Source organism: Limibacter armeniacum (genome assembly GCF_036880985.1).
Classification (GTDB): domain Bacteria; phylum Bacteroidota; class Bacteroidia; order Cytophagales; family Flammeovirgaceae; genus Limibacter; species Limibacter armeniacum.
In genome coordinates this window covers 2,330,001-2,387,500 of sequence record NZ_JBAJNO010000009.1, presented here as the reverse complement: position 1 = coordinate 2,387,500, position 57,500 = coordinate 2,330,001, and the positions used below count along the sequence as shown (strand labels likewise).

At 40.7% G+C, this 57,500-nt stretch carries 47 protein-coding genes, 1 tRNA gene and 4 rRNA genes (2 of these 52 cut by a window edge); 26 read left to right on the top strand and 26 right to left on the bottom strand.

Annotation, left to right across the window (positions count from 1 at the left end; genetic code table 11):
- The 3 genes from V6R21_RS27780 to V6R21_RS27770 all read left to right on the top strand — a co-directional run.
- Positions 1-1,930 (top strand): 23S ribosomal RNA (locus tag V6R21_RS27780) (it extends 882 nt beyond the left edge of the window).
- Between the two features lie 87 nt (positions 1,931-2,017).
- Positions 2,018-2,129, top strand: a 5S ribosomal RNA gene (gene rrf, locus V6R21_RS27775).
- 361 nt (positions 2,130-2,490) lie between these two features.
- The gene (locus V6R21_RS27770) at positions 2,491-2,637 is read left to right on the top strand and encodes a transposase (protein WP_334246767.1); all 147 of its coding nucleotides are present in this window, start codon (positions 2,491-2,493) and stop codon (positions 2,635-2,637) included.
- Positions 2,638-3,365: 728 nt separating this feature from the next.
- Here the strand turns inward: V6R21_RS27770 and V6R21_RS27765 are convergent.
- Positions 3,366-4,352, bottom strand: a complete 987-nt coding sequence (locus V6R21_RS27765) for an acyl transferase (RefSeq protein ID WP_334246766.1) — start codon at positions 4,350-4,352, stop codon at positions 3,366-3,368.
- Positions 4,353-4,621: 269 nt separating this feature from the next.
- Here V6R21_RS27765 and V6R21_RS27760 point away from each other — a divergent pair, with 269 nt between their 5' ends.
- Positions 4,622-5,215, top strand: a complete 594-nt coding sequence (locus V6R21_RS27760; RefSeq protein ID WP_334246765.1) for a hypothetical protein — start codon at positions 4,622-4,624, stop codon at positions 5,213-5,215.
- 45 nt (positions 5,216-5,260) lie between these two features.
- Here V6R21_RS27760 and porT read toward each other — a convergent pair whose 3' ends face one another.
- On the bottom strand, positions 5,261-6,031 hold the full coding sequence (porT, locus tag V6R21_RS27755; RefSeq protein WP_334246764.1) for a type IX secretion/gliding motility protein PorT/SprT: 771 nt from the start codon (positions 6,029-6,031) through the stop codon (positions 5,261-5,263).
- Positions 5,980-6,702 (bottom strand): bifunctional demethylmenaquinone methyltransferase/2-methoxy-6-polyprenyl-1,4-benzoquinol methylase UbiE, encoded by a 723-nt coding sequence (ubiE, locus tag V6R21_RS27750; RefSeq protein ID WP_334246763.1) that lies wholly within the window; start codon positions 6,700-6,702, stop codon positions 5,980-5,982. The genes porT and ubiE overlap by 52 nt, the downstream gene beginning before the upstream one ends.
- 332 nt (positions 6,703-7,034) lie before the next feature.
- On the opposite strand from ubiE, the gene V6R21_RS27745 reads away from it, so the two are divergent.
- Positions 7,035-9,506 (top strand): OmpA family protein, encoded by a 2,472-nt coding sequence (locus V6R21_RS27745; protein ID WP_334246762.1) that lies wholly within the window; start codon positions 7,035-7,037, stop codon positions 9,504-9,506.
- A gap of 56 nt (positions 9,507-9,562) precedes the next feature.
- Here the strand turns inward: V6R21_RS27745 and V6R21_RS27740 are convergent, their stop codons facing one another.
- The 5 genes from V6R21_RS27740 to V6R21_RS27720 all read right to left on the bottom strand — a co-directional run bounded on the left by V6R21_RS27740 (position 9,563) and on the right by V6R21_RS27720 (position 13,502).
- The gene (locus V6R21_RS27740; RefSeq protein ID WP_334246761.1) at positions 9,563-10,783 is read right to left on the bottom strand and encodes a tetratricopeptide repeat protein; all 1,221 of its coding nucleotides are present in this window, start codon (positions 10,781-10,783) and stop codon (positions 9,563-9,565) included.
- 176 nt (positions 10,784-10,959) lie between these two features.
- On the bottom strand, positions 10,960-11,379 hold the full coding sequence (locus V6R21_RS27735; RefSeq protein WP_334246760.1) for a BrxA/BrxB family bacilliredoxin: 420 nt from the start codon (positions 11,377-11,379) through the stop codon (positions 10,960-10,962).
- Positions 11,380-11,456: 77 nt separating this feature from the next.
- Positions 11,457-11,777: an iron-sulfur cluster assembly protein gene (locus V6R21_RS27730; RefSeq protein ID WP_334246759.1), complete on the bottom strand. Its 321-nt coding sequence runs from the start codon at positions 11,775-11,777 to the stop codon at positions 11,457-11,459.
- 16 nt (positions 11,778-11,793) lie between these two features.
- Entirely contained in the window at positions 11,794-12,222 is a 429-nt protein-coding gene (locus V6R21_RS27725) for a SufE family protein (protein ID WP_334246758.1), read from the bottom strand.
- Between the two features lie 62 nt (positions 12,223-12,284).
- Complete coding sequence (locus V6R21_RS27720; RefSeq protein WP_334246757.1) at positions 12,285-13,502, bottom strand: cysteine desulfurase; 1,218 nt, start codon at positions 13,500-13,502, stop codon at positions 12,285-12,287.
- 285 nt (positions 13,503-13,787) lie between these two features.
- Here V6R21_RS27720 and V6R21_RS27715 point away from each other — a divergent pair, with 285 nt between their 5' ends.
- Complete coding sequence (locus V6R21_RS27715; RefSeq protein WP_334246756.1) at positions 13,788-14,222, top strand: MerC domain-containing protein; 435 nt, start codon at positions 13,788-13,790, stop codon at positions 14,220-14,222.
- Positions 14,223-14,291: 69 nt separating this feature from the next.
- Here V6R21_RS27715 and V6R21_RS27710 read toward each other — a convergent pair whose 3' ends face one another.
- The 3 genes from V6R21_RS27710 to V6R21_RS27700 form a co-directional block, all read right to left on the bottom strand.
- Positions 14,292-14,747 (bottom strand): hypothetical protein, encoded by a 456-nt coding sequence (locus tag V6R21_RS27710; RefSeq protein ID WP_334246755.1) that lies wholly within the window; start codon positions 14,745-14,747, stop codon positions 14,292-14,294.
- A gap of 74 nt (positions 14,748-14,821) precedes the next feature.
- Positions 14,822-16,132, bottom strand: coding sequence for an ABC transporter permease (locus V6R21_RS27705; RefSeq protein WP_334246754.1), 1,311 nt, complete (start codon positions 16,130-16,132; stop codon positions 14,822-14,824).
- A 20-nt stretch (positions 16,133-16,152) separates the two neighbouring features.
- On the bottom strand, positions 16,153-16,812 hold the full coding sequence (locus V6R21_RS27700; protein WP_334246753.1) for an ABC transporter ATP-binding protein: 660 nt from the start codon (positions 16,810-16,812) through the stop codon (positions 16,153-16,155).
- A 186-nt stretch (positions 16,813-16,998) separates the two neighbouring features.
- Between V6R21_RS27700 and V6R21_RS27695 the strand changes: the two genes are divergently transcribed.
- A complete protein-coding gene (locus V6R21_RS27695; RefSeq protein WP_334246752.1) occupies positions 16,999-17,487 on the top strand; it encodes a DUF4112 domain-containing protein in 489 nt (162 codons plus the stop codon).
- On the opposite strand, the gene V6R21_RS27690 is transcribed toward V6R21_RS27695, so the two are convergent.
- The 6 genes from V6R21_RS27690 to V6R21_RS27665 form a co-directional block, all read right to left on the bottom strand.
- On the bottom strand, positions 17,488-18,105 hold the full coding sequence (locus tag V6R21_RS27690) for an RloB family protein (RefSeq protein ID WP_334246751.1): 618 nt from the start codon (positions 18,103-18,105) through the stop codon (positions 17,488-17,490).
- Between the two features lie 18 nt (positions 18,106-18,123).
- Entirely contained in the window at positions 18,124-19,401 is a 1,278-nt protein-coding gene (locus V6R21_RS27685; protein WP_334246750.1) for an AAA family ATPase, read from the bottom strand.
- A 34-nt stretch (positions 19,402-19,435) separates the two neighbouring features.
- The gene (cobC, locus tag V6R21_RS27680) at positions 19,436-19,999 is read right to left on the bottom strand and encodes an alpha-ribazole phosphatase (protein WP_334246749.1); all 564 of its coding nucleotides are present in this window, start codon (positions 19,997-19,999) and stop codon (positions 19,436-19,438) included.
- A gap of 34 nt (positions 20,000-20,033) precedes the next feature.
- A complete protein-coding gene (locus V6R21_RS27675) occupies positions 20,034-20,807 on the bottom strand; it encodes an adenosylcobinamide-GDP ribazoletransferase (RefSeq protein WP_334246748.1) in 774 nt (257 codons plus the stop codon).
- 81 nt (positions 20,808-20,888) lie between these two features.
- Positions 20,889-21,929 (bottom strand): nicotinate-nucleotide--dimethylbenzimidazole phosphoribosyltransferase, encoded by a 1,041-nt coding sequence (gene cobT, locus V6R21_RS27670; RefSeq protein ID WP_334246747.1) that lies wholly within the window; start codon positions 21,927-21,929, stop codon positions 20,889-20,891.
- Between the two features lie 26 nt (positions 21,930-21,955).
- The gene (locus V6R21_RS27665; RefSeq protein WP_334246746.1) at positions 21,956-22,105 is read right to left on the bottom strand and encodes a DUF5522 domain-containing protein; all 150 of its coding nucleotides are present in this window, start codon (positions 22,103-22,105) and stop codon (positions 21,956-21,958) included.
- 304 nt (positions 22,106-22,409) lie between these two features.
- Between V6R21_RS27665 and gpmI the strand changes: the two genes are divergently transcribed.
- Positions 22,410-23,933 carry a 2,3-bisphosphoglycerate-independent phosphoglycerate mutase gene (gene gpmI / locus V6R21_RS27660; RefSeq protein ID WP_334246745.1) on the top strand — a complete coding sequence of 508 codons (1,524 nt, stop codon included), beginning with the start codon at positions 22,410-22,412 and terminating at the stop codon, positions 23,931-23,933.
- A gap of 72 nt (positions 23,934-24,005) precedes the next feature.
- Here gpmI and V6R21_RS27655 read toward each other — a convergent pair whose 3' ends face one another.
- Genes V6R21_RS27655 through V6R21_RS27645 form a run of 3 tightly spaced genes read right to left on the bottom strand, consistent with a single transcriptional unit; the run spans position 24,006 to position 25,890 of the window.
- The gene (locus V6R21_RS27655) at positions 24,006-24,896 is read right to left on the bottom strand and encodes a DUF5777 family beta-barrel protein (protein ID WP_334246744.1); all 891 of its coding nucleotides are present in this window, start codon (positions 24,894-24,896) and stop codon (positions 24,006-24,008) included.
- Between the two features lie 39 nt (positions 24,897-24,935).
- Positions 24,936-25,490, bottom strand: coding sequence for a YceI family protein (locus tag V6R21_RS27650; RefSeq protein ID WP_334246743.1), 555 nt, complete (start codon positions 25,488-25,490; stop codon positions 24,936-24,938).
- A 22-nt stretch (positions 25,491-25,512) separates the two neighbouring features.
- Positions 25,513-25,890 (bottom strand): hypothetical protein, encoded by a 378-nt coding sequence (locus tag V6R21_RS27645; protein ID WP_334246742.1) that lies wholly within the window; start codon positions 25,888-25,890, stop codon positions 25,513-25,515.
- Between the two features lie 228 nt (positions 25,891-26,118).
- Between V6R21_RS27645 and V6R21_RS27640 the strand changes: the two genes are divergently transcribed.
- The 6 genes from V6R21_RS27640 to V6R21_RS27615 all read left to right on the top strand — a co-directional run bounded on the left by V6R21_RS27640 (position 26,119) and on the right by V6R21_RS27615 (position 34,900).
- Complete coding sequence (locus V6R21_RS27640) at positions 26,119-26,895, top strand: ParA family protein (protein ID WP_334246741.1); 777 nt, start codon at positions 26,119-26,121, stop codon at positions 26,893-26,895.
- Between the two features lie 159 nt (positions 26,896-27,054).
- Complete coding sequence (locus tag V6R21_RS27635) at positions 27,055-31,089, top strand: PAS domain S-box protein (RefSeq protein WP_334246740.1); 4,035 nt, start codon at positions 27,055-27,057, stop codon at positions 31,087-31,089.
- 116 nt (positions 31,090-31,205) lie between these two features.
- Complete coding sequence (locus V6R21_RS27630; RefSeq protein ID WP_334246739.1) at positions 31,206-31,742, top strand: chemotaxis protein CheW; 537 nt, start codon at positions 31,206-31,208, stop codon at positions 31,740-31,742.
- Positions 31,743-31,792: 50 nt separating this feature from the next.
- Complete coding sequence (locus tag V6R21_RS27625; protein ID WP_334246738.1) at positions 31,793-32,161, top strand: response regulator; 369 nt, start codon at positions 31,793-31,795, stop codon at positions 32,159-32,161.
- A 67-nt stretch (positions 32,162-32,228) separates the two neighbouring features.
- Positions 32,229-34,112: a chemotaxis protein CheA gene (locus V6R21_RS27620; protein WP_334246737.1), complete on the top strand. Its 1,884-nt coding sequence runs from the start codon at positions 32,229-32,231 to the stop codon at positions 34,110-34,112.
- Between the two features lie 131 nt (positions 34,113-34,243).
- Positions 34,244-34,900: a hypothetical protein gene (locus V6R21_RS27615; RefSeq protein ID WP_334246736.1), complete on the top strand. Its 657-nt coding sequence runs from the start codon at positions 34,244-34,246 to the stop codon at positions 34,898-34,900.
- A gap of 75 nt (positions 34,901-34,975) precedes the next feature.
- Here the strand turns inward: V6R21_RS27615 and lnt are convergent, their stop codons facing one another.
- The 3 genes from lnt to V6R21_RS27600 all read right to left on the bottom strand — a co-directional run bounded on the left by lnt (position 34,976) and on the right by V6R21_RS27600 (position 38,566).
- Positions 34,976-36,619, bottom strand: coding sequence for an apolipoprotein N-acyltransferase (gene lnt / locus V6R21_RS27610; RefSeq protein WP_334246735.1), 1,644 nt, complete (start codon positions 36,617-36,619; stop codon positions 34,976-34,978).
- Between the two features lie 48 nt (positions 36,620-36,667).
- Positions 36,668-37,378 (bottom strand): 16S rRNA (cytidine(1402)-2'-O)-methyltransferase, encoded by a 711-nt coding sequence (gene rsmI, locus V6R21_RS27605; RefSeq protein WP_334246734.1) that lies wholly within the window; start codon positions 37,376-37,378, stop codon positions 36,668-36,670.
- Between the two features lie 198 nt (positions 37,379-37,576).
- A complete protein-coding gene (locus tag V6R21_RS27600; protein ID WP_334246733.1) occupies positions 37,577-38,566 on the bottom strand; it encodes an AAA family ATPase in 990 nt (329 codons plus the stop codon).
- A gap of 557 nt (positions 38,567-39,123) precedes the next feature.
- Between V6R21_RS27600 and V6R21_RS27595 the strand changes: the two genes are divergently transcribed.
- Positions 39,124-40,014 (top strand): esterase-like activity of phytase family protein, encoded by an 891-nt coding sequence (locus V6R21_RS27595; RefSeq protein WP_334246732.1) that lies wholly within the window; start codon positions 39,124-39,126, stop codon positions 40,012-40,014.
- Positions 40,015-40,044: 30 nt separating this feature from the next.
- Positions 40,045-40,605 carry a pyridoxamine 5'-phosphate oxidase family protein gene (locus V6R21_RS27590; protein WP_334246731.1) on the top strand — a complete coding sequence of 187 codons (561 nt, stop codon included), beginning with the start codon at positions 40,045-40,047 and terminating at the stop codon, positions 40,603-40,605.
- A 40-nt stretch (positions 40,606-40,645) separates the two neighbouring features.
- On the opposite strand, the gene V6R21_RS27585 is transcribed toward V6R21_RS27590, so the two are convergent.
- A complete protein-coding gene (locus V6R21_RS27585) occupies positions 40,646-41,689 on the bottom strand; it encodes an alkaline phosphatase D family protein (RefSeq protein WP_334246730.1) in 1,044 nt (347 codons plus the stop codon).
- A 207-nt stretch (positions 41,690-41,896) separates the two neighbouring features.
- On the opposite strand from V6R21_RS27585, the gene V6R21_RS27580 reads away from it, so the two are divergent.
- The 3 genes from V6R21_RS27580 to V6R21_RS27570 all read left to right on the top strand — a co-directional run bounded on the left by V6R21_RS27580 (position 41,897) and on the right by V6R21_RS27570 (position 44,590).
- A complete protein-coding gene (locus tag V6R21_RS27580) occupies positions 41,897-42,877 on the top strand; it encodes an acyl-ACP desaturase (RefSeq protein WP_334246729.1) in 981 nt (326 codons plus the stop codon).
- A 118-nt stretch (positions 42,878-42,995) separates the two neighbouring features.
- A complete protein-coding gene (locus V6R21_RS27575) occupies positions 42,996-43,499 on the top strand; it encodes an endonuclease V (RefSeq protein ID WP_334246728.1) in 504 nt (167 codons plus the stop codon).
- 161 nt (positions 43,500-43,660) lie between these two features.
- Positions 43,661-44,590 carry a YihY/virulence factor BrkB family protein gene (locus V6R21_RS27570; RefSeq protein ID WP_334246727.1) on the top strand — a complete coding sequence of 310 codons (930 nt, stop codon included), beginning with the start codon at positions 43,661-43,663 and terminating at the stop codon, positions 44,588-44,590.
- 78 nt (positions 44,591-44,668) lie between these two features.
- Here V6R21_RS27570 and V6R21_RS27565 read toward each other — a convergent pair whose 3' ends face one another.
- Positions 44,669-45,763 carry an alanine racemase gene (locus V6R21_RS27565; RefSeq protein ID WP_334246726.1) on the bottom strand — a complete coding sequence of 365 codons (1,095 nt, stop codon included), beginning with the start codon at positions 45,761-45,763 and terminating at the stop codon, positions 44,669-44,671.
- A gap of 280 nt (positions 45,764-46,043) precedes the next feature.
- Here V6R21_RS27565 and V6R21_RS27560 point away from each other — a divergent pair, with 280 nt between their 5' ends.
- The 3 genes from V6R21_RS27560 (at position 46,044) to V6R21_RS27550 (ending at position 49,897) form a co-directional block, all read left to right on the top strand.
- Positions 46,044-48,422 (top strand): TonB-dependent receptor, encoded by a 2,379-nt coding sequence (locus V6R21_RS27560; protein WP_334246725.1) that lies wholly within the window; start codon positions 46,044-46,046, stop codon positions 48,420-48,422.
- Between the two features lie 56 nt (positions 48,423-48,478).
- Positions 48,479-49,363, top strand: a complete 885-nt coding sequence (locus V6R21_RS27555) for a DUF4249 domain-containing protein (protein WP_334246724.1) — start codon at positions 48,479-48,481, stop codon at positions 49,361-49,363.
- A gap of 147 nt (positions 49,364-49,510) precedes the next feature.
- Entirely contained in the window at positions 49,511-49,897 is a 387-nt protein-coding gene (locus V6R21_RS27550; protein ID WP_334246723.1) for a SpoIIAA family protein, read from the top strand.
- 80 nt (positions 49,898-49,977) lie between these two features.
- Here the strand turns inward: V6R21_RS27550 and V6R21_RS27545 are convergent, their stop codons facing one another.
- Complete coding sequence (locus V6R21_RS27545) at positions 49,978-51,213, bottom strand: ABC transporter permease (protein WP_334246722.1); 1,236 nt, start codon at positions 51,211-51,213, stop codon at positions 49,978-49,980.
- 353 nt (positions 51,214-51,566) lie between these two features.
- On the opposite strand from V6R21_RS27545, the gene V6R21_RS27540 reads away from it, so the two are divergent.
- The 4 genes from V6R21_RS27540 to V6R21_RS27525 form a co-directional block, all read left to right on the top strand.
- Entirely contained in the window at positions 51,567-54,122 is a 2,556-nt protein-coding gene (locus V6R21_RS27540) for a WG repeat-containing protein (RefSeq protein WP_334246721.1), read from the top strand.
- Positions 54,123-54,751: 629 nt separating this feature from the next.
- A 16S ribosomal RNA gene (locus tag V6R21_RS27535) occupies positions 54,752-56,275 on the top strand.
- 104 nt (positions 56,276-56,379) lie between these two features.
- Positions 56,380-56,453 (top strand) — tRNA-Ala (locus tag V6R21_RS27530).
- Positions 56,454-56,628: 175 nt separating this feature from the next.
- Positions 56,629-57,500: ribosomal RNA gene (locus tag V6R21_RS27525) — 23S ribosomal RNA — on the top strand; it runs 1,940 nt beyond the window's last position.
- The 16S and 23S rRNA genes sit together here with 1 tRNA gene alongside, the layout of an rRNA operon.

Here is a 57,500-nt window from a genome sequence, read left to right as displayed (position 1 = left end):
AGCTACCGATTGGACTAGGGGGCTTCACCGCCTACCGAATCCAGACGAACTCCGAATGCCGCAAGATTAAGCCCTGCAGTGAGGGCTGGGGTGCTAAGGTCCCAGTCCGAGAGGGAAAGAACCCAGACCGCCGGCTAAGGTCCCCAAATCTGTGTTAAGTTGAACAAAGGAAGTGCAGTCGCGGAGACAGCCAGGATGTTGGCTTGGAAGCAGCCATTCATTTAAAGAGTGCGTAACAGCTCACTGGTCGAGTGACAGCGCATCGATAATAATCGGGCATTAAACACAGTACCGAAGCCGCGGACTAGTAATAGTGGTAGGGGAGCATTCTACGGGCATCGAAGCCGCATGGTGATGTGTGGTGGAGCGCGTAGAAAAGCAAATGTAGGCATAAGTAACGATAAAGAGGGTGGGAACCCCTCTCGCCGAAAGACCAAGGTTTCCCGGGCAACGCTAATCGGCCCGGGGTCAGTCGGGACCTAAGGCTAAGCCGAAGGGCGATGCCGATGGCAAGCGGGCAAATATTCCCGCACCCGCATGGCAACGAAAGTGACGGAGTGTGTGACTCCTCGCGCAGTGACGGAATACTGCGTTGAAGGACTCGTCCGACAGTACTGCAAACCCTCGGGGGCGCAGATAGCAGGGGGAGCACGCTTCCAAGAAAAGCAAGCCATGCGGCCCGTACCGCAAACCGACACAGGTGGTTGGGTTGAGCATACTAAGGCGCTCGAGTGATTCATGGCTAAGGAACTAGGCAAAATGGTCCTGTAACTTCGGGAGAAAGGACGCCTCCTCCTTCGGGAGAGGCCGCAGTGAAAAGGCCCAGGCGACTGTTTAACAAAAACACATGGCTTTGCGAAGTTGAAAGACGATGTATAAGGCCTGACACCTGCCCGGTGCCGGAAGGTTAAGGGGGGACGTTAGCGTAAGCGAAGCGTTGAACCGAAGCCCCGGTAAACGGCGGCCGTAACTATAACGGTCCTAAGGTAGCGAAATTCCTTGTCGGGTAAGTTCCGACCTGCACGAATGGTGTAACGATCTGGGCACTGTCTCGGCCATGAGCTCGGTGAAATTGTAGTCGCGGTGAAGATGCCGCGTACCCGCAACGGGACGAAAAGACCCCATGAACCTTTACTGCAGCTTAGCATTGGCTCTGGGTAAGTGATGTGTAGGATAGGCGGGAGACTGTGAACCGGGTTCGCCAGGATCCGGGGAGTCGCCCTTGAAATACCGCCCTTTGCTTGCCTGGTGTCTAACCCTTAACGGGGGACATTGCTTGGCGGGTAGTTTGACTGGGGTGGTCGCCTCCAAAAGAGTAACGGAGGCTTTCAAAGGTCCCCTCCGTACGGTCGGCAACCGTGCAGAGAGCGCAATGGCACAAGGGGGCTTGACTGTGAGGCTGACAAGCCGAGCAGGTAGGAAACTAGGACATAGTGATCCGGTGGTTCCGCATGGAAGGGCCATCGCTCAAAGGATAAAAGGTACTCTGGGGATAACAGGCTGATCTCCCCCAAGAGCTCACATCGACGGGGAGGTTTGGCACCTCGATGTCGGCTCGTCACGTCCTGGGGCTGGAGAAGGTCCCAAGGGTTGGGCTGTTCGCCCATTAAAGTGGCACGCGAGCTGGGTTCAGAACGTCGTGAGACAGTTCGGTCTCTATCTGTTGTGGGCGTAGGAAGCCTGAGGAGTTCTGACTTTAGTACGAGAGGACCGAGTTGGACGAACCTCTGGTGCACCGGTTGTTCCGCCAGGAGCATTGCCGGGTAGCTATGTTCGGATGGGATAAGCGCTGAAAGCATCTAAGCGCGAAACCCGCTCCGAGATGAGGCTTCCCTTAAAGGGGTGTTGTAGATGACAACGTCGATAGGCTGCAGGTGAAAGGGTTGAGAGACCCGGGCCGAGCAGTACTAATCCCCCGTGACTTTCCTTCGCTTTTCTTCTGCCCGCAAGGCGGGCAGGCCTCCAGGCAGTATGGTACTATAAAAATCAAAGAAACAGAAAGCCTTTCAAAAGCCTTCATGGCGGTGAGAGCGCGGGTGAACACCTCTTCCCATTCCGAACAGAGCAGTTAAGCCCCGCAGCGCCGATGGTACTGGGATAACACCCGGGAGAGTAGGTCACTGCCAGTCTTATACAAGCACAAAGCCTTGCACATATCAATATGTCGCAAGGCTTTTTTGTATTCTATTCAAATTGGATGACATAAAAACACACATGATAATCGCTGAGCGATTATCACAAAGGGGGATGAAATTTTCGTCCCCCTTTGTTATTCTATCCGGGTTTAATTTTACCGTATCCTTGTTATCAAGGTATGAAGAAAACCACGGTAAAACATCCGTTACTTATACAACACGGATGTGGACTAGACGTTCACAAATCGACAGTGGTGGCCACGATTATACATTTTGGCACCGACTTAAAAACTGGAGTGTCTACTTTTGTTGTGACTTAGGATAGAGGCCATCCCCTGATTAACTTTGCAGGATTATGAGCATAAAATACGAGAAAGAATTCAAGGAAATGATAGTAGGATTGGTGGAATCAGGTCAATCCGTCAAACTGGTAGCATCCGATTATCAAGTCCCTGACCGCACAGTTCGTAAATGGATACCTAAAGGTCTACCATTATATTGAAAATTGGTACAATACTAAAAGACTGCATTCTGCTATTGGGTATCTGACACCTACAATTATTAAATAGAAACAGTCAGAAGGTGGCCGCTTAAATTATGTCACAAATTTAGTTGCTATTCCACAAGCCTATGATGTACTAAAAGTAGAACAGAAGAGATAAGGCCGAGCTTTTACTGGTTCTGGAGAAGCTGTCATAAAAACTGGTCTAGGTGGTATGCACAAAGGATTGTTGCCGACAAAACGAGCACGTAGAAAAAATTATATGAAGAACATACCACATACTCTTCTTCCTTATGGTAGACCTGACTGAAATATGTCTTCCAAAAAAAGCTGGAAAATACTTAATAGGATAGCTGTGCCCCTATATATAAGGTGACTGCTTAGATACTAAGGTTTTATTTCAGAAAAAAAAAGCCTTTCCCCAAGGTGAGAAAAGACGTAAATCCTAACTGTGAAGCAGAAGAAAAAATAATAACTACCTTCTTGCAGTTAATTCAGTATTCTGAGTGCTATTTTTAGCATAAGTAGGACACGTTTTATAAGTTTTGCATGATGACATTACACCAGCAATGAATAGCATAAAAATAAGTGCTTTAAATTTCATGAGAGGAAATTTTAGATTGTTGAATGCTCTACTGTAAATATGCAAATAAAATTCCAGTTTGAATATGATTGTATTGATATTCAAGTAAACTATTGCCTAAAACCAATACGTGAATCTTTTCACTTTATTGTACCATTAGGTTACATCCTCTAATATCACTATTGTCATATCTACCTAGTACTTTAAAAGTATCATTTCCAGCCGTACCTCCTATATCTTTTGTTTCGATAAAACAGCATGAATCAATATTGGCAAGATCTATAATATTGATTCCTCCACTTTTCCTACTAGCAGAAACAGAAAAAGGATCGTTGATTTCTCTAAATAAAAGTTTGAGTGATGACGCAGGCTCAAAAATTTCTTGCCCTTTGGAATATGCTTGAGAAAGAAGCTCAGTCATCCCATATTCAGAGTGAATCTCCTTAAGGTTAAATGCATTTTTAAATATGGTGTGGATTTCACTACGAAGCATTTCTTTACGTCTGCCTTTCATGCCTCCTGTTTCCATTAGAATACAGTCAGACAGGTCAATACTATATTGTTCACTAAGATCTAACAAGGCAAATGTTACCCCTATTAATAGTATCTTTTCTCCTGCAGCCTTTAATTCTTTAATCGTCTCACAAAGCTTTTCATATTCATAAAGGTAAAAGCCAGATGGTTGTTTAGCATGCTTAATAAAGTGATCCACCATATGTACCAATGAGGATTCACCTTTCTCAAGGTAATTGGGCAGTAAAGCCAAAATATGTAGATCAGAAAGTTTGCCATAAAGCTTCTCAAAGGCATGTTGAGAAGATAATTGATAGAACTCAGGGTCAGCGACTAAATGCTTACTAGTAATACTGCCAGTAGTACCGCTACTTTGAAATTGGATACGAGGTTTTACACCTTCACAAAGTATATCATGATGTTTGAAAAACTCGATAGGTAGAAAAGGTATGTCCGTTAGCTGTTTTACATCATTGACGCTTACTTTAAGGTAGCTTAGGTATTCTTTATACAATGGATTTTTCAAAGCCTGATATTCAAAGACCTCAAGAGCAGTATCAGTAAATGAAAAATCATTATTATTAAGTATAGTATCCTTTATCCTTTGGTTGAATTGCATATCTTGTATTAAAATCTTTACTTCTTAAAAGTACCAAACCTTTTATAAGGTTATATAAATTGGAGCGTGGGCTATTGTGAAACCTAATAAAATGGTTTAATTTTTAGATGATAATCCATATTGAACGCCCAGCACAAAGATAGTTAAAGACATCAAGTGTCAGCTAGTGTTAAAATGAATTCAATAAACTCTTTGAAAAAGAGATATAACCCCAACCAATAGTGATATAATAAGACTTACTTCAGACTGGATTTTTAAGACCAATAATCATGAAAAGTACTGCTCTAAAAATAACTGTATTTATTCTTTCGGCCATATTGATTTCTTCTTGTATCGGTGAACCAGAGTTTGATGAAATTCCTGAGATTACGTTCAAGGAAATCCGAACTGTACCTACTCAAGGTTTGGACTCCGTAATTATCAAAGTCGAATTCCAAGATGGAAATGGTGATTTGGGGTTGGATGATGAAGAAACTGATGGAGATTATGCACAAATGATTGTGACGGAAGATGGAGATACTATTCCTAACCAATTTTTCTTCAACTATTTTATTGACGTTTTGCGAAAAGAGGAAGATGGTGAGTTTCGCCCATTAACTTTTCAGGACAATCAGGAGTTTAATGGTCGTTATCCCAAACTGAATACATCTGAAAGGGAGAGACCATTGCAAGGAGATATAGACTATTCATTTGCTCTATTTGTGGGAACATTGGGTTCTCCAATAAATGAAGGAGACTCATTAAAGTTTAGAGTTCAGATAGCAGATCGTAGCCGAAATTTGAGTAATGAAATACTTACTGATGGAGTAGAGATGAAAGGGAGGGTTGTGGAAGAGAGCGAAGAAGAAGAGACAGGACAGTAAACTAAATAAAATAGAAAAAGGCCAGCTTAATTAGCTGGCCTTTTTTTATCCTTCAAAGTTGAAGATAAGTGCTAGCTTGTACGGGACAAGCTTTTCAATATTTTTTGCATATATATTATCTGATGGGTCATAAACGCTTAGCACATTGTGTGAAAAACGAAGTTCAGGAGCAAAGTTAAACATTTGCATATATAGGTCCATTCCAAGCCCTACAGCAACTTCAACATTGATATCCTGCAAATGAAATTGTTTGTCAGGGTCTGTTTCAGCAGGCTTGTTACCTACTTGTATTCCTCCAATCAATCCTCCAACAAGATATACCCTGTGGTTTCGTCGTCTTTGTGATTTATACTTTAACAGAAAAGGCAGTTCCACAACTGTTGTTTCAGTTGATAGAGTGGCCATAGGTGGTAACTCTTGTCCAGGGTTCGGGTTAGTTGTGGGCTCAAAAAGAATTGCCCGCTCATAAAATGATACATTAGGAGTAAACCTGAAATCGAGATACTCATTGGGTAAGGCTACATTCAGAATGAAGCCAATGGAAAAACCACCTTTGGGAACAACCTGAACATTTACGAAAGTCTGATCAGGGTCGTTTAGAAAAAAATCTGAATAGGTAAGCTTCATACTTGACCTAAACAGCCCTAATTGAAAACCGTAATGCAGCTTTCGCTTATCAAATTTAATGAGATTATAAGTTTTGGATTTTTGGGCATGGGCAGAAGTAGTCATCATCCCCATAAGGATGATGACTGCAATGCCAATTATTTTTTTGCCGTGTAAATGGAACTGATGCCAAATGTTTGTGGATCGCATTTTACAGATTGATAACCTAAGTTTCTTAATACCTGATTAAACTTCTCTCCGTAAGGGAATTCCTGTACTGATTCAGGCAAATAGGTGTAGGCTGAATTGTCCGAAGAGATCATCTTACCAATAAGTGGCAGGATGTTTTTAAAGTAGAAATTGTAAACCTGTTTGAAAGGAAACATTTCGGGCTTAGAAAACTCCAATACAACAAGCGTGCCTCCTGGTTTCAGGACACGTTGGATTTCACGAAGCCCGGCTTCAAGGTTTTCAAAGTTTCTAGCGCCAAAAGCAACCGTCACTGCATCAAAAGTGTTGTCTTCAAACTGCAAGTTTTCAGAGTCTCCTAGATGAAGCGTGATCTTATCTTGCAGGTTACGCTCCTGAAGCTTTTTCCTTCCATATGAAAGCATTCCTTCAGAGATATCGACACCAATTACTTTTTCAGGCTTTAGGCTTAATGCTTCAATAGCAAGATCACCTGTGCCTGTAGCAACGTCTAAAATAACTTTTGGCTGTTCATTTTTCAGCTTTTTAATAGCTGCTTTTCTCCAAAGTATATCAATACCAACACTTAACATGCGGTTAAGGAGGTCATACTTCGATGAGATGTTGTTGAACATCTGAGCTACTTGCTCCTTTTTGCCGTCTTTATTCTCTTTATAAGGTAATACTGTCATGATCTTCTGATTATGAAATACAAGGAATCATAAATTTGCTTCTCAAGTACTTCAACCCCATGTATTTAATATAGTTCGGCAAAATTAAGCAAATACTTCGGGAACGCTAGTCATAAAGATATTATTCTTCCTGTAAAAGCGTGTTTAGACTCCTTTATTAGGGAAAAATAAAATACAAATAGTACTATTGCTTTAGTCAAATTAACAATACTAAGTAATTTACAAACAGTTTGGTCTTTAAATATTTATATTCATTTTTTTACCTAAATTGTGAATAACTTTAAATTAACTCAAAAACCATATTAAGATCGACTTCAATAAATACTAAAACCATGTGGGCAAAGACACTAAAAACTGCTTTCCCAAGTATCATTATACTGCTATCGTTATTGTGCTATTCAACTAACACATTTGCTCAAGAAAAGAGTGAAGACCCAAAAAAACTAGCGAAAAAGGCAAAGAAGTATGTGAACTGGGCTAAAGAATTTATTAGGGTAGAAGAATACCATTTTGCAGCTGATTTGCTGCGTGAAGGGTTGGCTTTGGTCCCTGATAATGAAGAACTCCATTATCATATGGGCATTGTATATCTCCACTCAGTTAGGGAGAATAAGAAGAATGCACTTCCACATTTACAAAAGGCAAGAAAGAGTAAAGAGCCATTTGAGAAAATAGATTACTATATGGGACGCTCCTTCCATTTTAGTCATTTACTGGATTCTGCTTTGCATTATTACGAGACTTACCTTAAGCAAATTCCGGAAGACAACTTGGATGAGCGGGTGAAAGTAACGCGTATGATGCATCAATGTAGAGTAGGGCAATTGTTGATGCGAGATTCCCTAGACGTTGAAATTTTTAATTTAGGTAACAGTATAAACACTGACCGACCTGAAATAGCACCTGTCATCTCAGCAGATGAGCAACTGTTGATTTTTACCTCAAGAAGAGATGATAGTATGGGAGAGGAAATGGACCCTCTTTATGACCTACCTCATGAGGATATTTATGTAGCTGAAAAAGGAGAGGATGGACAGTGGCTTCCGCCTCATAATATTGGCTCCCATATCAATACTGCTGAGCATGATGCGGCAATTGGTGTTTCACCGGATGCCCGTATGCTTTTCATCTACAAAAGTGATGAAAATGATCATAGTGAACTAGCTGGGGATATATATGTCAGTTACTTTGAAAATGGTAAGTGGGGTGTACCTAAAAGACTTCCAGAGCCTATTAATACGCATCATTGGGAGACGCATGCTACCATTACTGCAGATGGGAAAAGCATGTACTTTACCAGTAACCGACCAACTGCTGATGCACAAGGAGGAAAAGATATTTATGTGATTCGTAAGTTGCCAGATGGTTCTTGGGCTGCACCTCAAAATCTAGGAGCCCATATCAATACAAGTTTTGATGAAGAAAGTCCGTTTATTCACCCAGATGGAAATGTACTTTATTTCAGCTCTGAAGGGCATGAAAGTATGGGGGGCTATGATATTTTCTATACTGAGTGGGATGAGGAGAAACAGCGTTGGTCAGCAGTGAAAAATATAGGTTACCCGATTAACACAGCATTTGATGATATATTTTTCTCTGTATCAGCGGATGGTAGCCGTGGTTATTTTTCTTCTATCCGAGACAACAGTTATGGTGGACATGATATTTACATGGTTAACATTCCACAAAGCAAGTCTACGGAGCTGATCGTAATGAGAGGTAAAGTAACAGACTACATTACTGGAAAACCTGTTGAGGCTTCCATCGAAGTGTTTGAGAAAGTAACGAATAAGGAGGTTATCAGAATCAATTCAAATGCAAATAATGGTTATTACTCATTGTTCCTTAAACCAGGTTTTGATTATGGTGTCCGAATTATTAAAGATGGCTACCTTTTCAAATCTTATTACCTGAAAGGACAGGACTACAAGCATTACTTAGAGGTAGAAGAGAATTTTGCATTGAAACCATTGGGTGAGTTCGAGCACGAAGTATTGCAGAATGTCTTCTTTACAGAGTATAATGACCTTATGGTTTCCTCTGAGCCTGAGTTGAATGCAATGGCATCTTTTATTAAGTCGTTAGATGATTACATCGTTGAAATTGCTATACACGCTGCTCCAGAATCAGCTACTGATAGCCTCGTGATGAAGTTTGAAACCCAAGCAAGAGCAGATGCTTTAATAAAGGAACTGGAAAGGTTTGAGTCATTTGGTGAAGAAGACCTTATTGGTAAAGGTTATGGATTGGGTGGAGATTTCCCATTGGCAGATAACAATACAAGGTTAGGACGAGCAAGGAATACACGTGTGGAGTATATCCTTCGTAAAAAGTTACCGAACCTGACCGATTTGGATTATAACACTGTCTTATTGCGAGACAGAAATGAAGATGAGCTATTGGGAGAGATTCCTGTTCCAATTCCAGGTCAGGAAATCAAAATCCCTTATGCGATTACTTTTGAAACAGCGAGTAACTCATTGGGTGTGGAGTCTCAAAAAGCCATAGACCTAATTGTCCGTATGATGGACCGATACCCTGAAATTATGGTTGAAGTAGGAGGACATACGGATAGTGTCGGTAGTGCGGATTATAACTTGATTTTGGGTAGAAGACGCGCAAGGATGATTGCTCAGCAAATTGAGTTTAAAGGAATTGAAAATGCTAGAATCAAGGTGGCTTCATATGGAGAATCCAAACCTATTGAATCCAATGCTACTCCGGAAGGGAGGAAGAAAAATAGAAGGATTACCTTTAAGGCACTGGAGACTCCTTTCAGTGAGGCAAAGGCTCAAGAACAATAATAGATCTTATTCTATTTAAAAAAGAAAAGGCTACCTGCTTATGGTAGCCTTTTCTTTTATTGAGGATTAGAAAACTCTTTGTTTTTCTTAAGAAACTTCTTGGCCTTTTTATAAAGGTCACTCTTTTTCTCTGCCTGATTATATAGCTTTTCATAATAGGAATAAGCCATAGCAGTATCATTCTGCTTTATTTCAATATTAGCAGAAAGGTTCAAGGCATTCAGGTAATGGTAAGACTTCTCAGGTAATTTTTCACCAAAAGCAATTGTTTGCTTGAGGTACATTTCAGCCTTTTCATAATTACCCTGTTGGTAATAATAGTCTCCCAAGTAATAGGAAGCAGCCTCTCCGATATTGTCACTATATCCGAACTGTTTTTGATTCACCTTGCTGAGTAAATGCTCTGCAGACGGAACCATTGTATCATACTTTTTAAGTTTGTACAGGCTCTGTACATATATGTGATGGAAATAGGGGTTTTTCGGGTAAGAACGGTGCAAAGACTTTGAAACCTGATACAATTTATTTTTATCTCCATCAGGAGCGGAGTGTATATGAAGCAGGTAGTACAAAGCCTCAATACGGGTATAAAATGCTTCAGAGCCAGCTTTTTCAAGTTGCTGCAACCCCAGTTCTTTGTCTCCTTTTTCAAAGAACCACAATATTGGACGCATTACTTTATAGTTTTCCTTTACCCATTCGATATAATAGTTGTAGAGTCCGTCACCAAAGTCCATTTCAGCTCCAAGTTCCTCTCCATTTTTACGGGCTTTCTCAAAGTAGTTCAGGGCTTTTTTAGCTTTAAAACCTGCTTCAGTCCAGTCGTGGCGCTCTCCCAATAACCTGCCTTGAAATGCTAATGCACCAGCGATAAACAATGAAGCCTCAGGGTCCTTCTTGTTGAGCTTATAGCGTTGTTCAGCAAAATATACAGCTGAATCCATATAAGCCATAAAAGCTTTATCGTATTTAGTCTCATCTGTATTGGGAATGATTTTCCACCATTCACATAGACCCAGTAAAAAATAAGGGAGAGGGTGCTCCGGATATGCTTGTTTCAGCCATTGAAATTGGTTTTGAGCCACCTTGAATTCATAGTTATAAAGGGCATCGATACCGAAGGTGATTTCCAATTGTACCGTTACGTTAGTCAGTAGAAGGTCTATATCCTCTAGTGGAGGCAGCTTGCCCTGAGCTTTAGCCGGTTGACCATTAATGCCCAAGCTTATAAAAAGTATCAGGAATACCTGACAGAAGTAAGTGTGTATTTTTGTCATTAGCGTAGTAGCTTTTAAAATAATAGGGGGCAATATCGGAAATACATTGTCTGTTCAGCAATACACAGCTTGATATTCGGGTAAAAAATAACGGTCTGCCTCAATAGAAGCAGACCGTTATAACTGAAGAAAAGTTTTGACACTCGGTTGATATTCCGAGTCCAGAGTCTATATTATTATTTACAGAACTCGTTGAATACTGCTACTAAGTGGTTAGCAATCATATCCGCAGATCTACCTTCAATGTGGTGTCTTTCTACGAAGTGTACCAACTCACCATCTTTGAACAGTGCTACTGAAGGAGAAGATGGTGGGTAAGGCAACATATACTCACGTGCTTTAGCTGTAGCTTCGGCGTCAACTCCTGCAAAGACTGTTGCAAGTACGTTAGGTTTTACACCCGCTTGTTTCACAGCCATTCTAACACCTGGACGAGCAGTACCAGCTGCACAACCACATACTGAGTTTACTACAAGTAGTACAGTGCCTTTCTCGTTGTCAAGCAGTTCAGACACTTCTGCTGCTGAAGTCAGGTCTTTGAAACCATCCGCTACCAGCTCCTCTTTCATTGGAGCAGTCAAATGTTCTGGATACATATCAGTTAATTGATGCTATAAAAATTAAAATTCGATCTTAAATATATTGAATTACCCATTCGGGCAATACTAGTCTTTTACAGGAAACCAAGCTCAAGTTTAGCTTGTTCAGACATCATCTCTTGTGTATATGGAGGATCGAAAGTGATTTCGACCTCTACTTCGTTAATGTCTTCTAGCTGTCCAACCACCAGTTTTACCTCGCCCGGCAGCTGTTCAGCAGATGGGCAAGCAGGTGACGTAAGGGTCATTAGGATATGAACCTTGTCGTTGAGTGGCGGTATAATATTGACTTCATAAATAAGCCCTAACTCATATACATCCACTGGAATCTCGGGATCATATACAGTTTTGATGGCGTTGATGATTCTATCCTTTAGCGTAATTTCTTGGCTCATATTATTTGATGAATGCTTAAGCGTTTTGTTTGGCACTATATGCCAAGGCGTAAAGTTTCATTTGTTTAATCATGGCCGCGAATCCATTGGAGCGCTGGGAACCAATAACGCCGCTCATACCAATCTTGTCGATAAAATACAGATCCGCGTCCATGATTTCTTTAGGACTACGTCCAGACAGTATCCTTATCAACAAACTGATCAAGCCTTTTGTTATGTCGGTGTTACTATCGGCTTTGTAGGTTACTTTTCCACCTTCAAAATCGGTCGTCAGCCATACTTTCGATTGGCAGCCTTTAATCAGGTTCTCATCTATTTGATATTCGGCTTCCAATGTAGGCAGTTGCTGACCAAGTTCCATGATATAGAAAATGGTACTTTCTCTATCTCCACCTAAAATTGAGAAGTCGTCAATGATTGAATCTTGAATCTCGTTGATAGACATATTTTTATATGAAGTCTGTTTTCTTAAAATGATTGGGTCGCAATTTCAGGTCAATCCCCAGTTTATCCAAACATTTTAATGATCCTTTTAATTCCCTCTACCAGTTTGTCCACTTCCTCAAGGCTATTGTAGACTGCAAATGATGCACGTGCTGTACCTTCAAGCCCAAAGCGATTCATCAATGGTTGTGTACAGTGGTGACCAGTTCTGATAGCAATACCTCTTGCGTCCAGCATCATGCCTATATCATAAGGGTGAATACCTTCAATCACGAAAGAGATGACACTTACTTTCTTTGCAGCCGTACCAATGATACGCACCTTGTCAATGGCATTGAGTTGTTCGGTAGCGTAAGTAAGTAGCTCATTTTCGCGAGCAGAGATAAAGTCTTTACCTAGCTCGTTAACATATTCCAATGCATGGCGGAAAGCCACTGTGTCAGCGATGTTTGGAGTACCTGCTTCAAACTTGTAAGGAAGTTCGTTGTAGGTCGTTTTCTCAAATGTTACTTCCTTGATCATCTCGCCACCACCTTGGTATGGAGGCATTGCATTAAGCAAGTCTTTCTTTCCATAAAGCGCTCCGATACCTGTTGGTCCGAATACCTTATGAGCTGAGAACACAAAGAAATCACAGTCCAGATCCTGTACATCAATATGCAAGTGAGCACTTGATTGGGCGCCATCCAGTAATACTTTTGCACCAATTTTATGTGCTTCACGGATGATGTCCTTTACAGGGTTAATTGTTCCCAAAGCATTGGATGCATGTACTACTGAAACCAGTTTTGTCTTGTCAGACAGTAGGTTCAGGTATTCTTCAAAGATAATTTCTCCGTTATCATTTACAGGAATGACCTTCAGTATAGCCCCTTTTTGTTCACATAACATTTGCCATGGAACAATGTTCGAATGGTGCTCCAATGAACTGATAATAATTTCATCACCTTCATTGATAAAAGCCTTTCCAAACGTAGCTGCTACCAAGTTGATACCTTCTGTAGTACCTCTTGTAAAGATAATTTCTTCTAGGTGTTCTGCGTTCAGAAACTTTTGGATGGTTTCACGGGTTGCTTCAAACTCTCTCGTCGCTTTGTCAGCCAAAGCATGAGCTCCGCGGTGAACGTTTGAGTTATAACCTGTATAATATTGGTTCAAAGCATCAATAACAGATTGAGGCTTTTGTGTAGTGGCTGCATTATCAAAATATACTAAAGGATGTCCGTTGACCTCTTGATGGAGGATAGGGAAATCCTGTTTTATTTTCTGAACATCGATCATTACTTATGCTTATTTAGATTAAATATTTCTAAAAGGAAACAACCTTCTAGTGAAGAAGTTCAGCAGAATGATGAAAAAATACGCTTTAATAACCTGCTGAAGCGGAGAATGTGACCCGATAGCATACTTTGCTGCAAAGCTAACAGTTTTTTGTGAGAATAACGCAGCTATCTCCCTGAGTAGATGATAGCTGTATGCGACAATGCTATTTTTGCAACTTATTTGCATGTAAGGAATTGATTTATGACATTTGCAGTAGTTGAGTAATAACTTATGATAAGGGAGATGATCAACAAATTGAATAGGTACGCTGACTATATAGGTATTACAGGCTCTTCATTATGTTTGGTACATTGTATTCTGACTTCGGGAGCTACATTGATTAGTGCCTTGATGGCTCATACTCATGGAAATGAGCATCACCATGAGTTGAACTTTTGGGGGTGGATGGACTTATCAATGATTGTAGTGAGTATTGTGGCAGTATATTTTGCTGCTAAGGCGACACATCACGTTTTTATTAAAACGATGCTTTGGGGATTCCTGACGTTGTTTGTAGCCAGTACAATGGGTAAGTTTATTATGCCACATCCAGCGGCTTGGATTGAGATTATTGGCTGGGGTGGTTCATTAGGCTTGATTACGACACACTTCACCAACCTGTACATTTGCCGTAGGCATGATGGGTGTGAAGTCAGGCTTGCTCCTGTCAAGAACTAAAAGGTTTTTATTATTGAATGATATAAACAGAAAAAGGGGCTTCCAAGCCCCTTTTTCTATTGAAAGTGATTATTGAACATTGATCACTTCTGAATCTTTCAGGTTGTAGACCAACTTATAGAAATCATTCTGATTAAGTTTCAGTCTACCTTTTAGTGTCACTTTTTTGTTCAGTAGCGACCTGTCATGTTTGAGATCCAATTGCATAACGGTCTCAGGGCCTGCATTGCCACAGAAGAAACAGTTGCTAAAAGGAAATGCTGATAGAATCATGGTATTGTCATCAGTGTCTACAGGGATAATGAAACCTGTAATGGTAATCATCTCACCATCTTTCATCATCAGGTCAGAATTGAAGATAGGTTCCTGTACATCAATACCAAGCAGTTCATCATAGTAGTTTTTCCACTCTATTCTACCTAGTTCTTCCCAAGTCATTTCTCCTCCATCATAGTATTGAGCCTGTACATTCGTGTTAATCAATAGCCCTATTACCAAAGCCCCTAACCAAAGTATCTTTTTCATATCTGTTAATTTATAAAGTAGCTGTTAGATGCCAAAAATAAAGTCATTTCCAGCATCTAACATTATTTATCCGATTATTGATTACTTAATGTACTTGATATATCAGTCTTGTAAGCTTGCCATGCAGGAATAATAGCAGAGACAAAGCCAATAGCCAAAGCACCCCAAAGCAGTGCAATTTCTTCAGACTGTAGCTGCCAGGCTGCAAAACTGAACTTCCATGAATCCTCAAGGTAACTTCCTAATATACTCATGCCAAAGTGACTCATACCGATACCAATCAGGTAACCGAGTACAGCAATGATAATACCTTCCAGAATAATCAGCATAAAGAGATTTAAACGAGTAGCACCTAACACACGAAGATAGGCAATCTCGTATCTACGCTCTTTCATGGAGTTGTAAAGCGAGATAAATACGCTTAGTCCTGAAATGATAATGATGATTGCCGCCAAGGCTTTTAGTGCATCGGCTCCCACCCCAATCAGTGAGAACAAACGTGCAGTCTCGTAAGCAGGTGATGCTGCTTGCATATTGGTATTGGCATTGATCATACGAGGAAGCGTAATGGCTCCCATAGGGCTGCGGAATTTCAGCAGCATGGCCGTAATCTCACGGTCTTCTTCATGGTGCTCGTCATGTTCTGCATGTTCATCATCATGGTGTTGACCTTCCTCGTGATTGGCATGTTCTTTATCATGCTCTTCCTCTTCATGGTGATCTTCTTTTCCAAGGGTTACCTTATACTTACCTTTCTTGTCTTCATCTCCATGCTCATGTACTTTCCATACAGAAGCGACATTGGTCAGAATCAGTTGGTCAATGACAGTACCTGACGGTTCAAAAATGCCTTTCACAACAAATGGGTGGTGATCATGGTGTCCGCCTCCTTCTCCCATACCGTGAGCTCCAAAGAATTCGTCACCTACCTTCAGCTTGAACTGCTGTGCAATCTTGGCACCTATTGTTACTTCAAGATCGTGTTCCCATAGGTTACCTGCGGCTACTTTTGTTTCATAAAGCGCAGGGTATTCATGGTCTGTACCAACAATCCTGAAACCTTTATAACTGTCTCCCAAAGCAAGAGGAATTCCTTTGGAGATAAGTGGATTGCGGGCAAGCTTTTGAGCTTCTGCCAACTTGATATTCCCTGTAGGGACATCCACATGATAAATGCTGGAAAGGATCAGTTGCAAAGGGCTACCTTTTGCGCCAACCACAAGACCGATGCCTGCTTGGTTTTTTTCCAGTGTATTTTCCAGTTGGTCATTCAGAATAAGCAGCAAAGAGATGATACTGACTCCAAAAGAAAAAAGGATAAGATTCAGCGCAGTGGACCATGGTTTGGCTGTTATATTTTTCCAGCTAAGCTTAAAAAGGTTCATATCTGTTTGATGTCTTTAGTCTATTGTCTGATATCTGAAGTCTGTGGCTGTAGTTGAAGTTGCTGAGGGAATTGAGCCTTCAGGCGATTGTCATGTGTAACAATAATTAACGTCGCATTCTCCTCAGCAGAATGGTGTTCAAGCAAGTTCGCTACCTCACGGGCATTCTCATCATCAAGACTTGCTGTCGGTTCATCAGCCAATACTACCTTTGGTCGGTTGATCAATGCCATCGCAACTGAGACCCTTTGTTTTTCACCTTCACTGAGTGCAAACATACTAGCCTTTAGCTTGTGGGCTATATTCAACCTTCCTAATACTTCTTCTACACGACGTTTGTCTTGCTTAACACCTCCGAGGTACTGTGCAGCGTATAGGTTTTCCTCCACCGTCAGTGAACGGACAAAGTGTGGTTTCTGAAAGATGATCCCGATGTTTTTACCTCTGAAATGATCCAGTTTGGAAGCACTGAGGTTGGTGAGGTCTGTATCCCCGATAATAATGTTACCGTTTTGTGGTTTCAGTAGTCCTGCGGTTAGATGTAGGAAAGTGGTTTTGCCACAACCTGAGTTGCCTAAAACCAGAAAATGTTCTCCTTGTTTGACATCCAAGTCAGGAAACCGGAGCATATTTGCTACGTTGTTTTTATAACAAAAAGTAAGATTGTTTGTCTTAAGCATATATCAGATTTAGTCTGAATTTTGACACTAATATTGATAGCAATTGTTGTATGTCTTAGGGGCTTCTAAAACATTCTACTTCGTAAAATGCTATAACTTCTAATAAGGTTGTAAATTAAAGAAAAAAATTGAAGGCTTCCTTCACAACCGCAATCTGTAAAGACAACAATACCCAAAACAATAGATATGAGCGATCAACACACAAAACGTAATGCCTTACAGCATCCTTCTCTGAAGTTTTTGGATAAGGTAGCAATGATTATGGACGATGGCTTTCGAATTCCAGGAACCAAAATGCGTATTGGTCTGGATCCTATTATCAGTATGCTACCAGTGGCAGGGGATACCGCTTCATTCCTGATGTCAGCATTGGCAGTGATCGTTGCGGCTAGGCATGGTGCAAGTACAAAAGTGGTCGGACAGATGGTCGGGAATATTTTGGTGGACTATATCGCAGGTACAGTACCTGTAGTTGGAGATATGTTTGACTTTGCTTTTAAGGCTAACCGCCGAAACTATAAGCTGATGAAACAGCAATTTGACACAGAGTCCGAGGTGGAAAAGCAAAAACCGAGGTCAAAGGCACTGATCATAGCCATGATTGTGGGAATGTTTTTGGTATTTGCTTTGGTAACAGCACTGATGATTTGGGTGTTGGGTCAACTGTTCAGCTGATCAGAGGTCCAGTAAATACTCTACAAGCTCATATACATTGGTGTAGGGATTCCATTCATACTTAGGACCTTTCGTTTTTGTGTTGTACTCATGGTAGCTTTCCAGCAGGCGAGCATTGGCGATTGCCTGTTGGGTTAGTTCCTTAAACTGCTCATAGTTTTTGCCATTCTTTTGGTAGCGAAGGTTGTGCTCATCATGCAAATAGGATATCAAGTTTTTGCATTTGTTGAAAGGAGAGGTGACTTGCTCAAAATGTAGTAAAAACCATAGTTCAAAGCAGATATTGGAGTAGGCTATCTGTACATCATTTTTATAGCACATGTCAAATACTTCTTCGATATGTCGATGGAAGTCACGGTCAAAAACCAGCCAGATAGCATCATAAGGGTTACGTTTTGATAGGGCTTTTTTCTTTTTGGTGATGGCTTCCCTGATTAGTCCTAAAGGTGTGTACTGTTTAGGTTGATAAACTTCAATATCAACAGCGCTTAGCCTGCGACGGAGTTTCATGTCATGCTTTAAACCGTTAAAATAATTAGGCTCTGTCTGTGCTCCTTCACAGAGTATAAGCACGCGCTGACGCAATGTTTTGACTTTATCTGGTCGTGTTCGTCTCATGGTCATGGGTAATGCGGTTTATTGCTCTTTCCGAAAAGTGAATTCCATATCTGCCTCATTGATAAGCGGTGTGCCACCAAACTTGCCTGTGAGGTACCATTCCAATAACGGAAAGTCTTGCTTCAGGTCAGGGATATCTGAAACTACAGAAATTTCAGTAGCACCATCTTCCATCTTTTCCGACAAGTTGATCTGATCGAAACGAAATAACCCTTCTCCCAGTAGGGATGCATCATGTGTGGCAAAAATAAGTTGTGCCTTATTCGGGTTTGATTCAGTGCTGTGAAAGAGTTTGATCAAGGTTTTTGTCAAATGGGTATGCATGCTTTTGTCCAGCTCATCAATCACTAATACGTCTCCAGCATCGAGTACCCGCATGATTAATCCACCTAAAGCGATCAGCTTTCGGGTTCCTGCTGATTCTTCCCTTAGGTCAAACAGCAGGTTTTCAGTTCTATCTTCTTCTAGTTGGATTACCTTATGGACTGTTTTGATGGTGTAAAGGTCTGCGCTTTCAAAAAAGTGATCGGTTTCGTGGGGAATTTTTTGTCCGATCAGTTCGACTATTCCCGTGTCGGCGTGGCTCACCAGCATAGTCAGGTTATGGGTAAAGTTACTGTCAGGATTATTAGCCATATACTTGGCTATTCCGCTTAGCAACTGTTCATCATAGAGGGTCTTGTGAGAAATATAGGTACGTAAGTGTTTTTTGAAAAAGAGGTAAACCTCTTTTAGTTGTTCAAGGTTGTTGTTGGCAGCTTTGGAGAGAAACAGCTGGTTGGGCAGGGTGTGAATTTCTATGGACTTTTTTTCTCCCTTAAAATATTTACCAAATGAGATAGGATGTCCATGTTGACGTTCAAACAGTTTTACTTTCCGGCTTTTTGGGTAACAGTACAGTGCTTCGTATACAATTTCCTTGGCATTGAATGACAGGAAATATTCATACAGTAGCTTGTCTTTGGCAATAAACCGAATCTCAAAATCAGTAGGGAGGTGGGCTGGCTGTTGCATCCGGAATGGATTGTATTTGACAACCCCTTCTCCCAAGGTAGCATTGTGTCCTTCTTCGACCATGACTTTCAAGAGTTCCAATGCACTGAGCATATTGCTCTTTCCGGATGCGTTAGCTCCATAAATTACGGCAGTACCAAGAACGGGTAAGTTGCTGTAACAGGAGTGCTTAAGGAGTCGTTGCTCGTTGGTGGCTGCACGGACTCTAGCAGAGGGAAGCATGGAAAGAAATTGCTTCTCTCGAATAGAGCGGAAGTTGGTCACAGCAAATTCAATCAGCATGATTGTTTATTTTGGGTTTTATATGTTTACCTCTTCAGGCATTTACCATCATAACATTGGTAATGTCGGCAGAGATTCTTTTCAGCTTGCAGTATCTGCCAAAGTCTACGACTACTTGAAAAGCCTTTTCTAAAGGTATATCTAGAATTCCACAGATGATAGAGCGAATTACGCCACCATGAGCAAAGATGCCTACGGTTTTGCCTTCCTCGTAGGGTATTTCATTGAAAAAAGCATTGACACGCTCATGGAAAATATTGAAGGACTCACCTTGTGGAGGGCAAAGGTTTACGAAGTCTTGCATAAAAGGGTCAAGTTGTTCTTTGGGTATATCGTTCCAAGGAAGCATTTCCCAATCACCAAAAGACATTTCCTTTAGTCTGTCATCTGTTTTGACAATAGGAGATTCAAACTCTTGAGCCAGTTGTACGCAACGTTGAAGGGGACTGTGGTAGATATGGTCAAATCGTTCTGGTAATAATGTTTTCAGTCTGCTTACCTCTTCCCCAAAAGATGTTTTTACACCAAGGTCAGTTTGTCCATAACAGATGCCTTTGGCTACGTCGGGAGTAGTATGTCTGATCAGGTAGATTTCCATGTGTTGTACTGTATTGGTTTGAATGTGTGACTTGTCACAGTTGATAAATTACTAAAATTGCCAGATAAGCCATGATTTCAGTGACCTGTTGTACGGCACCCAAGCAGTCACCTGTGTATCCGCCAATCCACTTATTGAAGTATCGTCTTAGGTAAAGCCAGCTAAGAAGCATAGCTCCAAATATGGCAATGCTGTATAAACCAAAGAAATAGATGGCAGGGGATAGGCCAAAGATAGCGCCCATCAGTAAATGTGAAACCTTTAGCTTTTTAGCGATAGGTTTTGCTTTGCTGTCATCATTTTCTCTGACATAGCGATCTGTGTAAATAAATATGGATGCGAAAAAGCGACTTGCAGCATGAGCAGTGAAGAGCGCAACCAGTACATTCAGGTGAGCGGTTGAGGAGATTTCCAGTAGCGTAGTAAACTTTAGAGCCAAAATACTGACCAGTCCAACAGACCCATAGGTACCCAACCGGCTATCTTTCATGATGGTCAGTATTTTTTCCTTGGTCCATCCACCACCAAAACCATCACAGACATCAGCAAATCCGTCTTCATGAAATGCACCTGTTGTTAGAATGCTGATGACCATGGAAAGCAACAGACTTATACTTGCAGGCAGTATGTATTGAAAGCCCCAGAAGGAAGCAGCTGCAAATCCAGCAACCACCCATCCTATAAATGGAAAGTATTTTGTCGCTTCATTAAGGTATTGTTCTTGGTAATGGTAGCCAATCCACTTTGGAGCAGGAAGGCGAGTGTAGAACATAATAGCAGTAAAAAAAATATGGACTTCTCTTTTCATGACTTAAAAAAATGCTAGAGACAAAAACCTATAAATTAATCACGAGGCATAGGTTCTTGTCTCTAGTATATAATAGTTTAATTACTCTTTATTACTCACTCCAGCGCTTTCAAAGCTAGCCATCTCATTCAGGAAGCTGATCGCTGATTGGATAATAGGGTATGCCACTGCCGCACCAGATCCTTCACCCAATCTCATGCCCAAGTTCAGGATAGGTTCAGCTCCAATATGCTCCAACATTCTACGGTGTCCTGACTCATCAGATTGGTGGCAGAAAACAGCATAGTCTTTTAAGGCAGGGTACAGCTTGTATCCTACCAGAAATGCTGACGTTGAAATAAAGCCATCAACCAAAATTACCATTCCTAATTCGGCAGCTTTGAGCATTCCTCCACAGATCATGGCAATTTCAAGCCCACCGAAAGTTTGCAAGACTTTCCAAGGATCTTCTCCACTTAGCTTATGAAAGTCTTTCGCCTGCTCCAAAATATTAATCTTGTTAGCAAATTGAGGATCGTCAATGCCTGTTCCTCTACCCACACATCCAGCTACAGGAAGTTTACAAAGCAAAGCCATCAGCATAGAAGCCGCAGATGTGTTGCCAATTCCCATTTCTCCGAATCCAACTACATTACAGCCTTCTTGATGTGCTTTTGTAACCTGATCAGCACCTTTTTCTATAGCCTCTTGTAATTGTTCTTCACTCATGGCTGCTTCGTGAAGGAAGTTGGCAGTTCCTTTGGCTACCTTGAGATCAAGCAAAGGCGTGCCTTTAGGGAAATCGTGGTTTACGCCTGCATCCGCAATGCACATTTCAATGCCATGTTGTTTGCAAAAAACATTGATAGCAGCACCTCCTGACAGGAAGTTCATGACCATCTGGAAAGTAACTTCCTGTGGAAAAGCACTTACTCCTGAATTGGTAATTCCATGGTCAGCAGCATAAACCAGCATATGTGGTTTCTGTAGCTCCGGTGTAAGTGTTTGTTGTATCAAGGCTATTTGGGCAGCAATACGCTCCAGTTGGCCGAGGGAACCTAATGGTTTAGTCTTAAGGTTGATTTTTTGCTGAATATCTTCAAACAGCACAGTATTGACAGGTTGAATGTTGAATGTAGTCATCTTGTGGAAAGTGAGTAGAACGGAGTTTATTTCTTTTTCTTCTTGAATCCGTAAGGGCAATGTCTGCATCCGTTTTTACAGCAATAGCCTCTTTTCTTATGGTAATGTTCTGTAAAGACATACAGGCCATTTTCTATATAGTAGTCCTGTTCAGGAGTATGGTTTTCTTTTGACATAAGGGTATGAATGGTAGTTTGTTCGCCCAAAAGTGCAAAAAAAATCCCGTGTCATCCAAAGGATAGTGTCGGGATATATATTAATGAGTCCTTATGGTTTTTGTTTAACCAGATGGTATAGTTTACTCAAACTGAGTTTAACAGGAAGAACTATCTACTTTTTTGACGGTTGTGCGTGACTTATGTCATTGTGATTGGCTACGTATAAAATATAACTTTACGAAGTTATAGGGAGAGGTGTGTGTTCGCCTGTCCTGACCTAACATATTAGACAAATAGACCACTTATATAATTATTTAAATAGATGAACAAGAAAGTAATTTTGATGATCCTTGACGGATGGGGCATCGCAAAAGACAAATCCGTGTCAGCCATTGACAAAGCCAACACACCTTTTGTTGACTCTCTTTACGAAAACTACAAGCACTCTAAATTGGAGGCATCAGGATTGGCAGTAGGACTTCCTGAAGGACAAATGGGTAACTCTGAGGTAGGGCACATGAACTTGGGTGCTGGTCGTGTAGTCTACCAAATGCTGGTTCGTATCAACAATGCGGTAGAGGACGGTTCTATTGCTAAGATCAAGGAGCTGAATGAGGCATTTGATTATGCTAAGAAAAATAATAAGAAAGTACACTTGATTGGTTTGGTATCAGATGGTGGTGTACACTCTCATATCAATCATTTGAAGGGGTTACTTTCAGCTGCAGAAACAGCTGGTTTGACAGACAATGTATTTGTTCATGCCTTTACAGATGGTCGTGACTGTGACCCTAAATCAGGTAAAGGTTTTGTAGAAGAGGTACTGAAGCACATGGATGGTACTACAGGTAAGCTGGCTTCTATTGTGGGACGTTATTATGCAATGGACCGTGACAACCGTTGGGAGCGTGTAAAAGAAGCTTACGGTGCAATGGTACAAGCAGATGGCGTGAAAACAACAGACCCATTGGCTGCAATTCAGCAGTCATATGACAATAATGTAACAGATGAGTTTATCAAGCCAATAGTTTGTACAGATGATGAAGGTAAACCTTTGGCAACTATTGAGGATGGTGATGTAGTTCTGTGCTTCAACTTCCGTACTGACCGTGGCCGTGAGATCACACAAGCTCTGACTCAGAAAGATTTCAAAGAGCACAACATGCACAAATTGTCTCTTCATTACCTGACAATGACCATGTATGATGAGACATTTGAGAATGTAACGGTACTTTTCCATAAGCAAAACCTGACACAAACGTTGGGTGAGGTAGTGTCTGAAGCAGGCAAGAAGCAAATAAGAATTGCTGAAACAGAAAAGTATCCACACGTGACATTCTTCTTCTCAGGAGGACGTGAGGAGGAGTTTGAGGGTGAGAAACGTCTACTTTGTCCTTCTCCTAAAGTGGCTACATACGACCTGAAACCGGAGATGAGTGCTTACGATATCCGTGATGCCATCGTTCCGGAATTGAAAAACCATTGGCCTGATTTTGTTTGCTTGAACTTTGCCAACCCTGATATGGTAGGACATACAGGTGTATTTGAAGCGGCAGTAAAAGCATGTGAAACAGTTGACGAATGTGCTAAAGACGTGATCACAACTGCGTTGGAAAATGATTACACAACAATTGTGATTGCAGACCACGGTAACTCAGATATGATGAAAAACCCTGATGGTTCACCAAATACGGCACATACAACGAACCCTGTTCCATGTATCTTGGTAGACAAGGACTTTGATGGAACTATCAAGGATGGTAAGCTGGGTGATATTGCGCCTACTATTTTGAAACTGATGGGTATCCAACAGCCTGAAGATATGACAGGTGATACCTTGATCTAAAACAGGCATTAAAAGCTTATAAAAAGCCTTCGGTTGTGTATAATCAACTGAAGGCTTTTCTTTTTATAGGTATTAGTTTATTTGGAACGCTCTCATAATATTAAAACCGAAGTAGATTCCTCCATCGCCCCACTTGCTGGTTGTTTCAGAAACAAAAGCTTTATCGACCATGGCTACTGAGTTGGTTAGGTGTAACTGGAAAACATGCCCACCAGTTTCAATATCTACTCCAACTGAAAAAGAGTTGACAGGATCAACACCATTGATTTGTGGCAATGTCTCATCAGGAACGAGGTAAATGTATTCAGCAGTCAAGGCAACCCGATTGGATACCTTGTATCGACCTCCTGTACCAATGGCCAATACGTCATTGCTTTCATTGGCTTTGGTTACCATATTTTTGTGAACGTGAATGGGATTTAGCTGTAAGCTCAGTTTATCATTGAACTTTCTGCCAATAATAATAGAATTAGTAAAGCTTAACCTGTTCTCAAAGCCTGGCTGTCTTTCGGCAGGGGCTTCTACAGTATTCACTCCTACATTACTGTACAGCGAAAGTGTAAAAGGGATTTCTATAGCTCCAGTTGATTGCTTAAGTAGCTTGTATTTAAAATAACCTTCGTAGGTTTTTTGGTAAGTACTTCTTGAGAGACCGATCATCAAATCATCTGAAATTCCATATTCAAAGTTGAAACGGATCATGGCATTATCCAATCCCCATAGGTCTCGCCAACCGCTATTGAGCTGACCGAATCGGTGTGAGATTCGGAAATCAAGAACTCCTTTATGTGTATTTTCAATGGAGTGCAGGTTTATAACTCTGGTTGTTTTGAATGCGGCAGTGGTATAATTAATCTGCTTTTTTTCAGTTTGATCCATTAAAGCTTCCAGATCTTGGGCCTGTATTGTAAAAGTAGAAAGGCTTATGAAAGTCAGTATTAAAAGAAAAGAATGAAGTTTCATTTGATCGTATTTTGATTTGAAGTAAATGGTGGAGATAATTTAGTTGGAATAGGGCGTGTAGTTCAGGGTGACAGTTACTTCCACTTCTTCAGCGATATTCTGGAAAACAACCTGTGGTATTTTGATCTTATGGTCTTCAAGCTTGACCATAAACACTGAGGATGCTTGTAACTTACCATCGGTCATACTGATATTCCCTTCGGTGGTATATGACTTTGTGACACCATGTATTGTTAAGTCACCGGTAACTGTCACTGGATAGTTTTGCCCATCATTCAATGTTTCTTTTTGAATACCTTTGAAAGTGCCCTTAAAGGAAGCATTGGGGTACTTCTCACTTTCCATATAGTTTTCGTTGAAATGTTCCTCCATCAAAGACTTATCAAACTGGAATTGCTGGATGGGTACCTTAAATACCATTTCCCCTGATGAAATATTGATAAATGAGATAACGGATTCATTGATAGCTTCAATATCTTCCAAAGGAGCATCAGAAAAGAATCTAATTGTACCTGTTTTGGTGTGAAAAATATCTTGGGCATTGGCAATAGTACAGAGCAGAGATAGAATAAGTACGGTCAGTATTTGTTTCATATTGGTCAGTGGTTTAAATGGCTTAGTCTTCTAAATTGGCATTTACCCATGCTTCTATCTGTTTGATTTCACATTCAGAAAGTGGTGTGGCTCCTGAACCCGGAGGCATTTTTGCGTAACCACTCAATCCTTTAATAGCGCCAAGTAACCTGCCTTCTGCCCCTTTTGACTTATCATTGGCAGCTTCCAATACTTTTGCTTCAGTAGAAAGGTCAATACCATCGTTGCCAAGAGGTCCGTTATGGCAACCTACACAAGTGCTGAGTATCGGTTCGATATGTTCGGTATAAGTGATATTTTCTGTAGAGCAGTCAGGAAACAGTAATTCCTCACTATTGTTTTTACAGCTCATCACTGTAAGGAAGCTAAGCGCAATAAGTGTAAATGTTTTTTTTATCATGATTTGAATAGTTTTATTAAATGTAGAAATTATTCAAAAAACACACCATTACTTTATATTTTCATCTTGGATTTATAGAGGGAAAGTAATTATTAATAAGGAGGTTAGAAGGTTTCTAGGAAATGACTATCTTCTAATATTGAAATTTGGAGTACTTACTAAAACCTATTGCTGAGTCTTCCAAAACTGTAACCTTATTGATGAACCCATACCAAAACTCTCCAACCTATGACAAACCCCAATGTGATTATTGCTGTAGTCAATCAGAAAGGAGGAACAGGGAAAACCACTACTACTGTTAACTTAGGAGCAGCCCTTGCTCACCTCGGTAAAAAAGTCCTGATGGTTGACATGGACCCTCAAGGAAATCTAACCTTCAATTTTGGCATTCATAACAGGTATGATTATTCCTTACTGCATGTTTTGGCAGGGGAAGCTACTATTCAGGAGACGATCAAGGAACAAGAACTACTGCATATTGTACCGGCTGATATTCACTTGGCCAGTCTTGAAGTTTCTTTGGCAGCTCAAGGAAATAGCGAATTCCTGCTAAAAGGAGTCCTTTCAGAAGTAAAGCACTCGTATGACTATATCTTATTGGACTGTGCGCCCTCCCTTTCTATTCTTACTATTAATGCCCTTACTGCTGCAGACAAGGTGATTGTCCCGCTACAATTGGAGGTACTTAGCCTTCATGGGTTATCGTTGATTGTTGATACGATCTTTGATGTAAAAGAAACTTACAATGATAACCTATCCATTTTAGGGATTTTGCCTGTAATGGTGGATTATCGAAGGAGAGTAACAGGAGAGATTTATGATTACCTGAATGAGAATTTTGGCTTTAGAATTATGGAGAATAAAGTAGGGATTGATGTACGAATTGTGGAATCACCGTCTTTTGGTAAGAGTGTGATTGAGTATGCTCCAAAATCTTTAGGTAGTGAATCATACTTGAAGTTAGCCCAAGAGGTAGAACTGTTGTTGAATCATAACCAGAATTGAGTAAAGTTTCATTTGTTTACCACTTATTAAAGAAAGTGTTGACCTCTGTGAAGAACTTTAGTTAATAACGTAAAGGGAGGTTGTTGGTTAATGAATGTTAATGTACATTTCTTTTAACAGAGTGTACATCATTTAATTAGCTGATAAATAACCCAACAAATGGCCTTAGGAGATAATCTTAACAAGGAGAAGGAGCCTGCTAAAGGAAAGCCGGCTACCAAGACAGGAAACCCAGTCGAACCTAACACCACTGATGCATCAGCAACCAATGCTGAAGTATCCTCACGCTTAGCAGAAGTACAAGACCGCTTGCACCTGATTTATGAAAACCTACCCATTTCAGAAACCGATACTTATGGGACAATCACAAATGTAAACCCTCTTTTTTGTGAGCTTTCAGGTTTTAGTTCAGAAGAGTTAATAGGGCAGCCACATAGTATTGTCCGCCATTCAGACACCTTACCTTCTGTGTTTGAAGGAATGTGGAAGACTGTGAAAGAAGGAAATGTATTTTGTGGTGAGGTTAAAAATGCCAAGAAAAATGGGACTACCTATTGGGTGGAAATGACTGTTTCGCCTTTGAAAGATGAAGACGGGAATGTTACAGGGTACTTTAGTATTTTCAAGGACATTACTTTGCAAAAAGAAGGAGTACCAGCTAGAGAGCTTGCTGCTCTGGAAGCTATAGAGATGTTGGGTGTTGTCTTTGAGGTTGATGAGGAAGGCAATGTGGCAAATAGCAATACCAACTTTGCGAACTTGTTTGGAAGCTCAATAGAGGCTTTTAAGTATATACTTCAGTCAGGGTATAGAAATACTTTTGAAGGGATATGGACAAGTATATGTGCCGGAGCAACTAAGGAAGTATTGCTGATCTGTCAATCTGAAAATGAGAAGCCAGTTTGGTTGAATGCGATATTCAGACCTGAGAAAGATGAAAATGGAAACTTCCTGAAAGCTGTTGTTTTTGCTACAGATGAGACTGAAAAATATGAGGCGCAAGAAAAGGTAAAAGCAGTTGAGAGGGAGTTGGATAGTTTGAAAAATGCGATAGATAGTGTGGCGATCATGTCAGAATCTGATCTGCATGGTACCATCACGAGTGTAAATGACAGACTGTGTGAAATCTCAGGTTATACTCGAGAAGAGATGCTGGGGCAGCCACATAGTATGTTGCGTCACCCTGATACACCAAGTGAAGTATTTGAGCAGATGTGGCAGGATATCAAATTGGGTAAAGTATTTACAGCCACATATAAAAACAAGAAAAAGGATGGAGGTGTGTATTGGGTGCAAGCCTCTATTTCTCCAATATTAGGAACAGACGGAAAACCTGTTAAGTACTTAGGTGTACGTTTTGATTTGACAGAAGCTATGCGTGTAAAAGCGGAAATGGATGCATTGAAAGCATCTATTGACAGTGTGGCGATCATGTCAGAATCTGATTTATATGGTACGATTACAGACGTAAACGATTATTTGTGTAAGATTTCAGGTTATACCCGTGAAGAAATGATCGGTCAGCCACATAGTATGCTGAGACACCCTGACACGCCAAAAGAAGTATTTGCCGAAATGTGGGAGAAGATTCAGAAAGGCGAAATCTTTACAGCAAGCTACAGTAACCTCAAGAAAGATGGTTCAGCTTATTGGGTACAGGCATCAATTGCGCCAGTGCTCGATTTGGATAGTAAACCATATAAGTACATAGGGGTACGCTTTGATATTACCGATTCACTGAATGCGAAGGTAGAGAGAGAAGCGTTGGATGAAGCAATCAGTAAGTCAAATGGAGTAATCGAGTTTGATAAAAAAGGTAAAATTGTCTCGTTCAACTCTACAATTGCAGAAGCACTAGGATTTCAGGAATATGAAGTAATCGGAAAAGGAGAGGAAGAATGTTTCTGTCCTAAAGGGGAAGAAAACCTAAGACAGTACAAGGAAGTATGGGAAAAACTTAGGAGTGGAAACTTTGACAAAAATGTATACAAACGTATCACGAAAGATGGAAAAGTGGCTTGGCTCGAAGGTACATACAGTCCAGTAGCAGATTATGATGGGAATCTTGAAAAGGTAGTAGCTTATCTGCAGGATGTAACGGCTAGACGTTTGCGAAACGCAGAAAGTAGGGGTTGGGTGGAAGCTGCTCACGTATCACAAGCAGTAGTTGAGTTTGATTTGGAAGGACATATTCTGAAGTATAATGATAAGTTCTCGGTAGCAACAGGTTATGGTAAAGGAGAATTGGTAGGAGTCCATCATAAGATCCTTTGTGATGATGAGTATGCCAATTCAGCTGAATACAAGAACTTCTGGAGTGAGCTAAGGACTGGGCAGTTTAAGCAAGATGTCTTTAAACGGAAGCGAAAAGATGGACAGACGTTATGGCTAGAAGCAGTATATAGCCCGATTAAAGATGATGAAGGAAATGTAGTCAAGTTTATTAAAACAGCGACTGACGTAACAAAAAGACGTCTGCGAAATGCAGAAAACAGAGGATGGGTAGCTGCAGTGAACGCCTCTCAGGCTGTAATCGAGTTTGACTTGGATGGACACATTCTACGTTGTAATGACAACTTTGAGAAAGCATCAGGATATACGTCTGAAGAATTGAGAAATAAACACCATAGGGTGCTTTGTGATAAGGAGTATGCTAGTTCACTAGAGTATAAAGAGTTCTGGGAAAAACTGAGACAAGGAGAAACCATTCAGGGAGAGTTCCATCGCCGTAATAAACAAGGTGAGGAGATTTGGCTTCAAGCAATTTATAGCCCAGTTAGGGATGATGAAGGGACAGTTATCAAGTTTATTAAGACGGCAACAGACGTGACAACCTTCAAAGTAACCATGCTCAAATTGTCTACTTTCCTAGAAGAGTTAAGCAACGGTAACTTTGATGCTAGACTCGATGTAGAAGGACTAGAACTGAGGGCTGATATGGTAAACATGATCGAGAATAATAAGATCATGAGAGATAACCTGAAGCGTATCATTTCTGAGATTAACAATGTGGTGCAAAAAGCAGGTAAAGAAGGAGACTTATCAGTAAGACTGGATATCAAAGGTATAAAAGGTTCTTGGAAAGAGCTCTCCGTAACATTGAATGACCTGCTAGAATCCATATCTACTCCAGTAATTAATTTGAGTACCATTATTAAAGGAGTATCGGAAGGAGATTTGGTAGAGCTGTATTCAGGGGAAAGTAGTGGTGATGTACAGGAAATGGCCAATGCGCTTAATGAAGCCATTACCAACCTGAATAAGCTACTGACAACCATTGATCAAAGATCGGTTACAGTGGATAACTCGTCGAAGCAGATCATGAGTATGTATCAGCAGATGGAGACCAGTATGCAGCAGGTGGAGAATGAGATCAAAAAGATTAATGATGGTATGACTGAGCAGGTGAAGTTAACTGACCAGTCGTCTAAAATGGTAGAAGCGATCTTTGTATCATCAGAAGGTATGGGAGATAAAGCACATATCATTAACAAGTCGGCAGAAAGAGGTCTTGAGTCGTGTCAAAATGGTATGTCAATCATTAATAAGCTGATTGAGAACATGACAGATATCTCCGAATCAGCAAAGTCAACGTCTGGTTCCATTACCGTACTGAGTGAGCGATCGGAAGAAATCTCCCGTACATTGAACGTAATTACAGACATAGCTGCACAAACCAACTTGCTGGCCTTGAATGCTGCGATTGAGGCAGCTAGAGCAGGAGATGCAGGTAGAGGTTTTGCAGTAGTAGCGGAAGAGATTAGGAAGTTGGCGGAAGATTCACGTAGGTCAGCAGTAGAAATTGATAAGGTAATTAAAGATGTTCAAAAAGACGTTTCCTCTGCAACAAAAGCCATTGAGCGAATGGATTCTACCGTAACGCAAGGTAACGATGCAACCCAAGACGTATCTAAAGTGTTCCGTTCAATCATCAACTCGAGTGAGGAGACGCTTCAGTTGTCAAAAGGTGTATTGGATGCATCGGAAGAGCAGAAAAGTGCAATTGACATCGTAGTGAAAAACACAGGAAACGTCGTTGCTGTGGTGGAAAAAGCTGCGGCTGGTACCAAACAAGTATCGGACATGGTGGATTCCTTGACTTCATCTGCTGAAGAGATTAGTAAGTCCAATAATGAACTTACAGAGGTGGCAATTCAGCTGAAAGAAGGTGTAAGTAAGTTCCGCCTGAAGTAAAAAGTGAATGATAGGTCAAATGAAAGTCTGCCATGAGTGGTAGACTTTCTGCTGACCAACCTCGTTTTTACTATTTTTTCAATTTACCCTACAACCAAAATCACAGTTTTGCTTTTATGAAAACCCAGCAAAAAGATTATAAAAACACACCTGAAGAAGAACAACACAAGAAAGAGGAGAAAGTACGCAACAATCAAGTGATTGTATTCAAGCTGGCAGGGGAAGAATATGCCTTGTTTATTGACCAGATAAAGGAGGTCGTTCCAACCCCTAATATCGCAAAAGTACCTCTTACACCATCATACGTAAAGGGACTGGCTAATATCAGAGGTAATATCCTGTCTATAATTGATCTCGAAGATAAGTTTGGCATGAAGGTCAGTAAGGTTGAAAGTAAGAAAGCGAGCTACACATTGGTTGTGGAAAGTAAGGAATACAATATGGCTGTACTGGTGGAAGATGTACCAAACACGCTTTCTGTTGCTGATGATGAAATAGATTACTCAACCAGTGTGATTGCTGAAGCCACTAATAATGGAAACTATATCAAAGGCATCATCAAATTGGAAGAACGTTTGATTATTCTGATAGATGTGTTCAGTATCATAACGAAGGAAGATTTGGCTCAGAACAACGCCTCGGGTGTAATTTAATAGTACCTCCCTGATCTAATTATTATCTCATATCACAAACAGAAAAACCTATGAGTTACAAAGTATTGATTGTTGACGATTCAATGTATATGCGTACCCTTATTAAAGACACATTGACCAATGCGGGTTATGAAGTAGTAGGCCAGGCTTCTAACGGTGAGCAGGCAATAGATTTGGCACTGGATCTTGAACCTGACTTGATCACCCTAGATAACATATTACCTGATATGTTGGGACTTGATATTTTGAGAACACTTAGAGAAGAGCAGCTGGAGTCTAAGGTGATTATGATTAGTGCAGTTGGACAGCAGTCAGTAGTACAACAAGGTGTACAGTTAGGAGCGAATAGTTATATGGTAAAGCCTTTTACTCCTGAGCAGTTAACAGCAGAAGTCAAAAAGGTAATGAATAGTAACTAAGTAGATAAAAGGGAAACTTAGTCTATGTATGAGTTATATGAGGGTCTAAAATGAAACGCTTGTTCTGATGAAGTCAAAAGATGATGAACTGAGAGAAATATTTCTGGCAGAAGCGCTGGATCAGTACGAAGAGCTAAACAGACTTTTTACAGTATTGGAAAAGGACCATGCTGATAAGAGTTCTGTAGAGGCAATTTTTCGGATTACCCACACCCTAAAGGCAAATGCAGCCGCAATGGGGTTTCACAATATCGCTTCTCTTTCTCATATACTTGAAGATATTTTCAGTGAAATCAAGCAGGAAAACCTAAAGCTTACCACTAAAATTTTCAATGACCTTTTCAGGGCTAATGATAAGGTTGGGGTAATGTTGGATGGTATAAAGGAAGGGAAGGAAATTCCTTATAAGGGATTGCTGACAAAACTTAAGCTAATCCTGCAAAAGGGAAGCAAAGAAGAGAAAAAGCTGAGTCCACCAATAAAACCAGTTGATACAGATACCCCACCAACTGAAAATGAAAAAGTACCAGAACTGAAGGAACCAGCAGAAAATACAAATACTGCTCCAGTAGGAGGTGCTGACTCTGCTCCACAAGAGAAAACATCTGAACAGGAAAATAAGGAGGATAAGATACCTGATCCTAAAAGTGAATCCCCTGCTTTACCTAAAAAAACTGGAACTACCGAGAGCGAAAAAGACGCTCAAAAGGAAGTTCAACAACAACTTACATTCTCTGATTTTGTACAGGTTCCTGTAGGGAAACTGGATGCTTTGCTGAATTTAGTTGGTGAATTGGCAATTGAGAAAGATCGTATTATTGCCAATAGCAGTAGATATGAGTCTAATGAATATGCAAGGTTATATCGGATTACTTCTGACCTTCAGTATTCAGTAATGAATGTAAGGCTTGTACAAGTCAATGTACTGTTTCATAAGTTCCACAGAATTGTTAGAGATGTAGCAACTCTTGAAGGAAAGAAAGTAAACCTAGTATTGGAGGGAACGGACATTGAAATTGATAGAAATGTCTTGCATAGTATTAGTGAATCTATGATACACCTTGTCAGAAACTCGGTAAGTCATGGTATTGAAAGTGAAAAGGAAAGACTGGAAAAAGGGAAAGCTCCTGAAGGAAAAGTGACCCTAAGGGCTAGAAATGAGAAGGAATATGTAGTCATTGACATTATTGATGATGGCAAGGGAATCGATGCAGAGGTAATCAGGCAAAAAGTCATTGAAAAGGGTTTGGCAGGTGCAGATTATGTAAAGAGTTTGCCTGACTTGGAGGTGATTAAATACATTTTTGAATCAGGCTTTTCAAGTCGGGAGGAAGTGACGGCTGTATCAGGAAGAGGTGTAGGAATGGATGTCGTTAGAAAAGCAGTGGATGCAATTGGAGGAAAAATATCGATTGATACGAAAGTAGGACAAGGGTCTAAGTTTAGCTTATTGCTGCCATCTTCTATGGCGGTAAAGAATGCACTACTCTTCGTCTTGAATGGTGCTGAGTTTGCAATCCCACTTTCCTTTACGGAGGCTGTTGTTTCTGTTACTAGAGACAAGATCCATAAGGTAGGAAACGGTTTGATGACCACTCATCTTGATAAAACAATTTCAGTTCTCTTTCTCAATGACATATTTAACTGTGAATGTGAAGAGGAACTGTACGAAGCTAATTTACAACATAAGAGCATTGACAATCTAAAGCCAGAAGACAGGCTAAATATAGTGGTAGTATCAGTAGATGATAGGATGGTCGGTTTTGTCGTTGATAAGTTGTTACAACAAAAAGAGATTATAGAGAAACCTCTTGGAAAGCCTGTGGACCATATCAGGTTTGTGAGTGGTGCGACTATTTTAGGAAACGGAAATGTGTGCTTGGTACTTGATGCACCAGATATAGTAGACTTCTTGACCAAGACTAGACTTCAATTGGCTCATAACCGATAATTTTATACTTTACTGTAACCTTGGAACAAGGTGCAGCAGGATATGCTCGTTGAAGAAATACTTTTTAACTAACTGTAACCCAATGGAGCAATTGTATTGAGGATTGCCATAATTATCTAGTAAAATCAATCATGATGGATCATCAGTTTTCTTCTGAACAGAAAATATTAATCAAGGATATATCTTCAATAATGTTTGACAGTGTTGCAAACTCCCTTGGGAAAATGTTTGGAGATGAAGTATTTGTCAGAAAAGTGAATTGCTTTGAGGAAGCAGAGGTTGCATTGAAAGCTAAAGAAAATGTAGAGGATCAGCACCTGCTTATGATGACAACTGAAGTAATTGGAGATTTACAGGCAGGGACTTATCTGGTTCTAGAACCTGAATATAAGCAAAAGCTTTGTAGTCATCTGTTACCAGCAAGTGTTGTGGGGCAATTAGAAATGTGGGAAGCTGTACTGTTGGAGATGGACAATATTGCAATTGCTGCAATGGTGACCAAGCTGGCTAATATTTTGGATGTGGAAATATTTGGTCACGTGCCTGAATATGCTGAAGATACCTGTAAGAATATCGTTAGGGTTATAAATGAGCACAAGGAGGAGATAAATCCTTGCTATGCTGTGGAGGGAGAGTTTTATAGTTTTAAACTTCAGGTTCCTATGAAAGTGCTTTGCTACTTTGGGCAGGATTTTATTCCTCAAATTGAAAACTTTGATCTTGAAAAGGCATACGTAGGGAAAAAAGAAAAGAAAGAAGGAGGACTGTTTAAGCGTATTTTTGGTTGATAAAAACAGCTTTCAATAAAAAATGGCGAAGAATCTCTATTGACTCTTCGCCATTTTTTGTTGGTGTCATATTGTTTATGAGACCACAGACTTTTTCTTGAACGGGGTGACAGTCACTTTTCTTTTGACAAGTATTGAAATGAAAAGGAAAATAGCCACAAAAACAGCAATCTTGGCTATAATATCACCAGTACTGGTATAAATGGTTATTTCATTGTTTTGCATCACTGTACCATTTACTGCACCCATTTCACCATAAGCAAGAGGTTGCTGAATATCTCCACGTTGGTTGATGAAACATGAAATACCAGTATTGGCAGCCCTTGCAACTGATCGACGCGTTTCGATTGCTCGTAAAGAAGAGAACGCTAAATGTTGCTTATGTCCAGGTGAGGTATTCCACCATCCATCGTTTGTAATGACAGCCAAGAAGTTGGCCCCATCTTTTACATAACCTGTAACAAACTCTCCATAAACAGATTCATAGCATATAATTGGAGCAGTACCAACGCTGTCCGAGTTGATAAATGCCTCACGTTCCTTTTGCCTGCCTAAACCACCAAATGTACCACCAAAGTCCTGTAAGAGGCTTTTGAATACCGCAGGGTATGGAATCGTTTCAACACCGATCACCAATTGTGACTTATGATAAAAGTCGAGTTCCTGTTTGTCATTTATAAATAGAGCAGCATTGAAAACATCATAATAGCCAGCATTCTTGGTGTATCTAGCAGTCTCTGTCATAGGCTTTTTACCATACAAAAGGTAGGTGTCAACACCAGAGACAAGATTTACTCCTGGGTGCCTTTCTGTAAATCCAATAGCCTGTTGTACTGCCCAGTTATGGGGAGCATTATCCTCGACAAAGTTTTCATGTAAGGATGTTTCAGGCCAAAATACAAACTTGGTTTGAGGAGTTACCTTGGAGTCTGATAATTGAATTAACCTTTCAACCTGATCACGGTAAGGAATATGCGTAGGCTGATTTCTCTCTCCAGTTCTAGAGTTGTAATGATATTTTTCCTTGTAGCAATCTATATTAGGTTGTACTACTACAGTCTCTATAGGAGTTCCTTTATCCTCATAGGTATAATAAATACCAAAAGAAACTAACAAAGGAAGTAATACAGCTATTGCAAAACCTGTCAACATCCTTTTTTGAGTTAGGAAGAAAAACAGGGCAATGTTGGCTAGTAATATCCATAGAGTACCACCAAAGGTACCCGTATACTCATACCATTGTACCCAAGAAGGTGTAAAGCCAAAGACATTCCCTAGGTTAAGCCAAGGCCATGAAAAGTCCCAATGTAAGTGTAAGTATTCGAAAGAGATCCAGTATAGAACAAATGGGAGGTAACCTAGCTTATTGAATGATGCCCGTTTGCTGACATGGAACAGCATAACAGGTATAATTTGCAATAGTGCATTTGCTCCCCATGCAGCTAAAGTAGTTGCTCCAGATGCATACCATAACCACCAGTAGGTAGTGATATTCCAAGTGACAAGATAGAGGTATGCATTGCCGAATAACTTAAGAAAAGGGCGTTTGTAATCATGGCGGTAAATCTGTTCCTCAATCAGTAACAGTGGTACCAGTCCTACAAAAGCTAAAAATGTAAACGGAGGTTGCCAAGCTAAGCCTATGGTAATACCCCCAAGGATTGCCATCAAAGGAAGGAAGCCTCTTTTGTTCCCGTATTTATCTAGAATAGAATTCATGTTTATCCCAAAAGTTAGATGTTAGTAGAGAGTCTGTTTGTCATGCTACTATTCATATTTCTTTTTCTTTTCTTTTACAGGCGTTTTTCCTTCCACTACCAGTACAATCTCGCCCTTCACACCTTTTTCTTTGAAGTAAGCGGCTAGTTCAGAAAGCGTTCCTCTTGCATTTTCCTCATGGAGTTTTGTCAGCTCTCGGCAAACACATGCATTTCGGTCCTCTCCCCAAAACTCCAGTAACTGCTCCAATGTTTTGATCAGGCGGTGTGGTGACTCATAAAAAACAACAGTTCTTTCTTCATCAGCCAAAGCCTGAATTTTGGTTTGACGACCTTTTTTATGAGGAAGGAAGCCTTCAAATACAAAACGATCCACAGGTAAACCGGAGTTAACCAGAGCCAAAACAAATGCTGAAGCTCCCGGTAGTGTCTCGATCTTGATACCAGCTTCTACACAGGCACGAACCAAGTAAAAACCCGGATCTGAGATAGCAGGTGTACCTGCATCTGAAACCAAGGCAATTTTTTCTCCTTTCTTCAGTCTTTCTACAATCTGAGCTGTTGTCTTATGCTCATTGAATGCATGGTGACTGTGAAGAGGTTTTTGAATGTCAAGGTGTTTTAACAGGAAACCAGTGTTTCGAGTATCTTCAGCCAAAATCGTATCTACTTCCTGAAGTACTCTAATTGCGCGTAGTGTAATGTCTTCAAGGTTGCCGATTGGCGTTGGTACAATATATAAAGATGTCGTTTCTTCCATTCCGCTTACTTTCAAACTGAGTTCTTAGTCAAAGGTGAACATAGAGCTATTGGCCTTTAGCTTTACCTCAGTCATAATAATTTGTTTTTAGATGCTCAAATGTATGCGGGCAAAAATACGATTTTTTGAGAAGGGAACTGACTAAAAAACAAAACCCTTCGAGTTTGGTAACTCAAAGGGTTTCTAATGGTGTGAAAATTATTTATTGATCTTCACATGATTTAATATCGTATTGATAGCATCTCTGGCTGTATATCCATCCGCTTCAGCTTCGTAGTTTAGAATGATACGGTGGTTCAATACATCGTATGCTACATCCTTAATGTCTTCAGGCAATACATAATCTCTTCCGTCAAAGAATGCAACTGCTTTGGCTGCTCTATGCAGGTTGATACTTGCACGAGGAGAAACCCCGAATTGGATATACTCAGCTTCCTTGGTCAGGCCGTATTCCTTAGGGTTACGAGTAGCAAACACAAGGTCAATGATGTATTCCTCCAGTCGCTCAGACATTTTTACATCGTTGATGGCATCACGAATGGCAAAAACCTCTTCTTTAGTCAGTAGCTGTCTTACGCTTGAGTCAAACATTTGGTTTGACATACGTCTCATTACTTCCAGTTCTGATTCTTTTGCAGGGTAATCGATATACACTTTCAGCATAAAACGGTCAACCTGTGCTTCAGGAAGCGGGTAAGTACCTTCTTGCTCTACTGGGTTTTGAGTAGCCAGTACAAGGAAAGGACGGTCAAGCTGATAGGTTGTCTCACCAATTGTCACTTGCTTTTCCTGCATGGCTTCAAGCAGTGCTGACTGAACTTTGGCAGGAGCACGGTTTACCTCATCGGCAAGGATCAAGTTGGCAAATACAGGTCCTTTTTTCACCTCAAAGTTACCAACCTTTTGGTTGTAGATCATGGTACCGATCAAATCTGACGGCAATAGGTCTGGTGTAAACTGAATGCGGTGAAAGTCTAGATGAAGCACTTGCGCAAGTGTATTAATCGTAAGGGTTTTGGCAAGACCCGGTACACCTTCCAACAGGACGTGACCATTGGTGAAAAGGCCAATCAGCAGACGGTTTACCATATAATCCTGGCCAACGACTACTTTACCAACTTCAGAAATTACTTCGTTTATTTTTTCTTGTAATGCGTTTATGTCCACAGATTTTTCCACAGTATTCATGCTTTATGGTTCGTTCACTTAGTCTCTTAAAGATCAGAAAGCTCTTTTCTTTAAATATAAAGAACCTTCCGAAATACAGAAATTACAATATCGTACAATCATTTATTTATTTCTGTACATGCTATGCAAGTATAAGCACTCAAAACTGTAAATGTGAAAGACTTAACATTTCTTGACATTACGAGAAAATCCTAATCCTACTGACAAAAAGAGACCAGGCATACAAGGTACACCTGGTCACAACGTCCACCTTAATTCACAAACAGCTACAAGACGTTAAGCCTTGTATTCCAATTGTAATTTTTTTAAAAGAGTAACTAAATGAATTGTCTTTCTTGAATCGAAAGTATTTATGAAGGCCATTTGATATGTCACAAAAATTGTAATTAATACACTTTTTAATCATAAAGTAAGGTCATTTATTTATGATGATTGTTCTCAGTTTTAGGAAGGAATCGTGGAAAAACTTTTATAATTTTTGAGGCTGTAAACAGAAATCTCTTTACGTGATAGACTGAATAAATAAAACTAACCAAATCATCATACTTCTTGAATCTATGCAACTGATTAACTGTCTTGTGTTTTTCTTGAGTACTTGCGTACTGATCCCAATAGATACAGTCTTTAGGGAACTAGAACCCATAAGTGTCAAACAATTATCTGAAGCTTATGAAGGGCGTTTTGATATTAGTGGAATTGTAGATACTCCTACAGGGACATTTGTCATAGCAGACAAATCCGATAATCGCTTTATCTACCAAATCGAATGGACTGAATCAGATCGTTGGGAAATTGTCAAAGAAATACCGTTGGCGATCAAAGGGCCTATTGATTTTGAGGCATTGGATTATGCAGATGGTTTTTTCTTTATGACCAATGAATACGACAATGAGGTTTACAAAATCAATGAAGATGGAAGCAAGATCGAGTCGTTGAGTATCGGGTTTCGTAAAGCGGAAGAGCGGGTACGGAAGTGGAAAAAAAATACGGGACTAGAAGGGCTTGCTATAGATACAAAACGTCATTTGCTTTATTTAGCAAAAGAGCGTCAGCCAAGGTTTATTGCTGTAGCCGATTTAGAAAGTGGTGAAGTGCAAAACAAAGTCAATTTCCCAGAAACAGAAAGCAATGATATTTCGGATATGAAGGTAGATCATGGCTTTTTGTACGTCCTTGAGAGGAATGGAAATTATATTACCAAGTTAAATCCTGATACATGGGAGGTGATAGAAAAAGTGAGTTATAGGAATACATGTTCCAATAACGAGGGAAAATTATATGAGCCTACAAATTTTGGAATGGCTGAAGCCTTACTGCTAACAGAGGATGAAATTTGGGTGGCGCTTGATAATAATGAACTTAAAGCTTCAGCTTTTGCGGAAAAGCAATTTGGTATGAAAGGAGACAAGCCAGTTATTATCAGGTTTAAAAGACCTGAGGGTTTCTAAGTTTAAGAGTAAAGAGATTATTTCTTTGATATGAGTAGTAGTGAACATTTTCTATTGAACTTGGCCAGAGAGGAGCTTTTTAGAAGTAATGTAGATTATAAACACCCCTTCCGTTTTTTTACATTCGGAACAGTGGATGCAGATACTGGTTTTCCTGAAATAAGAACAGTCGTTAAACGGGAGGTGACCCAAAAGCTTGAGTTTTTTTTCTATACTGATACAAGGAGTCCTAAAGTTAGGCAGGTACAAAAGAACGGTAATGTATCAGCACTTTTTTATCATCCGAAAAAGCAGTTACAGGTCAGGGTAAAAGGAGTGGCGGATGTGGTAGACAAGGAAAGTCCTTTATACAAAGAACACTTTAAGAAATTGAAACAATCTGGCGTGTTGAAAGATTATACAACAGCTGTTTCGCCGGGAAGCCCTTTAGAAGATAATGAGGAAATAGGTTTTGTGGATAAAATTCACTTTTCAGTTATCAGAATTCAGGCACTATACCTCGATATATTAAAACTGAGTCAGGACGGGCATATTAGAGCCTTATATACGAAAAGGGATGGAGCTTGGGAAGAGACCATCTTAGTACCCTAAAAAAAAGAGTCTGTTGAACTAAGTCAACAGACTCTTTTTTTTATAAGGGCATTTGATAGGTTAAAACCTGAAAAGTAGTGTCCTGCTTGCCTTTTACTTCTAGCTCAACCTTTATATTGTTTTCATTCTTATGGAGGTGTACCAAGCCATAATTTTTCTCAATTATCAATTTACCTTCTCGGTATTGGTTGGCTTCTTCCGATGGGGTGCGCCATGTATGTGTCAGACCGCTTGATGTAAACTCATAGAGAGGATAATTGAGTTTTGCTAGGTCAATTTTTGAAACTTCCGCTATATGCCTGTCGCCACTTAATATCAGTACAGGTTTAGGTTGTATAGTTTCCAGTAGCTTGAAGAAGCGGTTGCGTGACTGAGGTAGAGTTGCCCACTTTTCCCATCCATGTTCTTCGGGGATTACCTGAATGCTTGACATAATGATATTAATATCAACAGATTGATCTTTTAGCTTTTCTTCCAGCCACAGCCATTGTGCTTCTCCTAATATATCACCGTTGTTGTTGGCAATGTATCGTTTCTTACCCGATGGGTCTTTTGTTAGCTGATCTCTAAAATAGCGGGTATCCAACAGAATAAACTGTATATCAATACCATGTTTTGATTGAATGTAGCTTTGGTAAGTGCCTTCCCTTTCCCAAACGGGGTTATCTTTGTCAATAGATAAAAACTCGAGCATCAAAGCCTTACTACTATCTTTTTTGGCAAACTCTTTCCCTCCATCATTGACACCATAATCGTGGTCATCCCATATTCCCATGATAGGAGTAGAAGCGATTAACTGTTGGTAGTCAGCATGGCTTTTTTGTTTGTTGTATTTCTCCTGAAGCAAGGTCATATCATCAGTATCTCCATAAATATTGTCACCTCCCCATAACCAGAAATCAGGTTGATCCGCTATAATTTCCTTCCACATTTGTGCTGTGCTATCCTGATGGGAACAAGAACCGAAGGCGATGGTAATTCCAGTTTCTTGAGTAGTATCAAGTTGATCCGATGACTGTTTTTGTGGAGCCTGGCATTGGAGGAATAAAAAAGTGATGCCAAGAAAAAGTAATGGTCTTTCCATGTTTTTTGTTATCAAGTTACATGAGATATAAAAAGTGAATGTAAATGAAATGTTAATTACAATGCTATAGATAGTTTAAAGCTTGGTTATCTGATGTTTAATGTGTTGATTAAAATTTATTTATACAATTTTGTAACAGAATATGAATATATCTGTCAGTAAGATTGTAACCAAGTATTATGAAGCCTTGATAAACGAACTAATCTTATGACTAAAGAATTTAATATACGTCTGGAAGTAATGCAGACCATAGAACAGTCTATGGATGACTTATTCACCCAGTACCTGAAACCGGTAGAAGAAAACTGGCAGCCAGCAGATTTACTTCCTGACTCAAGAGACCCTAAGTTTTTTGAGCAAGTACTAGAATTACAGGAATTAGCTAGAGAAATGGACTATGACCTGTTTGCAGTACTGATCGGTGATACTATCACAGAAGAAGCATTGCCTACTTATGAATCTTGGTTGATGAACTTGGAAGGAGTAGATCAGGAAAGCAAAACTGGATGGTCACGTTGGGTAAGAGCATGGACGGCTGAAGAAAACCGCCACGGCGACCTACTGAACAAGTACCTTTACCTTTCAGGAAGGGTAAATATGCGTGAGATGGAAGTGTCCACTCAGTACCTTCTGAATGATGGTTTTGACATCCAGACAGGCCGAGACCCTTACAGAAACTTTGTTTATACAAGTTTTCAGGAACTGGCAACAAACATCTCACACAGAAGGGTAGCCTCTTTATCCAAAAAGTCGGGCAATATACAGTTGGCTAAAATGTGTGGTGTGATCGCTGCGGATGAAGCAAGACACGCCAATGCTTACATTGATTTTGTAAGCCGCATTTTCTCGATGGATCAAAGTGAGATGATGTTGGCATTTCAGGATATGATGAAGAAAAAGATCGTGATGCCGGCACACTTCCTGAGAGAAACAGGAGGAGAAATAGGAGAGCTTTTTACACACTTCTCTGATGCAGCTCAACGTACAATGGTTTATACTACACAGGATTACATTGATATTCTGTCGTCATTGTTGAAAAAGTGGGATATTGAAAATATCACAGGTTTAAATGACAAAGCTGAAAGAGCAAGGGATTTTGTGATGGCATTGCCAGCAAGATTACAGCGTATTTCAGAGAGGGTTGAGATTCCTAAAAAACAGTATGAGTTTAAGTGGATTGCTGGTTAGACTTTAGTCGCAGCAAAAATATATGAAACAAAGGTTCAGGAGTTTTCTCTTGGACCTTTTTTCATGTTGTAAAGTTTGAAGATGTTATCTTTCCCCAAACTTTTTAAAATCAGAACAAATGAAACTTGCATTCGATGTTCAGTACTACGATACACATGCAAAGGCGGTGTGTATTCGCTTTTTGGATTGGAAGGATGATGAGCCTTTTGATATCATTATTAAAGAAATAAAAGAGGTGGCAGCGTACGTGCCTGGAGAGTTTTATAAAAGGGAACTGCCTTGCATCATGGCGATTTTGGATGAATTGCTGCTTTCTGAGGTTGATATGATTGTCGTTGATGGCTATGTTTTTCTGGATGACAAGAAAAAGCTAGGGTTAGGCGGATACCTATATCAGACTTTAGGGAAAAAGATACCTGTTATAGGGGTAGCTAAGTCTCCTTTTCACCAAAACAAAACTCAAGTAAGAGAAGTGTATAGAGGAGACAGTAAGAAACCACTTTACGTTTCAGCTATTGGAGAAGATGTGGATGTCGCAGCTGTTTTTGTAAAACATATGGATGGTGATTACAGAATGCCAACTTTGCTTCAGTTATTGGACAGTAAAACCAAGGAAAAGTAAGCCAATATCTTTATGTGAAGAGATTTTAATGGGTTTCGAATATAAGACTGTTCACTTTTTTATATAAAACATTGAAATGAGGAACAGAGTAGTGTATTTTATTGTAATGTAATAGCCAAACAAGCAGAGTTGTTTTGTTTCTCCTACTTACTTACATACCCATGAAAAAAACATTCAATTATAAGGATATCCCTTACTTACTGAAAGAAACTTATAAGGAGTGGGATAATGATGACCCTTTTGGTAGAAGTGCCGCAATAGCCTACTATACGATCTTTTCTTTACCAGGACTTTTGATCATTATAGTAACAGTAGCAGGGATGGTATATGGAGAAGAAGCTGTACAAGGAGCTTTATCTGATCAGATAGCGGATATGGTTGGTGGAAAAGCAGCGAAAGAAGTTGAAAACATTATAGCCAAGTCGAAGGTGGAAGCCAATTTTACCTTAGCCACATTTATTGGTATAGGGACATTGCTTTTTGGTGCAACGGGTTTGTTTGTTCAGTTACAGAAAGCACTTAATCATATATGGGGAGTTAAGGTGAAGGATTCGGCGGGTTATATGAAGCTGGTTATGGATAGAGTGACTTCGTTGGGAATTATCATTATGATTGGATTTCTATTAATGGTCTCTTTAGTTCTCTCAACGGCTATATCAGCTTTCAGTGACTTGATTTCGACCTATTTTTCAGAGTCATTGGTCATTGTCTCTCACCTTTTGAACATTGCATTGTCATTGGCAATCATTACACTGCTTTTTGCGACCATATTCAAGGTACTTCCAGATGTAGATGTTACATGGAAGATGGTTTGGAAAGGAGCATTGATTACAGCAATCCTATTTACGTTAGGCAAGTTCGGTATTGGGGTGTATTTAGGTACGTCCAAGCCAGATTCTGCTTTTGGTGCCGCAGGTTCCATTATATTAATATTGTTGTGGGTATCTTATTCTTGTCTTATCCTGTTTTTTGGAGCAGAGTTTACACAGGTATATTCTCGTACATACGGAAGAGGAATTCAGCCTTCTAGCCATGCTGAGCGGACACCTGCCTTTAAGCTGAAAAATGGAGAAGTAGACATAGAGTATTAGATAGAAGTAGTTACAAATCAATAACAACAAGAGTCATCTCATATACATGGGATGACTCTTATTTTATATGTAAACCGTTTATAAGCTACTCATTCGGGCAATATGCCTTTCATCCGCTGTAGTTTGATAGCTCCTCATCAGGTTGCTTGTTGTACAGGCATGAACAGGCAAGAGAGTGACAATGTCTCCTACTTTTATTTGGGTAATCTTTTCACTAGGCATATGGATAGTACCATGCTCCTGCGAGAGCTTTTTCATATAGGCTCCATGGATTACATCTCCCCACCCATTACTTTTTGTTTCTACCATTACGCCAAAAGTATCGACCCCATTATCATCTATTGTGTCTTTAGAGAAGTGTACACTGCCACCATAAACAATGACTTCATTCCTGTCTTTATGAATGGCTACTACAGGGCAAGCCATAGCAATCGCAATTTGCTCGAGAGCGCATGACCCGATTTGACTTTGTGTAACATCGTAAAAGACGAAGTTTCCGGGACGAATTTCATCTACCAAACTAAAGTCTTCCGCAACACTACATGTTGGTGTATCTCCCAAGGAGAGTTTTAATGGTGGATAACGGTGGTCAAAGTGCTTCTTCAGAGTGTCAAGAGCTTCTATACTCTGATGATGGATATCTATGATCGCTTCTTTACTGCGGCAAGCATAGCTGTGTCCTGCATGTAATAGGAAGCCATCCAATGTAATTTTGTCAGCATCATCCATTGCAAACATAAGTGCTGAGATACCATCGTAATTTGTGGCACTAATACCTGTGCGGTGATAACCTGCATCTATCTTGATCCATCCATGAATAGGTGCAGTTAGGTGTTTAGCAAGGAAAGTAACGGTTTCAAGCGATTCGACTACCAGACGGAGTGTGATCTTTTTAGCTAATTCATTGATGGTTTCAATTTCCAAGATATTGGTTGGGAAGGCGACTGTAATGTCATTCCATCCATCCTGTGCAAAGTATTGCGCCATAGTAAGGGAGGATACCGTAATCTTATCAATGCCTTCTTCTCTAAACCATTGTCCAATTTCATGTGACTGATGTGTCTTGAAGTGTGGACGGAGTATGACATTGTTTCGTCGGGCTTTGCTGACCATCTGATGGATATTGCTTCTGCATTTTCCCTCGTCAAGAAGCAGTGTTGGTTTGTTAATCATTTTCCCCTATCAGTTAGAATTGTTTGTTGGATTATAGTTGTTAGTCTGTTGACCTTCAGGTCAAAATGAAAACACTCTTGAAAAAAGTCAGAGGTTTGACCTATTGACATCTGTTTTGACACGTTAGAAATCAGAAAAATGTACACATTCCTTTTGGAATCATCTAATTTAGCTTGCATTTTTTGTCCATATTGATGCCCCAATTGCCTTTTTATTTGACGAATTCTCAATTGATCAAACTGAACCCAAAAAAACAGCTTAACTAGAACTAGTAACTAAGATGAATAAAATCTTAACCCTTTTATTTTTAGTGTCATGCCTGATAGGCAACCGCAGTATTGCGCAAACAGCTCCATCCAATACCTATACCATTAGCGGCTATGTCAAGGAGCAAGGTAGCGGAGAATTATTACCAGGAGTTACCATTTATGATGCCGACTTACAGCAAGGAACCTCAACCAATACTTATGGCTTTTTCTCTTTGACTTTACCTGAAGGGAAAAGGAGGATTGTGGTGTCTTTTATAGGTTATCAGAAACAGGTAAAAGAACTTTCTCTGACAGGAGATATTCAATGGGAAGTACAGCTCGAAGAAGATGCTGTACAACTGGAAGAAGTACAGGTTGTCGCTACACAGCAGGAGAAAGTAAGTGAAAGGACAGAGATGAGCGTAGTAGGGGTGCCTGTTGCACAGATTCAGGAGATCCCAGCTTTTCTTGGTGAAAAAGATGTAATGAAAGTATTGCAGCTGATGCCTGGAGTACAGTCTGGCAGGGAAGGAAGTAGCGGGATTTATGTACGTGGAGGTGGCAGCGACCAGAACCTCTTGATTCTGGATGATGCCGTGGTCTATAATGCAGATCACCTTTTCGGTTTTTTCTCTGTTTTTAATGGCGATGCACTAAAGAGTGTGGAACTCTACAAGGGTGGATTCCCTGCAAGATTTGGAGGCAGACTTTCATCCGTATTGAAAATGGATATGAAAGATGGTAACAAGGAAGAGTTTCAGGGCAAAGCAGCCATTGGGTTGATATCTTCAAGCTTGATGGTAGAAGGACCGCTTTCTGAAGGCAAATCTTCCTTCCTGATATCAGGTCGTCGGACGTATATAGATGTGTTGGCTCGTCCACTAATGCCAGCTGATGACAAAGGAGGCTATTATTTCTATGACCTGAATGCAAAAGTTAATTATGACTTTGGCCCAAAGAACAAGCTATACCTGAGTGGTTATTTTGGCAGGGATGTTTTTTATACAAGGTATAATGGAGATGGGAATAAAAGTCAAGGTGGTGTTAACTGGGGAAATGCCACAGGAACACTTCGCTGGAATCACCTTTTCAATAACCAGCTTTTTGCAAACACTACTTTAGTTTTCAGTGATTACAAATTCGGAATTGACTCAGAGGAAGAAGAACAAGATTATACCTACGAATTGCAATACTTTTCCCGTATTCGTGACCTGTCACTGAAGTATGATGTGGATTACTTGCCCAACCCAAGGCACCATATCCGTATCGGGGCACAACTCACAAGACATTCATTTGCTCCATCTGCATTGGTATTAAGAGATACATACAGTGATATAGATGTCAATAACCAGGTTTTTACCAACACCTTTGAAGGAGGCCTTTATATAGAGGATACTTATAAACCATTTCCGCTATTGACGATTAATACAGGGCTACGGTTGAGTGCCTTTAAGCATAAGAATACACAGTACTTCAAGCCTGAACCTAGAGTGAATATTTCTTACCGTGTAGCAGATGATTTGGCCCTAAAAGGCTCTTATGCAATGATGAACCAGTACATCCACCGACTGAGCAATACAGGCATTGGCTTGCCAACTGACCTTTGGGTGACATCTACAGAAAATGTAGCTCCGCAAACCTCCCAACAAGTAGCACTTGGATTGGCAAAGGATTTCAATGAGTCGAATCTGGCATTGACCGTAGAGGGCTATTACAAGAGGTCTGACAATGTAATTCAATATAAAGAAGGGGCAACGTTCTTGTTTATTGATGATCCTGAAAGTGCTTATGAAGGAGTAGACTGGGAAAACAATATTACCAGAGGTAAAGGAACCTCATACGGTATGGAGTTTATGCTACAGCGAAAGGTAGGGAAACTATCAGGTTGGGTAGGCTATACATTATCATGGGCAAAAATGCATTTTCCAGAGCTAAATAACGGAAAAGAATTTTTCGCCAACCAGGATCGTAGACATGACCTTTCGATCGTGTCTGTATATAAACCAACTAAAAAGGTAACACTTTCAGCTACGTGGGTTTATGGTACTGGAGCACCTGTAAATATGGCAATCAGTACTTACGTGGCAGATCAGCACAATCCAAGTCCAGACAATGCTTCACCACAGTCGCCAACCTACGGTTACTATGCAGAGGTCAATTACTTTGGGGAGAAAAATAACTTCAGGATGGCTCCTTACCACAGACTTGACTTTGCGGCACGCTTCCATAAGGAGAAAAAGCGAGGTACACGTACATGGGAAATAGGAATCTATAACCTGTATAACCGCAGAAACCCATTCTTCTATTTTACCGATGATACTTACAATTCAGATGGAACACGTACTCGAAAGCTGAAACAAGTATCACTCTTCCCAATACTTCCATCTATCTCTTACCGATTTGATTTTTAAAAGGAGTCACTAGGAAGTGAAAACGAATAATCAATTTGACTAAAGAAATGCAAGACATGAATTATATATCTAAGACAAAAAGCTTAAAACGAAGCTATGTAGGTGTTCTGCTGTTATTGATATTGAGCCTGACAAGCTGTGATGAAAACTTTATGACCAGAGATGTTGACCCAAATCTGTTACCGGAGTTTGAAAGTAAAGTAGCTGTATTTGGTGTAATCAGTCCTCAACTCCCTACAATTGATATTTCACTGTCAAGTAATGTTCCTATAATAGGAACACAACGAGACATGCACTATGGAGAGAAAAAGGTAATCACTGATGCCACTGTAAAGATATCGGATGGGATAGATGAAGTAATATTACCTTATGATAGTGATATGCTGTTATACAGTATCTTACAGGAAAGCTTCCCGATTGTAGAAGGAAATACTTACACTGTTAATATAACAACGCAAGGAGGGTTACAGCTTACGGCAAAATGTACAGTGCCAAAGGCAAACCCAATAGCAGAGATGGAGTTGGAGCAAAAAGCAGATTTTTATAGTATTAGGGTGATTTGGAATGACAAATCGGGAGAAGAAAATTACTATAGAGTGGGTGCATGGGTAGGCGAGTTGTATGATGACGGTATCACCCAAACCACTTATTGGAATGAATCCTATTTTGACCAATATCTTTTCTCAGATACAAACCGTGATGGTGAGATGCTAAGGGCGCAAAGTGAATATTATGGTTATAAAGAGACGAATTCACCACTGAAAGCCAAACTGTTAACTGTAGACAGAAATTACTATCTCTACCACAAAGACTTGGAGTATTATTGGGAGGTAGATGATAATCCTTTTGCAGAACCAAAAAACATATACACTAATATTGAAGGAGATGGGATAGGGATGTTTGGGGCTTTTAGTGAAACGGAGTTGAATAGTAACAATTAGTTAGTTTTCGTCTATTAGTAAACAGACAATATGATATAGCTAATTTTCGAAACTCATATCACTGCTGTTGATGTTCTAGTGGAAGAATACCAAAAGAGGAAACCTTGTCTCTCAAAAGATTTTAGAACATTCAAAACTAGCACTGCTATGATTGAACAAATCAAGACTTTCGATTCCAATACGTTGGCATTTGATGTGATTGAAGGGTTTACAGAAGTTGATGAGAAACTTTTCCAGAAGTTTTTTGAGAAGAAACTGGAACAGGGCTATGAGCAGGTTAATATTTTAGTGAAGTTGGATGAGCTGAAAATTACGGAGAGTAGCATCAAGGCATTTATGGAGGATATCATCTGGACATTCCGCAATTACAAGAAGATGGGGAATATTGCGGTTGTGGCACATTCCAGAATACTGAAAGCATTGGTGCCTATTGATAACCTGTTTTTCCAACGGTTGAAAGAAGGTAGGGAGGAGCGGTACTTTGATGTGTCACAACTGGATGAGGCTATGAAGTTTGTCGATTCGAAAGCATAATTTGGGATAACGCAAAATCCCCCTGAAAACAGTTTTAAGTTTCAGGGGGATTCTCTTATCTAAAATCTTTTGCTTAATAACTAACTTACTTGTTTGCTGGCATTATTGGCAGGGACAATAGAGGCAACTACTGTAATAAACAGAATGACGCCGCCAATTGTCAGGAAGTCTTGCCAACGCATTTCTACAGGGTAGGCATCCATCAACGTGTTAAAGGTACCTGTGGTGATCACTTTATATTTATCCTGTAAAAAGCAGACGATAAACCCAAAGCTAAGTCCTAGTCCTGCACCCATGAAAGCAACAATGGAGCCTTCTAGCAGGAAAATATTACGAATCATCTTTTTAGTTCCTCCCATCGCAAATAGCATTTGAATATCATGTTTCTTTTCAATTGCCAGCATTGCTAAGGAGAAGAATACATTGAAGGACGCAATTCCCAAGATGACGACAAACGTCAGGAATGCAAAGAGCTTTTCGATTTCCAACGCCCTTAGGATATTGGATTGTTGCTCTTTCCTTGTTTTAATGACGAAATCCTCTCCAATTTTACTTTCTAGTTGCTCCTGAATATCCTGAGCGGAGTAACCTTGAGTTGGCTTAATTTCAAGGGCAGTTACCTTATTGCCATACTCCAAAAGCTTTTGAGCAAAGGAAAGAGGTACAATTACCGTATTCTGATCAAACTGAGGCTCTGCCAGAAACACACCGCCTGCTTGAATGTAGGCACGGTTAAAAGCGGTTTCTGGAGACATACTGCCTTGAAAGTCCCTTTTAGGGTACCAAAACTGGATTAGTCTGATTCTGTCTTTGAGTCTCACACTGAGTTCTTGATATACGCCTGAACCAACCAATATATATGGTATCCCATTTTTTTCTAGTAATGGTTCTCCTAATACTACTGTTGTGTCAAACTGTGTTTGTAAGGCATAGTTATCAGAAACCCCTTTCATGTTGATGACTTTCTGCTTGTCTCCAAATATAAGCAGTGCATTGTCTTCAATAACTTCTGTTATGGCATCAATACCTTCAATGCTTTCAATTGTATGTTGTAGCTTTTCATCAAAGGCAAAGCCTTTTCCCTTATGTGGTGTAATAAGCAGCTCGGGGTTATGACGATTGTACATGCCTGTAATAACGCCTTCCATACCATTGAAGAAAGATAATACGATTACTAAAGCGGCTGTACCAAAGCCTACCCCTATCATAGAGATATTGGAAAGTATCTTAATAAAGTTCTGCCCTATAAAAGCATCAATCGCATTCTTGTAAGCCTGCTTGATGCGTTTAGGCGAAAATGTAAACAGCGTTAGCAAAAAAGCTATCAAGCTGCGCAAGAAAGACTTGTGCCTTTTTTGGTTTCGTTGTGAAACGAAATATCTTTTGGCTATGAAAAATGATGTTCTGAAAGGCAACATGGGATAATTTGTTAAATTCGTATCACAAAAGTAACTAAGATCGCAAGGAATGAAAGGATGAGTAACATAAAAGACGTTAAGCCTTTCAAAAATCTTGAGACAACAAGGCGGAGAACTTTTGCTGAAAACTTTTCCGTAACGAACACAACTATATGCACTATCAAAAACCATTATTACAAAAGCTCCTACTATTATCCTGTGGGCTTTTACTATTTCTATCTTCTGCTGTTACAGCTCAAAATGTACGCTCATTGATCAAATCACTTGAGAAGGGTGATTTCGAGCGGGTAAAGAAAAAAGTAGACAAAAATCTGGAAAAAGAAGCTCTAAATGTTGAAGCTGCTTACTTATTGACTTTATACTATGCAGACAAAAGGAATACAGGTGCCTATCAGTTGGACTCTGCTTATAAGTTTGTAAGGGTAGGGCTGGGGCTATTTGATCAGCTAGATACTGAAACAAAGACGGAGTTTGCTGAGGATGGCTTTACCAATGAAACATTGACCACCGTTAAAGAGCGAATAGAGTCAACAGCTTTTTCGCAAGCAGACTCATTATATACAGAGGAGTCTTTCAGAGATTTTGTCTTACGCTTTCCTGAAGCCCAACAATTGAAAGAAGCAAAGTCTCTTCGGGATAGTTTGGCTTTTGTACAGGCAGAGCAGGAAGATACTTATCAAAGTTATCAGCAATTTATAGACAAATACCCTGATGCTGTCCAGAAACCTGATGCTGAAAAGCGTTATGATAAGCTACTTTATACAGATAAGACAAGATTGGGTAGCAAAAGTGCATATGCTGACTTTATAAGGGATTATCCTAATAGTCCATTCAAGTCTGAAGCCGATCGTAAGCTTTTTGACCTATTGACTTTTGACCACAAGGAAGAAAGCTATCAGGAGTACGTACGTCAATTCCCCGATTATGCATATGCCGCTTTAGCATGGGAGTTTTTGTGGTATAAGTATACAGACAAGAAAGCCTTTTTTAAGTTTTACCCTGATTCACCTGCCAAATACAAGAAGCTAGCAACAGTAGATAGCTTAAAGTACTACCCCTATTACAGTGCAGAGAGTGAGACCTTTGGTTTTTTTGATCATAAAGGAGTGATGCAAGTAAAGCCATCGGCTGTCAAAATTCCGGAAGACTACTTGTGTGAAGGAGTGCAGGAAGATTATATCATTTTCAGTGATGGAACAAAGCAAGGCACCTATAATAAGATAGGTGAACAATGCTTGCGAGTAGAATATGATGCGATTGAACCATTCAGTCAGGATATTTTAAGAGTAAGGATAGGCGATAAGTGGGGCTTGATACATAAGAGTGGGTTTGAGATGATGCCTTGCAAGTACAATAAGATTGAACCACTGACGGAAGGTTTGGTAAAAGTCAGTAACAATAAGAAGTGGGGAGTGTCTACATGTTATGATCGTTTGCTATTACCGGAAGACCATGATTATATAGAAAGCACTCAAGGTACTATTTTCATTTTGAAGTCAGGTAATAAGGTAGGAGTCATCAAGGAGTCGGATTTATTGTATGCTGAAAATAGTATTACGGTACAGTATCCTTATGACGATGCAGAAAAGATCAAGCGTGGTTTTATAGAGGTAGAAAAACAAGAGCAAGTCTCTGTATTGAATGCCTTGGGAGAGGTTGTGATACCATTTACGGACGAAATTATTGAGACAGAAGAAGGTTGGCTAGTTTATAAGGACTCTACAGTAACCATATTAGACCATTTTGGTAACCGGATTAATGAGAATGTTTTTGAGAAAGCAATTGAAGGGCCTTCTTATTATGCTGTAAAACAGAAAGGGCAATGGGGGGTGATGAACTTTGATGGGGTGGTTTTCATTGATGTGACTTATGATACTTTATCCTTTTTAGGTAAGAAGGGCATTTTGCTTGAAAAAGGAGATGAAAAACTGGGTTATTTTGACGGAGAACAGTTAGTGCCACTTTCCAAGTATAATCGAATTAAGGTAGAAGTAGGTCGCAAGCTGGAAGGAGAGGTGTATAGAGAGGTACCTTATATAATAGCAGAAGCTAAAAATCGAAAAATGCAGCTTCTTTCTGAAAATGGAGAGATCATTCTGAAGCCACGTTACAATGATATCAATATTATTAATGAGGAGTTGGTAATGGTAAAGTCAGGAAGTAAAAGGGGGTTGTTTGATTTGGCGGGTAAAAGAGTAGTTTCTGAAGAATATGATGGTATAGCAAGTAATGCGCCGGGGCTTTATTCAATTTTTAAGCAAGAGAAGTTTGGTTTGTATCATCATTGGAAAGGAGTTACAATTCCTCCTTCATATGATGTCTTATTAAAACCTTATGGCAATTCAGATAGTGTTTTTATTGCTAAAAAGGGAAACTACGGACTAATTGATATACAAGATGAGCCTATTGTTGATTTTGAATACGATGAATTGAAGTATTGGAATGACTCTGTTGCATTAGTTCATCATAGTGGAAAGTGGAAATTGTTGAATATAAAAGGTAAGTACTTTTTGCCTGAAGTATTTGAATCCTTTCGTTTGGTCAAGGAAACGGATGACGAAACAGTATTGATTACTTATAGAAGTACTGGATACGGTGTATTAAGTAATAAGAGAGGAAGGATTATTATTGAAGAGTTCTCTGATATAATAAACCTAGGTACAGTAGAAGAACCCATATACTTTGTAGAACGATCGATTAGTCAAGTAGGACTATATGTAATACTTTACTTTGATAAGGATGGTAAACTGCTAAAGGAAAATATTCTTAGAGAAAGGGCTTATCAGAACATAGTTTGCCCTGAATGATAAAAAATAAAAACAATTCAAATAACACTATGCATTGAAACTCAATGCGTAGTGTTTTTGTTTTCTTTACGTTTACATTCATTATCTCCAAAATGCAATTCTAGGTCTTGCACAGCAATAACTTTTTCCTACCTTTGCACTCCGCAAAACGGGAAACACCCGCAGCGGTCAGCCACTCCAACGGGAGCGGTGATAATGCTTCCTGACAGCGACAATGGATAAGTTAAAATTAATTCACAATGTTGCTTGCAAATAACGGGGAAAAGGTTTTACCTTTGCATCCGCTTCTTTCGGGAAGGTTTTCGGGCTAACGGCTTGAAAATAAAAAATAGCGAAAAGTGCTTGCAAACAAAAAAGGTTTTCTTACCTTTGCAGCCGCTTCAAGCGAAAAGGTTCCGGAGGGATCCGCGGAAAAGTCCAAGAAGTTGGATTTTGAAAAGTTCTTTGAGAGGATTTAGGACAGTGGTAAGGGATAAGGCTTTAGGGTTTTATTTCGATCACGCAAAACAAGTACGACAAGACAAGCACAAGCGTCAATTCCAACAATTGAAAAGCAGGAGACAGGTCAGAAAACACGACGACAATTGGAGCTGTTCCTTTCAGGGGGCAGCCCAAGTCAACAATCTCTTACAATGGAGAGTTTGATCCTGGCTCAGGATGAACGCTAGCGGCAGGCCTAATACATGCAAGTCGCGGGGTAGGGTTTCCTTCGGGGAGCCTGAGACCGGCGCACGGGTGCGTAACGCGTATGCAACCTGCCCGCTGCAGGGGAATAGCCCGGAGAAATCCGGATTAATGCCCCGTAGCACTGTTTACCTGCATGGGTGAACAGTTAAAGGAGCGATCCGGCAGCGGATGGGCATGCGTCTGATTAGCTAGTTGGCGGGGTAACGGCCCACCAAGGCCACGATCAGTAGGGGTTCTGAGAGGATGATCCCCCACACTGGTACTGAGACACGGACCAGACTCCTACGGGAGGCAGCAGTAGGGAATATTGGGCAATGGGCGCAAGCCTGACCCAGCCATGCCGCGTGAGCGAAGAAGGCCCTCGGGTCGTAAAGCTCTTTTATAGGGGAAGAACAAGTGGGGTGCGCCCTGCTCTGACGGTACCCTATGAATAAGCACCGGCTAACTCCGTGCCAGCAGCCGCGGTAATACGGAGGGTGCAAGCGTTGTCCGGAATTATTGGGTTTAAAGGGTACGCAGGCGGTCTGTTAAGTCAGTGGTGAAAGTTCACAGCTCAACTGTGAAAGTGCCATTGATACTGGCAGACTTGAGTACCGGAGAGGTAGGCGGAATTCCCCATGTAGCGGTGAAATGCACAGATATGGGGAGGAACACCGAAAGCGAAGGCAGCCTACTGGCCGGTAACTGACGCTCAGGTACGAAAGCGCGGGGAGCGAACAGGATTAGATACCCTGGTAGTCCGCGCCGTAAACGATGAAGACTAGGTGTCTGCCCTTCGGGGTGGGTGCCCAAGCGAAAGTGATAAGTCTTCCACCTGGGGAGTACGCTGGCAACAGTGAAACTCAAAGGAATTGACGGGGGTCCGCACAAGCGGTGGAGCATGTGGTTTAATTCGATGATACGCGAGGAACCTTACCTGGGCTCGAATCCCATTCGACAGGTCTAGAGATAGATCTTTCTTCGGACGGATGGGAAGGTGCTGCATGGCCGTCGTCAGCTCGTGCCGTGAGGTGTTGGGTTAAGTCCCGCAACGAGCGCAACCCCTACCTTCAGTTACCATCGGGTAAAGCCGGGGACTCTGGAGGAACTGCCTGCGCAAGCAGAGAGGAAGGCGGGGACGACGTCAGGTCATCATGGCCCTTACGCCCAGGGCTACACACGTGCTACAATGGTAGGGACAGAGGGCAGCGACATGGCGACATGAAGCGAATCCCAAAAACCCTATCTCAGTTCGGATCGCAGCCTGCAACTCGGCTGCGTGAAGCTGGAATCGCTAGTAATCGCGTATCAGCAATGACGCGGTGAATACGTTCCCGGACCTTGTACACACCGCCCGTCAAGCCATGGGAGTTGGGTGGGCCTGAAGAGGGTGGCCGTAACAGGAGCTCTCAAGGGCAAAACCAGCGACTGGGGCTAAGTCGTAACAAGGTAGCCGTACCGGAAGGTGCGGCTGGAACACCTCCTTTCTGGAGACCGTCCCTGTAGTTGTAGGGGAAGGCGCCTGTGCCGTTGGTTGTACGGCGTGAACACTGTCCAAGTCACTCAAAACAATCCTTGAGATTAGATGACCGGGGGATTAGCTCAGCTGGCTAGAGCGCCTGCTTTGCACGCAGGAGGTCATCGGTTCGACTCCGATATCCTCCACCTCATTTTCCGGGTATTCCCTTCAAGTTTCAGACGAGAAACAGGACAAGGGAGACCGCAAGACGGAAAAGAAAGGTTCTTTGACATACTGCCAAATTAAAAAGCAACGAGGCCTGCCTGCCGCAGTTGATGCTGATTGTTCGGTATTGACGGCAGGCGGCAAGAAGAAAAGCAAGAGAAAGTAATAAAGGGCGTACAGTGGATGCCTGGGCTTCCAGAGGCTATGAAGGACGCGACAAGCTGCGAAAAACTTCGGGGAGGTGCACATGACCCTTGATCCGAAGGTATCCGAATGGGACAACCCACCATGCTGAAGGCATGGTTTTAGAGCCAACGCGGGGAACTGAAACATCTAAGTACCCGCAGGAAGAGAAAACAAGAGTGATTCCGCAAGTAGTGGCGAGCGAACGCGGAGAAGCCCAAACCGTCGGTGTTACGGCACTGTCGGGGTTGTAGGGCTTGCATAATGTGAAGACACGGAACTGGAAGGCGCTGGAAAGCGCCGCCGCAGAGGGTGAGAGTCCCGTACAGGTAATGTGTTGATCAGGCAAGTACCCTGAGTAGGGGGGAGCCGGTGAAACTCCCTCTGAAGCAGGCAGCACCATCTGCCAAGGCTAAATACTCCTGGAAGACCGATAGCGAACAAGTACCGTGAGGGAAAGGTGAAAAGCACCGTGAATAACGGGGTGAAATAGATCCTGAAACTGTACGCCTACAAGCGGTCGGAGCCCATCAGTTGGGTGACGGCGTGCCTTTTGCATAATGAGCCTACGAGTTGCACCTCACCAGCAAGGTTAAGTTCTTCAAGGGACGGAGCCGCAGCGAAAGCGAGTCTGAATAGGGCGCCATAGTTGGTGGGGGCAGACGCGAAACCGTGTGATCTACCCATGGCCAGGGTGAAGACGGGGTAACACCCGTTGGAGGCCCGAACCAGTTGACGTTGAAAAGTCTTTGGATGAGCTGTGGGTAGGGGTGAAAGGCCAATCAAACTCGGAAATAGCTCGTACTCCCCGAAATGCCTTTAGGGGCAGCGTGGGGTGTTTTCTT

Coding starts and splice junctions, on each gene's coding strand:
- V6R21_RS27580 (WP_334246729.1), top strand. CDS start 41,897: ATGACTAAAGAATTTAATATACGTCTGGAAGTAATGCAGACCATAGAA.
- V6R21_RS27600 (WP_334246733.1), bottom strand. CDS start 38,566: ATGAATACTGTGGAAAAATCTGTGGACATAAACGCATTACAAGAAAAA.
- V6R21_RS27685 (WP_334246750.1), bottom strand. CDS start 19,401: ATGCTGATTGAATTTGCTGTGACCAACTTCCGCTCTATTCGAGAGAAG.
- V6R21_RS27765 (WP_334246766.1), bottom strand. CDS start 4,352: ATGCAATTCAACCAAAGGATAAAGGATACTATACTTAATAATAATGAT.
- V6R21_RS27560 (WP_334246725.1), top strand. CDS start 46,044: ATGAATAAAATCTTAACCCTTTTATTTTTAGTGTCATGCCTGATAGGC.
- gpmI (WP_334246745.1), top strand. CDS start 22,410: ATGAACAAGAAAGTAATTTTGATGATCCTTGACGGATGGGGCATCGCA.
- V6R21_RS27705 (WP_334246754.1), bottom strand. CDS start 16,132: ATGAACCTTTTTAAGCTTAGCTGGAAAAATATAACAGCCAAACCATGG.
- V6R21_RS27710 (WP_334246755.1), bottom strand. CDS start 14,747: ATGAAAAAGATACTTTGGTTAGGGGCTTTGGTAATAGGGCTATTGATT.
- V6R21_RS27565 (WP_334246726.1), bottom strand. CDS start 45,763: ATGATTAACAAACCAACACTGCTTCTTGACGAGGGAAAATGCAGAAGC.
- V6R21_RS27555 (WP_334246724.1), top strand. CDS start 48,479: ATGAATTATATATCTAAGACAAAAAGCTTAAAACGAAGCTATGTAGGT.
- V6R21_RS27675 (WP_334246748.1), bottom strand. CDS start 20,807: ATGAAAAGAGAAGTCCATATTTTTTTTACTGCTATTATGTTCTACACT.
- V6R21_RS27635 (WP_334246740.1), top strand. CDS start 27,055: ATGGCCTTAGGAGATAATCTTAACAAGGAGAAGGAGCCTGCTAAAGGA.
- V6R21_RS27645 (WP_334246742.1), bottom strand. CDS start 25,890: ATGATAAAAAAAACATTTACACTTATTGCGCTTAGCTTCCTTACAGTG.
- V6R21_RS27745 (WP_334246762.1), top strand. CDS start 7,035: ATGTGGGCAAAGACACTAAAAACTGCTTTCCCAAGTATCATTATACTG.
- V6R21_RS27730 (WP_334246759.1), bottom strand. CDS start 11,777: ATGAGCCAAGAAATTACGCTAAAGGATAGAATCATCAACGCCATCAAA.
- V6R21_RS27690 (WP_334246751.1), bottom strand. CDS start 18,105: ATGAGACGAACACGACCAGATAAAGTCAAAACATTGCGTCAGCGCGTG.
- V6R21_RS27770 (WP_334246767.1), top strand. CDS start 2,491: ATGAGCATAAAATACGAGAAAGAATTCAAGGAAATGATAGTAGGATTG.
- V6R21_RS27665 (WP_334246746.1), bottom strand. CDS start 22,105: ATGTCAAAAGAAAACCATACTCCTGAACAGGACTACTATATAGAAAAT.
- porT (WP_334246764.1), bottom strand. CDS start 6,031: ATGCGATCCACAAACATTTGGCATCAGTTCCATTTACACGGCAAAAAA.
- V6R21_RS27720 (WP_334246757.1), bottom strand. CDS start 13,502: ATGATCGATGTTCAGAAAATAAAACAGGATTTCCCTATCCTCCATCAA.
- V6R21_RS27630 (WP_334246739.1), top strand. CDS start 31,206: ATGAAAACCCAGCAAAAAGATTATAAAAACACACCTGAAGAAGAACAA.
- V6R21_RS27615 (WP_334246736.1), top strand. CDS start 34,244: ATGATGGATCATCAGTTTTCTTCTGAACAGAAAATATTAATCAAGGAT.
- V6R21_RS27620 (WP_334246737.1), top strand. CDS start 32,229: ATGAAGTCAAAAGATGATGAACTGAGAGAAATATTTCTGGCAGAAGCG.
- V6R21_RS27740 (WP_334246761.1), bottom strand. CDS start 10,783: ATGACAAAAATACACACTTACTTCTGTCAGGTATTCCTGATACTTTTT.
- V6R21_RS27650 (WP_334246743.1), bottom strand. CDS start 25,490: ATGAAACAAATACTGACCGTACTTATTCTATCTCTGCTCTGTACTATT.
- cobC (WP_334246749.1), bottom strand. CDS start 19,999: ATGGAAATCTACCTGATCAGACATACTACTCCCGACGTAGCCAAAGGC.
- V6R21_RS27550 (WP_334246723.1), top strand. CDS start 49,511: ATGATTGAACAAATCAAGACTTTCGATTCCAATACGTTGGCATTTGAT.
- rsmI (WP_334246734.1), bottom strand. CDS start 37,378: ATGGAAGAAACGACATCTTTATATATTGTACCAACGCCAATCGGCAAC.
- V6R21_RS27595 (WP_334246732.1), top strand. CDS start 39,124: ATGCAACTGATTAACTGTCTTGTGTTTTTCTTGAGTACTTGCGTACTG.
- V6R21_RS27725 (WP_334246758.1), bottom strand. CDS start 12,222: ATGTCTATCAACGAGATTCAAGATTCAATCATTGACGACTTCTCAATT.
- V6R21_RS27590 (WP_334246731.1), top strand. CDS start 40,045: ATGAGTAGTAGTGAACATTTTCTATTGAACTTGGCCAGAGAGGAGCTT.
- lnt (WP_334246735.1), bottom strand. CDS start 36,619: ATGAATTCTATTCTAGATAAATACGGGAACAAAAGAGGCTTCCTTCCT.
- V6R21_RS27575 (WP_334246728.1), top strand. CDS start 42,996: ATGAAACTTGCATTCGATGTTCAGTACTACGATACACATGCAAAGGCG.
- V6R21_RS27655 (WP_334246744.1), bottom strand. CDS start 24,896: ATGAAACTTCATTCTTTTCTTTTAATACTGACTTTCATAAGCCTTTCT.
- V6R21_RS27760 (WP_334246765.1), top strand. CDS start 4,622: ATGAAAAGTACTGCTCTAAAAATAACTGTATTTATTCTTTCGGCCATA.
- V6R21_RS27640 (WP_334246741.1), top strand. CDS start 26,119: ATGACAAACCCCAATGTGATTATTGCTGTAGTCAATCAGAAAGGAGGA.
- V6R21_RS27700 (WP_334246753.1), bottom strand. CDS start 16,812: ATGCTTAAGACAAACAATCTTACTTTTTGTTATAAAAACAACGTAGCA.
- cobT (WP_334246747.1), bottom strand. CDS start 21,929: ATGACTACATTCAACATTCAACCTGTCAATACTGTGCTGTTTGAAGAT.
- V6R21_RS27715 (WP_334246756.1), top strand. CDS start 13,788: ATGATCAACAAATTGAATAGGTACGCTGACTATATAGGTATTACAGGC.
- V6R21_RS27585 (WP_334246730.1), bottom strand. CDS start 41,689: ATGGAAAGACCATTACTTTTTCTTGGCATCACTTTTTTATTCCTCCAA.
- V6R21_RS27570 (WP_334246727.1), top strand. CDS start 43,661: ATGAAAAAAACATTCAATTATAAGGATATCCCTTACTTACTGAAAGAA.
- V6R21_RS27735 (WP_334246760.1), bottom strand. CDS start 11,379: ATGTATCCAGAACATTTGACTGCTCCAATGAAAGAGGAGCTGGTAGCG.
- V6R21_RS27695 (WP_334246752.1), top strand. CDS start 16,999: ATGAGCGATCAACACACAAAACGTAATGCCTTACAGCATCCTTCTCTG.
- ubiE (WP_334246763.1), bottom strand. CDS start 6,702: ATGACAGTATTACCTTATAAAGAGAATAAAGACGGCAAAAAGGAGCAA.
- V6R21_RS27625 (WP_334246738.1), top strand. CDS start 31,793: ATGAGTTACAAAGTATTGATTGTTGACGATTCAATGTATATGCGTACC.